This is a genomic window from Marinobacter sp. MBR-99 (genome assembly GCF_040547575.1).
Classification (GTDB): domain Bacteria; phylum Pseudomonadota; class Gammaproteobacteria; order Pseudomonadales; family Oleiphilaceae; genus Marinobacter.
Map to the genome: position 1 here is coordinate 1 of NZ_JBEPPY010000015.1, position 57,671 is coordinate 57,671.

Consider the following 57,671-nt stretch of genomic DNA (forward strand, 5'->3'; position numbering starts at 1 on the left):
GCCAACTACCGAAAAGTGATCTGAGGGGAATTCGCCTACACGGGCGGTGAACTGCAATCCGCTTGCCTGGGGCATGACTTCGGTCCCTGAAGAATGAGCATTTCCGTTTCAGCCGGCACCATCCAGGTGCAAGCTCCGGTCAACCCGGGCATTCAAGCCCGGGCGACGGCACACAGTTTAATACAAGCTGCGGGGTATGCGGTACCCCGAGAGCAGCTGCTGTGTGAACGGGTTGGTATTACTGGCCGCATGCAGGCGATATCGCATCTCGCCATCGTCCACAGTGAACTTCACATCCACTGCATTGCTGCTGACGCCGGCAATCTCCGCTTTATCCAGCAACCGGAACAGCGCCCAGGGGCCGCTTTCCGAGATACTTCGGGGCGAACGGTTCACCTGAATCGGCACCAGAGTGATGCGGCTTTCCACCGAATCCCGCAGGGTGTTGGGCCACACCAGCGGAATGCTCTGGCGCGGGCCGTGGGAGAACTCCACCAGCTGGCCGTCGATGTTCACTACCGCCCGGCGCTTGTTGTTGGTCAGGTTCAGGGGCTCCAGGGCAAACTCCACATCCAGCGTGCCACTGCGGGTGAAGAAGGCCTGGCGGATCTGCCTTGCGCGATCCAGAGACGCCACCACGTCGCGGCGCACCAGACTGGCCCGGCGGGCATCGCCCACGTGTTCCGGGTGGTCTTCCAGGAACAGTTTCAGGTTGTCGTTGTAGAAGGTTTCCAGGATGCCATCCGGGGCGAAGAAGCGCTCGAAATCCTGCAACGCAGCATCACGACCGGCACCGGCAGTGAACGGGTAGTGCCGGGCCAGGTTCTGCTGGAAGGGCTGGTAAACTTCCCGGTACCACTCACGCTCCAATTGGGCCACTGCACGGTCCAGCACCACCCGCCAGCTTTCCGTGGCCAGCCGGTTGAGTACGCGGTTCAGTGGCTCAGGCTGGTGGTTGGCCATGCGCTGCAGGGTGAAGATGGGGTCTGTCCCCTGCAGGCCCATGCGGGCACGGGCGGCGCTGAGCGCGGCTTTACCGGCATCCGGGGATTCCTGAATGTTGCGCAGGTATTCATGAAGTTCACCCACCACCTGCATGATTTCATCCAGGCCAGAGGGCTGATCACCCTGTTTGCGGGTCAGCCGGTTCAGGTCGGCGAACTGGCGCTCGATATCCTGCAACATACGGAAATGGGGCGACTGCTCCAGCAGTTTACGGGCTGCTTCAGCTTCACCGTCACCCACCGGAATCAGGCGGGTATTACTCTGGACCTGGCCAAGGAACCGGGCCAGGGGTTCGTGGCCGCTGGTCAGGCTTTCCAGAATGCGCACGCCGTGGTTCAAGTCTTCAAACCGGTGCACATCCAGCCGGCTGACGGCGGTGCGCCAGGCTTCGGCATAATTCTCGGCATACAGCGTTTGCAGACTGGCCAGCAGCTCCGCTTCGTCCGCCTTGCTGAAATCCACATCATTGCGCCGGCCCAATACCCAGGCATCCACCAACGCCAGTTCGGTTACCGAACCGGATTTGCGCAGGAACCACTTCTCCAGGCCTTCGCGGGTCAGCAAGGCAGGGATGGACAGCGGATCGTCTGCGGACGGTAATTCATCACCCAGCGGTTCGCCGTAGGCGTCCATGCGGGTGAACACGGTGGAGAAGGCCGGCCCGGAACTGCGCGCCAGCTCCATCGGTGCCTGGAATTCCCGGTTGGCTTCCACCTCCAGATCGCGGTAGACACGATCTGGCGTGCTGATCCGGCCCAGCTCATGCTGCGCCCACTGGACACTGCTGCGGAACGGTGCCAGTGCCATGGTGGCGGTCTGGTCGCCCTCCGCTGCCATGCCCGCCAGGTTGGTGTGGGCCATGGCGTATTGCAGGTGGCCATAGAGGCGGTTCTGCACCTCCCGCTGGCCGGGGAAACGGTTCTGCCAGTAGCTGCGCATGTAGGCGGCAACAAGGTCGCTTCGCCGGCCGCTGGCGTCGTACAGCATACGCAGCACCCGCAGGTGTTCCAGGCGTTCGGTGCTGTTGTCCGGTGCCCGGCCCATCTCTTCCATTACGCCAAACATCAACGCAGGCAGGTACTGGTAGGCCAACATGTCGAGGTAGGCGGCATCCACTTCCGGCCCCACTTTGTGGCCCTGATACAGGCCCATATCGGCCACCAGGCTCCACTCGTTGCGGTAGTCACCAAAGGCCATGGTGGCCTCGCGCAATTCATCCAGTGGTTGCAGCAGGTTACGGCCGGTGCTGTCGGGCTCGTAGCCCACCGGCTGCCAGTTGTTGATAAAGGCGTTTACCCGGTTTTCCACCTGGGCGGCGGCGTCTGCGTTCTTGATGAAATAGTGCTGCCAGCCGGCGGTCATGCCGGCACCGGCGCACACTGCCACAGCGGCGGCCACAGCCACTTTGCGACGGCGTTTGCTGACCACCTTGCGGTTATCGCCGGCCAGGCCGGCCTCTGGATAGATCACCTCCGGGAACAGCCCTTTGGTAAACAGGCTGACCGACTGACCACCTCGCTGGGCCGGCTGGATGGGGCTGGTCATCTGGTAATTGTGGGCAGCGGCAGAGACAAAGGCATCTTCCGGCACACCTTCCTGCAGCACCGAGGTGAAATAGGTACCGCGAACCAGCGCCGGGGTGGAGAAGGCATCGGCTGACAGCAGGTCGGTCAGGAACTGCTCCATGGTGGTTTTCAGGCCCGCCAGCTGACGAGTGAACGAGTAGGCCGCGGCCCGCTCTTCGTTGTCGCGGGTGTCCGCCAGGACATCCGGCAGGCGCTGGCTCAGCTCATCCACCATGTCGTTGTAGCGATCTGCGAACTGCTCCAGCCACTGATCGTGATCCTGCAGGCCATCCAGTCGGAAGGTGAAGCCCAGCGCCTTGTCTTTCTCGGCTTTTGACAGGGTACGCACGAACGGTGCGAAGCCGTACATCAGGTCCATTTTGGTAAAGGTGACATACACCGGCAGCCGGGAGCCCAGCTGTTCCATCAGTTCCCGCAGGCGGGTGCGCAGCAGGATGGCGTGGGCTTCCCGCTGCTGGTCACTGGCGGTGCTCAGGCGTGCCAGATCCACGGCCAGAATCACGCCGTTCAGCGGGCGCTGGGGACGGCTGCGCTCGAGCCAGTCGATAAAATGGTTCCACAGCCGGTTCTGGATTTCGCCGGTAGCGCCCTCGCCCTGGTTCTGGCTCAGCAGTTCGCCGTCCGGGTCGATCAGTACACCGTTATCGCCAATCCACCAGTCAAAACCGAAGGGATTGCGGTCGCCCCGGTTATTCCGGGTGACGTTGGTGAGGGTATAGGTTTGCCCTGCCCGCTGAATCAGGCTGGTCTTACCGGCATCTTCCAGGCCCATCACCAGGTACCAGGGCAGTCGGTACAGGCCTTTGCGGCCGGGCAGATTGCTTTTCAGGGCCTGCAACTGGCGGTCCAGCAGGCGCTGCTGCCGGCGCTCCATAGGCAGGATCGGATCTTCCTGTTCCTGTTGCTCCTCGGCCTTGGCTTTATTCACCTTGCCCAGCCGGCGGGCCAGGGCCATACCCCAGAACACCACCACCAGCAAAATCACACCCAGGGTCACCAGGGCCCGCATCTGCCAGGCCATCAACGGGTACTCTCCGCCGATTTCCAGACGGGGACCAAGCCACCAGGTGGCCACCAGCAAAGCGATGACCGCCAGCGCCAGGGTGACCGGTGCGGCGTTACGAAGATGAGGCAGTAGCCAACGACCAATGAGTAAGGCTTTTCTCCACATGGTTTCCATTCCTGCGTTTGATGCGTGCGGGCGTTACGCCAGTCGTTCCAGTTGTTTGATCAGGCCGGGTTCCCAGTCTTCCAGAACCAGGCCACGGACCTGCCCCTGCAGGTCCTGAATCTGTTGCGCGGCCATGGCTTTCAGGCCGGTTTCTTTCAGCAGCTTGGCACTGGCCAGGCGCCAGTACAGACGTTCCCGGGGCTCCCGGGCATCGGCCAGGCCTTGTTCAAGCAGCTCCAGTGCCGCCGGCAGTTTGCTCTGCCTTGCCAGTTCCACCGCGCTGTCCAGCGCCTGCTCCCAGGGGTTGGCGCCACCGCCGTTGCCTTTGACCGTCGCCGGTGCGGTGTGCATCCAGTCCGCGGCATCGTCACTGAGAAAGGCGGTGCCGTCATTGAAGGTCAGCTCTGCCAGTTCCGGCAGCCTTTCCACAAAGGCTTTCAGGGCTTCCCGGATGGCTTCGGCGCAATCGCTATGGCCCAACGCCATCGCCGCCCGGGCACTGAGCCAGTGGCCATCCAGCCAGAACGGGCTGACCGACAGGCTTTGTTCGATGCGCTGCCAGAGTTCGTTATCCGGGGTTTTATCCAGACTTTCCTTGTACTCTGCCACCCGGTCTGCACTCACAGCAGCCAGGTCTGTTCGCTTGCCATCCCGGGTGGGCGGCAGGCTGGTGATGCTTTGCCAGATGGCATGGCGGCGCATCTGGTAACCCAAGGGGTTGTCCGGCTCAGTGCCGGTGAGCAGCTCAGCCACTTTCAGCAGGCTCTGGCGGGTTGCCCGCTCATTACTCGGGTCCAGGGTCAGGTCGCCCAGTGAGGCGCTTGCGGGAGTCGTTGTCGCCGGCCTGTTCGGTGCCGCCGCTGCCGGCTGGCTCGGGGCGGCTTGCGACTCCCCGGCACTGGCCTGGCTGCCCGGCTGGTCTGGTTTGGGCAGTTTCTCTGCCGCCCGCTTCAGATCAAACAGGGCGTCACCCGGCAGGTCTTTGGCTTTGGCCTGGTCATCCAGCTTGTCGATCAGGTCCAGGCAGTACTGACGGCCATCACCCACGCTGGCATCAAAATTCAGGCTCTCCACACCTTTGAGGGCGCGTTGCAGCATCTGGGTAAACAGCATTTTTCGGGCACGCTGGCCCTTGGCGCCGGGATAGGGCCAGGCGTTCTCCCACCAGCCATCCAACACCCGATGCAACAGGTACAGTGACAAGGCAAAGCGTTCGCCGTCGCCACTGCGCTGCAAGCTCAACATCAGGAAACCCAGCACCTTGATGTCTTTGCTGCGGTCTGCCAACAGCTTGAGGGCCTCGCTCTCAACCTTGTTCCAGTCGATGTCGTTATGAGCCAGAGAACCCACTTTCATCACTTCGTCTTCCAGGAACTCCAGGATCGGGTCCTCGGCCAGGCTGTCGCCGGTGCCGCTTTCCCCCGGAATCGCACCGAGTACCTGTTCAACGTATGGGTGTTGTTCAATAACCTGCATCGTTGCTCCCTTACCAGCCACAGGCCTGACGCAGTGGCCGGATCGCTTCTGCATAACCGGAAAGATCAAACAGCAAACCATCCAGCTCCTGGGCTTCGGCGTGAATGCGGACGTCCGGCTGCCCGACGATTTGCTGCACAATGCGGATTGCCGGCAAGCCCCGGCCGGCACTGATCACCAGGCCTTCATCCCGTACCCGCCAGTAGGCTCGCTCGGGCCCCAATGCCACCTCCACCCGCTCCCGGTTGATGGGCTCCGGTAGCATGACGGTCAGCTCGGTGATGTTGTTGTGACACTGCAGCGCCAGCACCGGTCGTGGCGGTTGAACCCCTAATGCAGAGACAGTGACCAGGTGGCCAGCTGCCGCACCGGTATCCCGATAGGTCACCCCGGATGCATCCTCACCACTGGCCTGGGCAAAGGCCCGGCGCCAGCGTTCGGACTGGTTGACCTCCGGCACCCGCCGACCCTGCTCGTAACGGGCCAGTGGGGTAGCGAACACCTCATCAAAGCAGGCCAGCCGGTCGAGCCGGTTGGCTTCGGCCGTGCAGGCCTCGGCTTCCGCCAGGCGTGTATCGGCGAGCGTGACGGTGCCGGCCAGCAGCATGGCCAGGCCGAACAGCCCGGGTTGGATTCGGTCTTTCAGGGTCATACGTCAGTTACCTGATACTTCAGACATTTATGAGCCAGGGTACGTTTGGGCAGGCCCAGGCTTTCAGCGGCCTGGGCACGGTTGCCGCCGTACTGGCGCAGTCGTTCACGAATAATGGCGGCCTCGAAGGCCTGGGCGGCGGCTTTCAGGTCACGGATGTCATCCGCCACCGGAACCCCCACCATGGTTTTCGGTTCAACACGGGCATCCATGGCTGGGCCTGAATCGGCAAACAGATCATCCAGGCGTAACACTTCCGGCTGGATATCATCGCCGGCGGGAGTTTGCAGGCAGGCCAGCTCCACGATGTTGCGCAGTTCCCGCACGTTGCCGGGAAAGTTGTAACCGCCCAGGGTGTGCAGCGCGTGGCTGCTGATACCCAATGGCCCACTGCCTTCGCGTTCGGTGTACAGGCGAATGAAGTGCCGGCTCAGGGCTTCCAGATCTTCCGTGCGTTCGCGCAGCGGAATAACCCGCAATGGAAACTGGCTGAGGCGATAGAACAGGTCACGGCGGAAACGGCCGTCTTCGATGCCTTCCTGCAGGGGTTGGTGGGTAGCCGCCACCAGCCGGAAGTCGGAGTGCTGTTCATCCCGGGCGCCCAGGGGGCGGAACTGGCGGCTTTCCAGTACCCGCAGCAGCTTGGATTGCAGGGCCATGGGCATATCGCCGATTTCATCCAGGAACAGGGTGCCGCCATTGGCCTGTGCCAGCAGGCCTTCTTTGGCCTGGTCCGCGCCGGAGAAGGCGCCTTTGGTATGGCCGAACAGTTCGCTTTCCAGCAGGGTGTCCGGGATGGCAGCGCAGTTGACCACCACCATGGGGCCATTCGCCCGGTCGGACATGTCGTGGATGCCCCGGGCGACCACGTCTTTGCCGCAGCCGGTCTCGCCCTGGATCAGCACGGACAGCTGGCTGCCGGCGGCACGCACCACCTGGGCCCGGAGGTTGACCATGGCTTCGGAGTTGCCGACCAGGGTGTGGGCCAGTTGCTCACAGCGCTGGCGCAGGGTTTCGGCGTCGTGCAGGTGGTCCAGGGAGCGCTTGAGCATGCGCCGCTGCCAGACCTGGTCGCGGGTTTGCAGTTGGCTGATCCACTGATGCACCAACAGTTGTTTGATGCCGGCATACAGGGGCTGGCCGACGATGCCTTGCCAGTCGGGGTGGTCGCCGCAGAGAACGAGGATGCCGAGGGTGCGGCCGTCTTCACCGGCGAGGGGTTCAAGCCAGAGGCTTCTGGGGCGGTCGCTGGCGTCGAACAGGGTCTGGAAGCCGGGGTGGTCCAGGCGGTAGCTTGCGGCCCGGGTAAGCTCTCTGGGCTGGCCGGTTTGCAGTACATGGGCAAACGGGTGGCTGAAGTCGCCGCAGTCGAATTCGCTGGTGTCGCCCAGTTGGCCACAGTGGAGGGTTCGGCCGCTGAGGTCGAGTTCGAGGGCCCAGCATTTGGTGAGGCCGAAGGCTTTTTGGAGCTGGCTGGTGGCGGTGTTCAGCAACGCAGGCAGGGTGTCCTGTTTGATGAGTGCCACCGCCAGGTCTATGCCGGTGTGCAGTTCCTTCTGCATTCTTCCCATGCTTTCATTCCCAGAATAATGACTTAGGAGGTCGTCGCCCGCGCATCCTGCGGGGTGGCTTTCCAAAACACGCTGTGAATACATCCTTGTACGCTCCGCTCCGCCATCCATGGCTCCGCAGGGTTTTGGAAAGCCACCCCGCAGGCTACGCTCCGTTCGAGTTAGATGTCAGTCAACTATGCCTGTGAACTTGTTGTCGCTCACACCCAAGGTGACCTTGGTCACCGGCTCTCTTGCCGCCAGTTTTTCCAGCAGCGCCAGCGACACCGGTGGCAACAGCTCGCCTTCGATGATCGACTCCAGCATCCTTGCGCCGTTTTCACTTCTGGTGGCGCGGCTGCGGATGGCTTCTACCAGGCCGTCTTCCAGTTCCACGTCGGTGTGGTAACGGGCTTTGATCTGGTCGGCCAGGCGCTGGAGTTTGTCGCCGACGATGCGATTAAGGGTGTCTTCTCCCAGCGGCAGGTAGGGCACCACTTCCATTCGCGCCAGCAATGCGGGTTTGAAGAAGTTGGCCAGTTCCGGGTACAGGGCTTCTTCGATCTTTTCCGGTGCTTCGGCGTGGTTGACGATGGTCTGATAGCCGAGGTTGGAGGTGAGGAAGAAGACGACGTTCTTGCAGTCGATCAACCGCCCCTCGCCGTCCGCCAGTTCGCCTTTATCGAAGGCCTGGTAGAACAGGTTGAGGACTTCCGGGTGGGCTTTTTCGACTTCGTCGAGTAGGACCACGGAATAGGGTTTCTGGCGGATGGCTTCAGTGAGGATGCCGCCTTCGCCGAAGCCGACGTAGCCTGGGGGTGAACCGATCAGACGGGAGACGGTGTGCTTCTCCTGGTATTCGGACATGTTGATGGTGGTGAGGAACTGGCGGCCGCCGTAGAGCAGTTCGGCCAGTTGCACCACGGTTTCGGTTTTGCCAACGCCGCTGGGGCCTACCAGCAGGAAGGCGCCCATGGGGCGGCCGGGCCGGCGCAGGTCGGCACGGGCGGTGAGCAGGTGCTGGTGCAGGCAGTCGATGGCGGTGCCCTGGCCTTTGATGTGGGCCTGCAGATACGCCGGCAAGTGGGTGATTTTCTCCAGCTCGTCGGTGGTCATGCGGTTGACAGGAATGCCTGTCCAGTCGGCGATGACCTCGGCCACCTGGCGGGCATCAACGCGGGCATGCACCAGTGGTTCATCAGCTTGCAGCTCGGCCAGCTCCTGTTCGATGGCGGCGGCTTCGCTTTTCAGGTCCGGGCGTTCTTCGTGCTCGGTCTCGGCCAACTCAACAGCAGCGTCATCGGCGGTTTCGGCTTCGGCATCGCCCAGCAGCAATTGTTCGCGGATGTCGACCAGTCGGGCCACCAGGTCGCGCTGGTCGTTCCAGCTTTGTTCCAGGGCTTCGGATTCAGCGGTCAGGTCAGCAATCTGCTTCTCCAGCGCCTGTTCACGTTCGGCGTCGACGTTCTGGCCCAGGGTGTGTTCCCGACTAAGCAGATCCTGCTCCATGGCCAGTTGGTGCAACTCGCTGCGCACGTGGCTGAGACGGCGCGGCGGTGTGCTCAGGTTCAGACTGACCCGGGCGCAGGCGGTGTCCAGTACGTCGATGGCTTTGTCCGGCAGCTGGCGGCCGGCCAGGTAACGGGCGGACATTTCCGAGGCGGCTTTCAGGGCACTGTCGGCGACCAGTACCTGATGGGCTTTTTCGTAGACGGTGCGCAGGCCACGGAGGATGTGGACGGCTTCGCCCGGGGTCGGCTCGTCCAGGGCGACCGGCTGGAAGCGGCGGCTCAAGGCCGGGTCTTTTTCGAAGTATTTCTTGTATTCGCGCCAGGTGGTGGCGGCGATGGTGCGCAGCTCGCCCCGGGCCAATGCCGGTTTCAACAGGTTGGCGGCATCAGAGCCGCCTTCGCTGTTGCCGGCACCAATCAGGGTGTGGGCTTCGTCGATGAACAGGATGATTGGCGTAACAGAACCTTTAACGGCTTCGATCACGCCCTTCAGGCGCTTCTCGAATTCGCCTTTGACCGAGGCACCGGCCTGCAAGGCGCCCATGTCCAGGGTCCAGAGTTCAACAGTTTTCAGGCGGTCCGGTACGTCGCCATTAACAATGCGCAGGGCCAAACCTTCCACCAGGGCGCTTTTGCCCACGCCGGCATCACCCACCACAATAGGGTTGTTCTTGCGGCGGCGGCAGAGGATGTCGATCATCTGGTCGATTTCGGCATCCCGGCACACCACCGGGTCCAGCTTTTCTTCCCGGGCCAGCTTGGTAAAGTCGGTGGCGTAACGTTTGAGCGGGTCCATATCGGCTTCGACGGCGGGCCTGGTGGCGCCGTTCTGGCTCAGCTGCGGGCGCTCGACGGAACCTTCGGTGAGGCGGTCGAACTGTTTGCGCAGCTGTTCCCGGTTGATGTCCACCAGGGCCTGGGCCACCCGGGGCATCAGGTAGCGGTCAGCGTTCATCAGCAGGGCCAGGAACACGGCGCCGGAGCGCAGTTCGGTGTGGCCCAGCTCGGTGGAGGCCAGCAGCCAGGCGTCCTGCATCAGCTCTACCAACAGTGGCGAGAACGAAGGGTAAGGCTCGGCGGTCTGCGGCTCGCCGTTCAGGCTGTCGCCCACCAGTGGCTGCAGTTGCTGATGATTGATGCCGGTGTGTTCCAGAATCTGGCGCACGTCAGAGAACGGCGTTTCCAGCAGTTTGAACAGCAAATGGGCCGGGGTAATCTCGGCGCCCTGGCGGCTGATGCAAAGGGCGGCGGAGGCTTCCAGGGCCTGGCGTGAAATGTCGTTGAGGCGCCCGATCAGCGCCGGCAGTTCTACCCGAATCACAGTGATGTCCTTATTTCGGTAGTTGGTCCAGTACGCTGAGCACATCCCTGATGCGTTCGTTCAGCGCGACGTTGTACAAGTGGTAAATGCCCGCCATGGCAGCAATAAACAGGCCGCCGATACCCCATAGGGGCAGGCCGCTGCGCAGCCGGTTGCGGGCCGGAGCTACGTTCTCCGTGGCATCCGCCAGCGGCTGCGGGTCCCGGTCGGCGCGCAGTTCACGGAGTTGCTCATAGAGGCCGCGAACAATCCGATCGTACTCATCCCGGCCGTTCTCCATGACCTTGTAACGGCCTTCAAATCCCAGGCACAGGCACAGGTAAATGAAGCCCAGCATATCCCGGTAGCGGGTCGGCTCCTTCTCCATACGGGCGAGGATGGCAAACACTTTCTCCCCACCCCAGGTTTCGTTGTGGAAGCGGGACAGCAAAGAGTGCTGGGACCACACGCTGTGGGCGCCCCAGTCGGTACCCAGCACAGCTTCGTCGATAAACGCGCAGAGCACGTAGCGATAGGCCACCACCGTCGGGCGCTCATAGCCCTGCTCGATCAGCTCCCGGTCGATGGCCGCCACCTCGTCGACCACCTGCTGGTACAGGGTTTCCACGTCCCGGAAATCCGCCAGCCGGCGTACCCGGATCACCAGGCCCAGCAGTGGCGTGGCGGCGTCGATCAGGCGGTTTTCTTCCAGCCCTCGCAGCTGGAAGCCGGCGTTGTCGAATTCGGTTCGGGAGCCGCTGTTGCCGGCGTCCGCAAACAGAAGGTCACTGAATGCACTGTCACCCGAATCCCTGGTGTTGTCTGGTCTGTCCATTACCGGTGCATCTGCCATGGTTTAGCTCCTGATTGCCCAGAATTGCATTTCCAGCCCGGGGAAGCTGCCGGCCACGTGGAAGGCAAAGCCACTGGCGTTGTCGAGCATTTGCCAGGCCTGGCTCTGGTCGTCGAGCCGGAAGTAGACAAAGCCGGCGTGGTACGGCAGCTGGCGCGGCGCCACCGGCAGGGCCGACAACGGAATACCCGGCAACTGCAGGCTGATGAGGTCGCGAATCTTCTCCACCGACGCCACTTTGCACTGCTGGGTGAATTGCTTGCGCAGGTCGTCCAGCGGCATGTCGGCCTTCACCGCCAGGATGAATTCGGCATCCTTGATGATCTGTCCATCCTGCACCGGTGCCACGGTCAGGCCGTACTGGCGCTGCTGCAGCGTGATCGACAGGGCTCTCGGTTCCAGTACGGTACTCAGGGCCTGACGCAGCACTTGCATCAGCGGGCTGAAGCAGGCTTCCGGCAGGTCGTGGTCATAGGGCGTAAATTCCTTGGGCAGCCGGCTTTCGTCGGTAAAGGTCACCAGCTCGCCACACAGTTCCAGCAGGGCTTCGTAAAGGCGCTCCGGATGCAGCTGGCGCAGCCGGGCCAGGTGCATGAATTTCGGGTGCGCCCGGTTCAGCATCTGCAGCAGCATGAAGTCAGACACATCCGCCACACCGCCCTGCCCTGGCGCACCTACGCGCTCGGCGATGTTGCGGGCCCGCTCCTGCATCAGGCCAGCCATCTCACCAACGAACCGCTGCAAGCGCGGGGCTGAACGGACGCTGAGCATGGTGGGCAGGAAGTTGGGGTCCATCACCAGGCTGCCATCCGGGCGTTTTTCCAGAATCCGGCCGATGGCCACCGAAGCATAGGCACTGCGATCGTCCCGCTCCAGCATCAGGCGCGGCGCAACCCGGCCCACATCAATGCTGTGGGCGTCGCCATCAATGGAATGCAGATCCCGGATTTCCACGGTCTGGGCACGGAACCGCCCGGCTACCGGGGCATCCGGCCACTCCACTTCCGCCAGGGTGTCACTGCCCAGCGGCAGCGCCAGATACACCACTTGGTTGGCCACCGACGCATCGGTGATTTCCAGGGGCTCCGGCATCACATCGTCCTGGGGCAGATTGAACCGGGTACCGTCCGGAAACAGTCCGGAAGCCCGCACCAGGCCAACCCGGCCAAAGCTCAGGTACTCGGCGTTCAGCTCCAGATCACTGAAGCCATACAGGTAGTCCGAGACCGCCAGCGCCCGCTCGTTGATCTGGTGTTCCAGATATCGTTGCTGCTGCTGGAAGTGCTGGGGCTTGATAAACAGCCCGTCACTCCAGACGACTCGATTGGTAGCTGCCATCAGGTATCTTCCGAACGTCTGAGTTGTACTTCCCGCTCACGCAGGTTGACCAGCAGGTGGTAGGTGTCGCCGATCGGATCCACCCGGATGACCTTTTTCCACTGGGACAGGTTCGGGTAGGCATAGAAGGCGATAACGCCGATAAACCGGGTGTCCTTGCTGATCTCGAACGGTGCCACGTACTTGAATTGGCCCGGTATCAGGGTGTAGTCGCTGTGGTCCACGTAGTTACGGCCCAGGGACTTTTTCAGGTCGTTCAACAGTTGATCAAAATCGCCGGCCATCAGCAGGGAGCTGTCCCGCAGCTCGATGATCTGATAGGCAATCGGCGTGGGCGCCAGGGATTCGTTGGGGTTAACATCCGGCTCAGCGAGCATGGTCAGCGCCACCTTGCTGGGCAACTCTTCCGGATAGCCCACGGGAATATCGGGATCCCACAACACCTTGGCGGTTTTGGTCACCGCGTTGTACGGGGTGCTGCACCCCACCATTAGCATGACAATAGCCAGCAAGCTCCATTTGCAGTACTTCATGAAAGGCTCTCCCTCTGTAATTGGCGCAAGTGTTGGTCGTAGGCCTGGTCGAACACCTCCTGGAAGAGGCGTTCAAATCCCTGCTGACGACTGGATCTGAGTTCCTGGTAATAGTGTTGGTACATGTTCCAGGCCCAACGGCCTTCGTCTTCGTTGTCTTGCAGGCCACGGCGGTAACCGTGGAACCGGCGCAACAGGGCCTCCGGTGAGAAGGCATAAAGAATTGCTTCCAGGGCTTCCCGAATGGCTTCGCGAGTGGCCTGCTGGTGATGGTTCAGGCTCTCCAGGCTTTCCCGAACCGCAGCCGGGGCAGACAGGTGAACCGGGCTGCGCTCGGCGGCAAACAGGGTCTGCACGGTGCCGGTGTAGTCGTCACCCAAGCGCAACGGGTTGTCTTCAATCGGCTGCAGGCGGGTGCGCAGGGCACGGTGCCGTGAATCTTCACCCTGATGCAGGGCCAGCAGGCCTTCGACCGTGGCTTTCAGGGTCTGTCCGGCTTCCTCCAGGAACAGACGCATTTCATCGCTGTCGGCAAAATCGAGGTCGGCTTCCATACCACGCATCAGGGGGGCACCGCTGATGTGTTGCCGGCTGGTGTCTTTGGCTGCCCGGCTGTGTTCCCTGAACTCTGACATTCCCTGTCGCTCCTGTGTGTCGTGCCCGTGCTTGCGGGCGTTACGGTTCATCGGCAGGCCCATGGCCACATCCCGGTTTTCCCGGTATTCATCGCTGACCTCGGCCGAGCGGGCAAACCAGGACTGATCACTGGCCAACAGTTCGGGGGCTTCTTCCGCAGGCGGACGCACCGTTTTCTGCCAGGGCGCCAGCGGGTCGTCACTGACCGGCTCACCGGCCGGCGTGTGCAGTCCCTCGAGGGGTTCCCGCCCATCCGGCATCCTCTGACCGATGTCTGCCCGCAACAGTGACTCTTCTTCCACATCCACCAGCTGCCGGTCCTGCCCGGAGCCTTCTTCCAGCTCTGCTCGGTCAACCGCGTCACCGTTCAGCTCTGCCCGCATCCGGTAACGGCCGATGGTGAGGGTGTCACCATGATTCAGCCGCGCCCTGCGGCCCCGGCCCACAGGCTGGCTGCTGCTGTTGATGTAGGTGCGGCCACTGCGGTCAATCAGGCAGAAGCCACCATCCAGGAAGCGAACCTCGGCATGGCCGGCTACGGCGCCGGTGCGATGGGGCGACAACCGCCAGGTGTCGTTGGCCGCCGTGCCAATCGACCCGCCACCGGTACCAAAACTGTGTTCAATGCTGGCACCACCACCGGTTTCGGTCGGGTTGATGATCACCAGGGTTAATGCTGCTGTCCGGTTTGACACCTGTCTGGCTCCTTGCCTTATCGTCGTATCTGGATGCGCACCGCCGGGCGTTCACGGGCCCGGTCCGGTGTCACAAAGGAATTCCAGCCCAGGCGCACATCCTCACCCAGCTGCATGGGCCGGATATCCTTGGGCCGCATTTGCAGCTCCAGGTCGTAGGCCAGTTGCTCCCGGGTGGTGAATTCCACCAGCTTCACCAGTCGCTCATGGTCCCGGCCGTTGGGCAGGAAATCCGCAAAGCGCTGCCGGCTCAGGTTGCGCAGGCGCAGGATGAACTTGCCGCTGCGGTCCCGGATGCTGGAGCCAACCAGGGTGTCCTGGCCCAGGCTGGCATTGGCCTGGCCCAACCGCGTTTGCTGGTCTTGCCCGATGGCCACCTTGCGCAACACCCACTGCTCGATGCTGACGTCTTCCAGGTCGAAACAGTGTGCGACAATGCCACTGACCACTTCCGGCGACCGGCTGCGGCCCGCCATCTGGCCGGCGTAGGCCAACATCTTGGACCAGTTGACCGGCGTGGCTTCCCGCAGGCGGCTGTCACCCAGGCCGACCAGGGAAAACACCAGCTCGGAAAAACCGTCGCTGGCGCCGGGCTGAAACCGCACGTAGTACCGGTACTTGCGCCAGGCCCGGTGGAACAGGGTGACCAGCCGGTGATTGAAAAAATCCAGAAAGTGCCGGCGCACCCCCAGGTTCTGCCCCGCTTCCCAGGCCAGATCCTCCAGGTAGTAACCAGGCAGCGGCGACTGGGAGCCGTGCAGGCCCAGAAAGCTCACTTCCATCTGGTAAGGCGCGTGCTCATGTTCCGGCGACAGGGCAGAGACCACATCGCTGCCCGGAAAGCCCAGGCCGGCCGAGGCCGAAAACCGGATACGCTCCTGCCGGGGCTCGCCACTGCCGGAGCTCTCCAGATCATCACCATGGTGCCGGTGAATCAGATCCACCAGCTGGAAAAAACTGTAACGCCGCGCGTTGCCGAGGACAGGTTCCAGCCCGGCTACATCAGCGGCTGCTGACCTTGCTGTAACGTCCATGTATACCGTTCCTGATTGTCTGTATTCACCACTTCCAGCTGGTGAAAGGCATTGATACTCGCGTATAGCGCAAAAAACTGACTCAGTACCGTGCCGAACAGGTACAGATCCCCTTCACTGCCGAAATTCTGCTGATCCAGCTTCAGCACCGAACGAATGCCACGCACCGGCAAGCCGCGAACCATGCGGTCCACCGGCTGAGTGGTGATCTCACTGATGCCCGCCAACCGTTTCTGGGACACCCGCTCGGCCTGCCGGTCAACCAGCGCACGGAAGTCGTATACCCGCAGCACGGTGCGCAAGGCATCCACATCCAGCATCGACAGATAGTTCAGGGACAGATTGGAAATCAGCGTCCACAACAGGCTGCCGTCCAGCGTTGGCCGCAGCGTGGCCGTGGGCCGGGTAATGTTGCTGAACGAGGCAAACGCCGGCGTGGTCTCGGTGGCCATGCAGATCTCGCCCACCGCCAGCTGCTGGGGCAGTTGCCGGTTGGTGCAGGTCAGTGTCAGGGACACAGCTTCCTGGCGGTTCATGCATTCGGATTCGTCGCCCCGGACAAACGAGATGTAGTGATCAAAGCCATCACCGCGAACGCTTTCACGGGTCCGCACCCGGTAATACAGCGCCGTGCGGCCACGGTCCCGCTCCACCTCGTGCTGGAAACTCTCGAACGCGGTGTACAGCCGCGGCTCCCCCCGCCCGGAACGCCCCTCCAGCCAGCCTTCCACCTGTTCGATACTGAACACTTCAAAGTGCTCCGGACAGCGGCTGGAGGGCGAAATACGGTACTCGGTCTGCCGGCCGTTCAAATCCACCGGCTCCCCTTCGTGGCTGAACAGATTCACCGCCGGCGTGCAGTAGAGCTGCATGGAGTCCCGGGTAACCCGGACATCCGGCGGCAGAATCCGGCTGAAATGGAAACGCAGGCTGATCTCATCCGCCTGCACCGCCGGCAATCGTGACTTGAGGCCGGCGATATCGATAAACCGGAAGGCCTCGGGAAAGCTCAGGTATTCCTGGATGATGCGGTACCCGGCGTAGGCATTCTTCGGATACGGCAAAATCGCTTCATCGGCGGCAAAACCCACCGGCTGCAACAGCGACGACGGCAGGTTGTAAACATTGTCGCCGACTACCAGTTCCATGCGGGTGAGGTAGTGGTTCAGCCACAGGTACAGGGTTTCGGCGGTGTGGTTATCACCCCCCAGATAAAACCGCAGGCTTTCCAGGCCCAGGGCATTCAACGGCTGGTCTGTGTGCAGTCCGAGGTCGACGGTGACCGAAGACACTTCCCGGGAATGCTCGGCATGGGCATCGGCCACGCTGACCGGGAAGATATCGACCGCCCGGCAGGTACGGAACCGGCACTGGGTTTGGCGGCTGGCCTCACCCAAGGGGCGGCTTTTGATTTCAGTATGGCGCTCAACGGTTTGCCGCTCGCTGATGGCATGCAGTTGCGGGTCGAATCGCATGATGGTGCAGCTGGGTACTGGCCGCAGGTAGTTGGGCCAGAGCATGTTCAGCAGGGAATGAGTCAGCTCCGGAAACTCGTCCTCAACCTTTTCCCGCAACTTGCCGGTCAGAAAGGCAAAACCTTCCAGCAACCGCTCCACATCCGGGTCGGTGCTTTGTTCGGACAAAAAACGGGTAAGCTGCGGATGTGCCTCGGCAAATTCCCTGCCTTGCAACCGCAGAAAGCTCAACTCATCCCTGTAGAACCTGTTCAACTTCATAGATACTGCACCTTATCTGGCTCCGAGCAAGGGTGTGGTTGGTCTTTCCAAAAGACGCTCAAGCCCGTCCGTGGGACGCTTGGGCTCCGCCATCCATGGCTCCGCACACTTTTGGAAAGACCAACCACACCCTCGCTCTCATCCTTGCCTTCAAAACCTTTCGGATTTCTTGCACCCATGTCTGCAGGAGGGGGCGGGGATGCTTTTCTGCCGGGAAAAAAGATGTCTGAGCGAAGCGAGTTGTTTTTTCCCAGAAGAAAAGCATCCCCGTCCCCTCCAAACTCCAATGTCCGCCCAACACCAGGCAGCCCCTAAACTCAGATAACCCGGTAATAGCGCTTATCATCGAGAACCAGATCGATAGTCGTCCGGTCATCAGCACCGGCTACCTGTAGGTAAACGGTCACCTGAAACTTCAACTGCAGCGGGTCCGGGCCCGGCGGCAACGCCACCACATCCACCCGCTTGACCCGCGGCTCAAACTTCTCGATGCACTGACGAATCGCCCCGCGAATCTGGATGCTCAAATCCTGAGTACCCAAAGTGGCATCGTTGAAATCCAGCAATCCGAGGTCCGGTACGCTGGCACTGTTGCCCGGATGGGCATTCAGCAGGCGTACCAGGTGGCGCTTGATGGATTCCACCACATGGGTCACTTCACCCATGCTCTGCCCCGCCGGGGCGGCGGCCTGTTCGAGTCGTTCAAACAGGCTGCCGGTATTGCGAACGCCGTCAGTGCCAGTGGCGCCGAACATGGATTAATCCTTGTCCAGACGGCCGACCAGCGAGAGTTCGAAGTTGGCACCCATGTACTTGAAGTGCGGGCGCACGGCCAGGGAGACCTGGTACCAGCCCGGATCGCCTTCCACTTCCGACACTTCTACCTTGGCGGCACGCAACGGGCGGCGGCTGCGGACTTCGGCGGGCGGGTTTTCCTGGTCGGCTACGTACTGGCGAATCCAGGTGTTCAGTTCCCGCTCCAGATCCTGGCGTTCTTTCCAGGAGCCGATCTGCTCACGCTGCAGCACTTTGATGTAGTGGGCCAGGCGGTTCACGATCATCATGTAGGGCAGCTGGGTACCCAACTTGTAGTTGGTTTCCGCTTCCTTGCCTTCCTTGGTGTTCGGGAACTGCTTGGGTTTTTGCACCGAGTTGGCGGAGAAGAACGCAGCGTTGTCACTGCCTTTGCGCATGGTCAGGGCGATGAAGCCCTCTTCCGCCAGCTCGTATTCCCGGCGGTCGGTGATCAGCACTTCGGTGGGAATCTTGGCTTCCAGCTGGCCGAAGGACTCAAAGGTGTGCACCGGCAGGTCTTCCACCGCGCCACCGCTTTGCGGGCCGATGATGTTCGGGCACCAGCGGTACTTGGCGAAGCTCTCGGTCAGGCGGGTAGCCAAAAGATAGGCGGTGTTGCCCCACAGGTAGTGCTCGTGGTCGCCGGAGACTTCTTCCTTGTAGTTGAAGCTGCGCACCGGGTTCTCGGTGGGGTCGTAGGGTACCCGCAGCAGGAAGCGCGGTGCGGTCAGGCCCAGGTAACGAGCGTCTTCGGATTCCCGAAGGGAGCGCCACTTGGCGTATTTCGGGCCTTCGAAGACGGCGCTCAACTCCTTGATCGCCGGCAGTTCCTGATAGCTGTCGACACCAAAGAACGACGGCGCAACAGAGGACAGGAATGGCGCGTGGGACATGGCACCCACGGACGACACGTACTGCAGCAGTTTCATGTCGGGCGTTGATGGGCTGAAGGCGTAGTTGCCGACAATGGCGCCCACCGGCTCACCACCGAACTGGCCGTATTCTGCGGCATAGATGTGCTTGTAGAAGCCGGTCTGGGTAACGTCCGGTGCAAACTCGAAGTCTTCCAGCAACTCCTGCTTCGTGGCGTGCAGGATATCGACTTTGATGTTCTCGCGGAATTCAGTGCGGTCGACCATCAGCTTCAGGCCGCGCCAGGACGATTCCAGTTCCTGCAGCTTGGGTGCGTGCAGGATTTCATCCATCTGGGCGCTGATCTTGCGGTCCAGCTCGACCACCATCTGGTCCACCAGGGCCTTATTGACCGGCTGGCCTTTTTCGTCGCTTTTCAGCAAGTTGGCGATAAACGTAGCTACCCCTTTACGGGCAACATCGTAACCTTCGTCGGCCGGCGCCATACGGCTATTGGCCATGACCTGGTCCAGCAAGGACCCTTCTGCTACGGATTCGGAGGCAGCAGATTGCTGCACAGCAGTATCAGACATACCACATCCCTTCAGTACGTGATTGATAATCGGTGTTGGTTACCGGATTCCGGTGGTGCGCTTACTCGCCGCCTTCGGTGGCCAGTTCGAGCTCGGCCAGCAGTTTTTCCCGGGCGCTGTCGTTGTCCAGCAGTTCCTGCAGCTTGGAACGGAACGAGGGCACGTTGCCCAGCGGGCCCTTGAGGGCAACCAGGGCTTCACGCAGCTCGATCAGTTTTTTCAGCTCGGGTACCTGGCGGGCAATGCTGTCCGGAGAAAAGTCGTCCAAACCCTGGAATTCCAGATTGACCGGCAGGTCATCGGCATTCTCTTCGAGCTTGTTGGAGACCGAGGTAGACAAGGTCAGACCGGCTTCCTTCATGACAGAACGGAAGTTGTTCTTGTCAACGGAAATGGCTTTGCGGTCTTCGATGGGGGTTTCTTCAGCATGACCCTTGAAATCGCCAACCACAAACATCTTCAGCGGCAGCTCGGTTTCAGCCTGCTGATCGCCGGTGGCGGGGACATACTTGATATTGATGCGCTCTTTCGGCGCGACGGAACCGTCTTTGGCAGACATGGCGTGCTCCCTGTGCAATTCATTTGCAGTGTCGTTCAGTCCTTGATGCCTGCCGTCCTGGCAGACAACGCGTCAAACTGTACACAGGTGACCTGGCATTCTCAAGCAAAAACTGGCCAGCAATGGCCCAAACTGTGCTGTCGGGCAAACTTTTGCCAGATAGCCCTGTTGCCGGACCGAATGCAGTTTCAGTCAATGACGGCACTCCCGGCCGGGGCTATACTCGCCCTATCCTTCGAGGAGACAACCATTTACACCAAGGAGACACACCATGAGTGACCTGAAGGCCAAGTTTGACGAAGCGGTCAACTATATCCAGAACGCCGAAGGCGATTTCAAACCGTCCAACGAGCTGAAGCTGGAGTTCTATGCCCTGTACAAGCAAGCCACCGCAGGCGACGTATCCGGCAAGCGCCCGGGTATGATGGACTTTGTAGGCCGCGCCAAATACGACGCCTGGGAGAAGCTGAAAGGCACGTCCAGCGATCAGGCCATGCAGCAGTACATCGATAAACTCGAATCACTGAAGTGATTCCCGGGGCTGTGTCTGCCAGCCAGGCGGGCGCAGCCCTGAACCGCAGGAAAACTCTGCCTTCGGTTTTGCGCCGTTCAAACGTTTGTCATATGATGCGCGCAACATAACAACAACAAGCTTTCCGAAGAGTACACACCATGGATATTACCCAGGCGCTCGAGCAGTCACGGCCCGGTATGGTCGGCGATGTAAAGGCCGCCATCCGCAAACGCCAGCTGAATCAGCGGGCCGAGCAAACCTACCTGCACTGGATCAGCCGCTTTGTGCTGTTTCACGACCTCAAGAACCCGGACAACATGGCGGAAGAGGATCAGCGGCAGTTTCTGGATTACCTGAGCAACAAGATCCGCGTCTCTCGGGCGAGGCTTAACCAGGCCACCCAGGCGTTGACCTTCTTTTACGAGGATGTACTTGGCAAGACGGCCACCCCGAACGCAGCAGTGGCCTGAACGGGCTCGAAGTGGCGCCGGGGGAATCAGCGCCCGGTCATATTGACGTTCAGAGTATCGTAGGTGCGATTCTCCGGTGGCCGAATCGAGTAGGTGTTGCTGTGGGTCTGGCCCGGGATGAGCTTGGGATTGCTGAACCGGATATCCACCGGAATTTCGGAGCGCCCGAGATCGGTGCGGCTGTCTCTGGGCTGCAACGCCAGAGGATCAAGATAGAAATCGTCGTCACTGGCAGTTTGCACGGGAACGCCTGCGGCCGGCGCTTCCAGCCCGCCCTCAATGACCGTATTGGCCAGGGTTTCCTCTTCGATGGAGTGGAATGGAATGGTATCAATGGTTGAGCGCTGCTCCAGTTCAAACGCCGGTGCCCTGTTGCTGGCGCTTTGCCCCTGAGCGCTGGCAGACATCAGCCCCAGTGATAGCACCACGGTAACCATGGCGACCAGGCCTGCCCATTTTGAACCGGTGTGAGACTCTGACGAATTCATCGCATCAACCCTGAATGATCTTCCATTGCCCTTTCGGGTGACAATTTTTGATCAGTCTATCGCCATTGGTGACGCTTTGCTCAACCAAAAGACGATTCTGTGACGATTTTCACTTGCCAGTGTCTGCCGGCTGATACCGAATCCCGGTGATGACCACTGTCTTCCAGCCCTCCGGCGTTTTCACTGATACCTCATCGTCCAGATACTTGCCGATCAATGCCCTGGCAAGCGGGGCATTGATACTGAGATAGCCTTTGGCCAGGTCAAATTCATCCGCACCCACCAACCTGTAGGTCTGTTCGTCTCCGTCATCGTCCTCGATGGTAACCCAGGCCCCGAAAAATACCCGGCTTTGATCGTCCGGCAGCCGGTCGACCACGGTAAGTTCATCCAGGCGCTTGCTCAGGAACCTTACCCGCCGGTCGATTTCCCGTAGCTGCTTTTTGCCATAGATGTATTCAGCGTTCTCAGAGCGATCCCCCAAGGCGGCAGCCTCGCGCACGGCCTGGGTGACTTCGGGGCGCTTCACTTTCCACAGGTACTGCAACTCCTCCCGTAACGCCTGCTCGCCGTCCGGTGTAATATAGCGCGGCCTTGGAGCCATCGAACCTTCGGTCTTGCTCATCAGATCAGGGATTCCGGGTTAAACAGAAAATTCAGGGCAAAAAAAACCCCGTGGGTCACGGGGTATAAGGCTAGCGCTGTGCTGGAGGGAGAAGCAAGCAACTTTCTACCTGCTTCTGCATCTACAGTTTCCATTCTACTGAGCGGTCATTACCCGGCGGTGGCCACGGAATTACCTTTTCGCAAGGCTGAAACCTGGCTGATCGGCTGAAATTAGGTTGTACACTCTAGGCGCCGGAGATAGCGTGCGAGGTAATCAACACTGACTTTTCGTTTGGAGACAAATCCATGAACACCAAGAAACTCATGAACCTGGCCCTTGAAGGTGTCGATAGCCTGGGCTTTCGCCTGGACAGCCTGGGCATCACCAGCAAACTGAATCGCCACAACATCGCGGCCTTTCTGATGGCTGAGCAGAAGCATCTGGAAGGGGAGTGGGACAGCATTCAGGCCAAAGTGGACCGCCGTCGTTCGCAGTTTGAACACATCAGCGGTCTGGTTGAAGCTCGCGCTGGGGCACTGATCAGCCCAGTGGTAAGCCGTTTTCGAGCCAGCCAGTAATCCTCAGGCGTTACTGGTCTCGGTAGAGGACGGCCGATCACTCTGCGCCTCTCCTGCCTGTTCGACCGGGGCAGCTTTTATCCGTTTGCGGATGCCGGTATAGGCTGGCATCCGCACGGTCACCGTCAAGCCGGGTGATTCCTCACCCTCGTAGGTATCGCTGAGCTGAATCTGGCCCTGGTGAATCTCCGCTACCGCACTGACCAGGCTCAGGCCCAGGCCGTTGCCCGGCAGCGAACGACTCTTGCCCACCCGATAGAAGCGCTGAAAGACCTGGCCTTTCTCGTCATCCGGGATACCAATACCGGAGTCCTGCACTTCGAACACAGCGCCCGCGCCATCGCGACGAACCACCACCTGAATTAAGCCGTGCTCCGGCGTATATTTGATCGCATTGTCGATCAGGTTGCTGATCATCTGGAACAGCAGATCCCGATCACCCTCGATCATCACGTCCGGCTCAAGTGACTGGGCGAAGGATTGCTCTTTATCTTCCGCCAGGGCTTCGTATAGTTCGCAGGCATCACTGACCAGCTCGTCCAGAGACACCACTTTCATGTCCGCCGAATTGCCCCGGGTTTCCAGCCGGGCAATGCGCAGCAGAGCATTGAAGGTTGCCAGCAACTGGTCCGCCTCAGCCACTGCTCTGCCTACCTGTTCCCGGGCTTCGTCGTTATCCACGGCAATCAGGGTGTTCTCCAACTGGTTGCGCAAGCGTGTCAGCGGGGTGCGAAGGTCATGGGCAATGCTGTCTGACACATGGCGAATACCTTCCATCAGGTAAACAATGCGGTCGAGCATCTGGTTCAGGTTTTCTGCGAGCTGATCAAAATCGTCTTCGGTACCCCGGGTGGGTATACGCAGGGACAGGTGGCCATTCATGATTCGCCGGGACGTATTATTGATCACCTCGATTCGGCGCGTGGTGCCACGGCTCATCAAGAAGCCGCCCAACAGGGCCAGCGCCAGGGTAATCCCCATACCCCAGTTAATCGCCGTTTCGATCACCCGCTTGAGGTTGGTGAGTTCTTCAACATCCCGCCCCACCAGCAATTTCAAACCGCCCTGGACCTCAAAAATCCGGGCACGGGCAAGCCGCTCCGGCCCCTGCCAGCCCACGGAGGAATCCAGGGTAAAGTTGATCCAGCCGGTATCCGATGAGCGACTGCCCCCTGGCCAGGTTTCAATGTTACCGGCCAGCTTGAGGAAGTCGTCTGTGGTGAGCAGATAGATGGATTTGGCGTTCGGGTCCCGGGCGACCCGCTCACGGATGATGGTGATCAGTCCGTTCACGCCACGCCCCCGGTACTGTTCTGCCAGGCCGGCGATTTCCGCTTCGATGGTTTCATCGGTCTGGGCGGTCATGAAGCCGGCCGTGCGCCAGTAGATGAATGCCAGCAACAGGAATACCGATGTGGCAAACACCACCATGTACAGCAGGGCCAGTTGAAAAGAGGATGTCCTGAGCTGACTAAGCAGTTTCACGCAGCATATATCCCGCACCCCGAACCGTCTGCAGCAGGGGCGTGTCGAATTCCTTATCGATCTTGGCCCGCAGGCGGCTGATGTGCACGTCAATTACGTTGGTCTGGGGATCGAAGTGATAGTCCCAGACTTTCTCCAGCAGCATGGTCCGGGTGACTACCTGGCCGGCATTACGCATCAGGTATTCCAGCAGGCGGAATTCCCGGGGCTGGACATCAATGTTCTGTCCGGCACGCTTGACGGTCCTGGCCAGCAGATCCATTTCCAGGTCTGCCACCTTCAACACGGTTTCTGTTTCCGCCGCCTGCCGATTGCGTCGAATCAGTGATTCGATACGGGCCAGCAGTTCGGTAAATGAGAACGGTTTGGTGAGGTAGTCATCACCACCGCCACGCAGCCCTTCCACCCGGTCATCCACATCGCCCAGGGCGCTGAGAATGAGCACCGGGGTCTGGTTCCCCGTTGCCCGTACGGTCTTGATGATGGACAAACCATCCATGCCAGGCAGCATGCGATCCACAATCATGATGTCGTATTCTTCACTGGCCGCCATCATCATGCCTTCCTTGCCGTCGGCCGCATGATCCACCACGAAGTCGGATTCTCTCAGTCCCTTCAGCAGATAATTTGCCACATCCCGATCGTCTTCGATTACCAGCGCTTTCACCGGTGCTCCTCCTGATAGCGGATTACATTAACTCTTAGGGTACGAAGAACTCCGGAAACCAGCCAGTTACCATCTTGTAAGAGGGTGTCGCCTATGACGACGGTCAATTTGCCGACCGGAACCAGCTCAGAGTGTCCTCCGTTACCGACGATGGCCGGTATTCCGCACTCACCCAGCCCTGATAGCCCATTCGATCCAGCGCTGCGAAAACATTCGAAAAGTTAATCTCGCCGCTACCGGGCTCATGCCGGCCCGGATTATCGGCAAACTGGATGTGGCCAATCCACGGTAGCAGACACTCCATGGTACGAATCACATCGCCTTCCATAATCTGCATATGATAGACGTCATACTGCAACCGCACATTGTCGGCATCGAGTTCTTCAAGCAATGCCATCACCTTGCCCGTGGTGTCCAGCATGAACCCCGGCATATCCACCCGGCTGTTAATCGCCTCAAGGCACAGGGTCAGACCCGCGTCGGCAAAGCGATCAGCGGCATACTGCACGTTCGCCACCAGCGTCTCCCAGGCGATCTGCCCATCCAGATCTGCCGGCTTCAACCCTGCCAGGCAGTTCAGCTGCCGGTTGCCCAGCACCCGCGCATAGGTAATACCCTGATCCACCCCGGCACGAAACTCCTCAACCCGGTCCGGCAAACAGGCAATGCCCCGCTCCCCGGCCTGCCAGTCTCCCGGCGGCAGGTTGAACAACACCTGGGTCAGGCCCTGCTCCCGTAGCTGCTCCGCCAGCTGCTCTGCCGGCCAGTCATAGGGAAACAGGTACTCCACCGCGGTGAACCCTGCGGCCCGCGCCCGGGAAAAGCGCTCCAGAAACGGAACCTCGGTAAACAACATCGACAGATTGGCAGCAAACCGTGGCATTGTCCGCTCCTTAGTTCTTTGAGTTTGAAGTGTCTTCCTTCGGGCCACGGCCCATCGACCCCAACAGAGTGCCGTTCAGGTGCTCCAGCTCCAGTAACAGACCACTGTGGTCCACATCACTGTGGCCATTCGCCACCAGTGACAAATACTCGTTATGGGTCTGCTGCGCCAACGGCAATGTCAGCCCCTCGGCCCGGGCCTCGTCCAGAATCATCCGCATATCCTTCAACTGAATCCGCGCCGGCGCACCGGGTGCAAAATCCCGGTCAATCATCCGCTGCCCGTGCAGCTCCAGAATCCGACTACCGGCAAACCCACCCATCAGCGCCTCCCGCACCGCCGCCGGGTCTGCGCCACCCTTGGCCGCCAGCAACAACGCCTCGGAAACCGCACCAATGGTAATCCCCACAATCGCCTGATTCGCCAACTTCGCCAACTGCCCGGCCCCCACCGGCCCGATGCGGGTACACTTGCCCAACACCTCAAACACCGGCCGGGCCCGCTCCACATCCGCCTCAGACCCACCGGCCATAATACTCAAGCGAGCTTCAGCCGCGCCCAGAGTACCGCCCGACACCGGCGCATCCACAAATCCCGCCCCCTGCTCCGCCGCCAACCCGGCCAACCGCCGCGCCAGCGACGGCTGCACCGAACTCATATCAATCACCAACGCCCCGGATTTCAGAGCCGTCAGAGCGCCCTGAGCCACCAGCACGTCCTCAACCACCGCGCCGTTTTCCAGCATGGTGATCACCACGTCAGCAGCGGCAACTGCCTCAGACGGGGTCCCGGCAATGGTTGCCTCGCCGGCAAAAGGCTCACACTTGCTCGCGGTGCGGTTCCACAGGGTCATGGGGTAACCGGCCGTGAGCAGGTTACGGGTCATCGGTGCGCCCATCAGGCCGATGCCGAGGAAGACGATGTGAGGAAGGTTGTTAGTCATGTTGAGAGTTCCACTCCAAAGTCGGAAGAAGGGTGTGGGTGGTTTGCTCCAAAACCTTGCGGAGCCATGGATGGCGGAGCAGAGCGTACAGGGACGTATTCACAGCGTGTTTTGGAGCAAACCACCCACACGCTTCCGCCCGAATGTTCGATAACTTGAATGTGAAGCCATTATACAAACAAAAACGCCACCTACCGCGAACGGTGGTGGCGTTTCAAGCCAAGCCGGGTGGCGCCAATCAAGCCGCTTCGATCATCTGCGCCTTGATCTTCTTCATGGCATTCTTCTCCAACTGCCGAATGCGCTCCGCCGACACACCATACTTGTCAGCCAACTCATGCAGCGTCGACTTGCTATCGGTCAGCCAGCGCTCACGCAGAATATCCTGGCTGCGCTCGTCCAGTGCCGACAACGCCTGCATCAACCGGCCATTGGAATCTTCAGACCAATCGGCATTCTCCAACTGCACCGCAGGATCACTGCGACGATCTTCCAGGTAATAAGCAGGCGCCTGGTAGCTGCTGTCATCGTCGTCATCCATCGGCCCTTCGAACGAAGTGTCGTGGGACGCCAACCGGCCTTCCATCTCGCGCACCACCCGAGGCTCTACCCCCAGATCCTTGGCGACCGCGTTCAACTCATCATGGTTCAGCCAAGCCAGCTTCTTCTTCTGACTGCGAAGATTGAAAAACAGCTTACGCTGGGCCTTGGTAGTAGCCACTTTCACAATGCGCCAGTTACGCAGAATGAACTCATGGATCTCAGCCTTGATCCAGTGCACCGCAAAGGACACCAAGCGCACACCATACTCAGGATTGAAGCGCTTGACGGCCTTCATCAGGCCCACGTTACCTTCCTGAATCAAATCCGCCTGGGCCAGGCCGTAGCCGGAATAGCTCCGGGCAATATGAATCACAAATCGCAGGTGCGACAGCACCAGCTGACGGGCGGCTTCCACATCGCCATCATAATGCAGGCGCTCGGCAAGCTCCCGCTCCTCATCCACGGAAAGTACCGGTATGCGACTTGCCGCCTGAATGTAAGACTCAAGATTGGCACCCGGAACCAGTCTGTCAGCCAACTGTAAACTAGTACCCATGCATTAACCTCCAACCTCTGAACCTAACAGCCATAAAATATAACAACTTTTAATTAGACCGCCAAGAACTTGATTTGTTCCCGAACTTTCCAGTAAAACGTTACAAAACAACAACCTGAAAAATTCGCCGTGGCTTTTCTGACTCTCAAACTACGCCAGTACAAGCTCTTTTTTCAATACGGTTTTCCCCCTACCCGGATCACCCGCCAGCAATATCACCCGGCTCAATGTCATCCAGATGACGCCTCACCGCAAGCCAAGCGCCTAGCCAGCCTAGCAGCATTGCGATGATAATCAATGCCAATGCACCGTCAAAGCCCGGTCCCTGCAGTGAGAATTCGCTGCGATACAGGCCTGCCAGCCGCTCAATAGGGCCGTTCAGCCACCAAAGTGAAACCTGGATCAACAACCAGGCAACCACGCCACCACCGAGCCCAAACCAGGCCCCGGTGTACAGGAACGGCCGGCGTACGAAGGCATCGGTACCGCCCACCAGCTTGGCCACCAGGATTTCATCCCGCCGATTTTCGATCGCCAGGCGCACGGTATTGCCAATCACCAGTATGACCGCGGAGCCAAGCAGCAGTGCCAGAGCCCAGACAGCTCGCGCCAAGATATCGGTCATAGCGTTCAGCCGCTGCAGCCAGCCAAGATCCACCTGCACCTGATCAATGCCATCCATTCCCTCAACAAACCGCACCAGGGCCTGCACGCCATCGGCGGAGCGCACGCTGTCCTGAGGGGTAATCAACAGGGTATGGGGCAGCGGATTGTCGTCCAGGAATTCCAGGGCATCATCCAGGCCCGAGGATGCACGAAACTCTTCCAGAGCCTGATCCCGATCCACCAGCTGAACCGACAGCACCCGACCATCGCCCCGGACCCCCTCCGCCAGCTCGCCGGCGCGCCCCAGCGACACATCCATGGCCAGGTACGCGGTAATACGGGCACTGCTCTCCCAGCCGGCACTCACGCCCTGCAAGCTGCCCAGCAGCAACAACAGGGCGACGGGCAAGGCGAGCGCTACCCCCATCACGGTCCAGGTCATCATACTGGCCACCGGTGTTTGCCACAGGCGCCGTGCGGAATCCCGGGCCACTTTCCGGTGATGGTCCAGATAACTTCGGGCCTGGGCGTTCAGCGGGGACTTCACCCGATTGGCGGCCCCACGCTGGCTGTCCTGCCTTTGACGGGGTTCAGTAGCCACTGACACCTCCAGCCGCCGGAGCATGCCCAGTGGCGACCAACCGACCATGATCGAGGGTCAGCTTGCGCCGACCCATTTCACTGATCAGGGCGATATCGTGGGTGGCGATCAGTACTGTCACACCCACCTGACTGAACTCGGTGAACAGGTGCATGATGTCGGCGGAAAGTTCCGGGTCCAGATTACCGGTGGGCTCATCCGCCAACAACACAGGCGGTTTGTTCACTACGGCCCGGGCAATGCCTACCCGCTGTTGCTCCCCCCCGGATAACTGAAGCGGGTTCATTTTCTCTTTGTTGAGCAGGCCCACTTTGTCCAGCGCTGCCCGAACCCTGCGGCCGATGTCGTTGGGCGAGGCACCCATCACTTCCAGCGGCATCGCAACATTATCGAACACCGTACGATCAAACAGCAGCTGGTGGTTCTGGAACACCACACCAATATGCCGGCGGATGTAGGGAATCTGACGCCGGGGCAAGCTGTTCAGGCGCTGGCCACCGACGATCAACTCACCGGCCGTGGGGCGCTCCATAACCATAATCAGCTTCAGCAAGGTGCTTTTGCCCGCGCCGGAATGCCCGGTCAGAAACGCCAGTTCCCCCCGGTCCAGGTGAAAATTCACCTGGCGCAAAGCGGTGTGGTCGCTGTCATAGCGTTTGGTAACCTGGCGAAACTCGATCATCGTGGGCGCGGGCTCCCTAGCCGGTACTTCAGTCGTCGAACAGGGCGTCGACAAAGGTTTCCGCATCAAAACTGCGCAGGTCTTCGGCCTGCTCACCCACACCAATGAAACGGATAGGCAGCTGCAGCTGACGGGCTATGGCAAATACAATACCGCCTTTTGCGGTGCCGTCCAGTTTCGTCAAAGTAATGCCACTGACGCCAACCGCCTGCTGGAATACCTGGGCCTGGCTCAGGGCGTTCTGGCCGGTACCGGCGTCCAGCACCAGCATCACTTCATGGGGCGCCGATTCGTCCAGTTTTTTCATAACCCGGACAACCTTGCTCAATTCGTTCATCAGGTTGTCTTTGTTCTGCAGGCGGCCGGCGGTGTCGGCAATCACAACATCGGTACCCCGGGCCTGGGCAGACTGGATCGCATCAAAGATCACCGAAGCACTGTCGGCGCCGGTGTGCTGGGCCACCACTGGCACATTATTGCGCTCACCCCACACCTGCAACTGCTCCACCGCCGCCGCACGAAAGGTATCACCGGCCGCGAGCATGACCGACTTGCCTTCCGCCTGGAACTTCCGGGTGAGCTTGCCGATGGTCGTCGTTTTACCAACACCGTTCACACCGACCATGAGAATCACGTATGGCTTGTTATCGGTGCAAACATCCAGTGGCCTGGTAACGTCCTTGAGCAGGTCGTGGAGTTCATCGCGCAGGGCTTTGCGAAGCGCTGCGCCGTCCTTGAGCTGGTTACGCTCGAGCTTATCGGTGAGCGACTCTATGATCTCGGAGGTGGCAGTAACGCCCACGTCAGCCATTAACAGGGTGGTTTCGATTTCTTCCAGCAAGTCCTCGTCGATCTTCTTGCCCACCGAGAACAGGTCCGCCAGGCCGCCGGTCAGACTGGCACGGGTTTTACCCAGGCCCTTCCTGATTCGCTCGAAAACGCTGATCTGGGGTTCTGGCTCTGGCGTCGGCTCGGGCTCAGGCGCGGGTTCGGGCTCCGGAACCAAATCGGTAGCCGGGGCTTCCCGGACGGGCTCTTCCTCAGTAACCGGGGCCTCGGGCTGCGCTTGGACGCCCGGCTCTGCCGAAACGGCTTCGGGCTCTTCCCGAGCGGGCTCCGGTTCCGCTGGAGCCGGGCCTCGAGCTATCTCAGGCTTGCGCTGAACCACCGTTTTCGGCCGGGGGGCACGCTTGCAATTGCCGGCAATATCCAGCACGAAGAACAGAACGAGAAGGGCCAACAGGCCGATTGAAATCCACTCTGCCGTCATAGTCTTACCATCTGTCTGAAAGGGGCGGGCGAAAATAAAGCGCACATTCTAGCAGACCTGCAGGCCTAAGTGAGGGGCTGGCCCATTATCCCCTGCCGGCTGCTTTCCGGTAACATAATCGCCCTCAATTCAACCTGTTCAGAACTCCGGAGCACAACCATGGCCAGACGCAAACCGGCAAACCGCAAACCCGGCCCGACGCCTGCGGGGCGCGCGCCTTCCAGCGGTACCGGGGAGCTGCGTATTATCGGCGGTGACTGGCGCAGCCGAAAGCTGAGATTTCCGGATGCCGGCGGTGTTCGCCCCAGCCCTGCACGTACCCGCGAAACCCTGTTTAACTGGCTCAACTTCCAGATTGCCGGCAGCGATTGCCTGGACCTGTTTGCCGGCTCCGGGGCCTTGAGCCTGGAGGCGCTTTCCCGGGGTGCCGCCAACGCCACGCTGGTCGACCATACCCCGGCACTGGCCAGCGCCTTGCGGGACAATCTGCGGTTACTGAAATCCGACAAAGGCGTGGTGGTTTGCCAGGATGCGGAAAGCTATCTGGCCAACCGGCAGCGCCCACCCTTCGACATCGTGTTTATGGATCCGCCCTTCCGCCAGGGTTGGCTGGAACGATTATTTCCGCTACTGGAAACCGGTCAATGGATCAAACCAGGTGGCTGGGTCTACGTGGAGCATGAGAGCGAACGGGCAACACCGCCGGTGCCTGCGGGCTGGATGCTGCACAGGCAGAAGACCGCGGGCCAGGTAACCTACAGCCTGTACCGGGTTAACCCGGAAACGGATTAGTGCTGTCGCGATAAAACAAAAAAGCCAGATGAGCGAACCCATCTGGCTTTTTTGTACCTCAACGGCGGGGCGCGTCAGGCAACCGGGCGCAGGGAGTAGGCCCGCAGGTGCGCCGCGAACTCTTCCAGATAGCGAATGCCGCTGGCTTCCGCCTCTTTGCACCACTCCATCAGCGCCTGCAGTTTTTCCTGGGGTTTCAGCCCGCGCTGACGCCACAGCCGTTGCAGTTCGTGACTCTTCTCGTATATCTGCCGCAGAATTTCATGGCGCTCCAAGACCGTTTCCAGCTGTTCTTTGTCCTTGGGCTTGATCAGCGTAGCTTCCCGGGATAACAGCTGCTTCAGCTTCCGGTAGCGGGGACGAATTTCATCGTCCATCAGTGAACGCTGCTGGCGCAAGACCGGCTCCATGACCCGCTTGCGGTACTGACGCATGATGTCGAAACGGCTGTTGGTGATAGCCTGAACGGTTTCCACATCCATCTCCTGCTTGCCCGGAACGTAATGAGCAATCGGCCGGTAGCCCTTGGGCTTGGCAAGACCAAACAACTGGAACAGGCGAATATAGCCCCAGCCGATATCCACTTCGTACCAACGGCGGGACAGCTTGGCGGAATTCGGATAGGTGTGATGGTTGTTGTGGAGTTCTTCGCCACCGATCAGGATGCCCCAGGGCGAGATATTGCGGGCATTATCGGCACATTCGAAATTGCGGTAACCCAGATAATGGCCAACCCCATTGACCACGCCTGCGGCCCATACCGGGATCCACATCATCTGTACCGCCCAGATCCAGATCCCGTGAACGCCGAACAGCGCCAGGTTGAGCACTGCCATCAGTACAATACCCAGCATCTTGTATCGGCTGTAGACGTTGCGCTCGATCCAGTCTTCCGGGGTGCGCTGACCATAGCGCTCGAGGGTTTCCGGGGTGGCCGCCTCGGCGTAAAGCTCTGCGCCTTCCAGCAGGACCTTGCGGATACCCAGGACCACCGGGCTATGGGGGTCTTCCTCGGTTTCACATTTGGCGTGGTGTTTGCGGTGGATCGCGGTCCACTCTTTGGTGTTCTGAGCAGTGGTCATCCACAGCCAGAAGCGAAAAAAATGCTTGAGCACCGGATGCAGATCCAGGGCGTTATGGGCCGAGTGACGGTGCAGATAGAGCGTAACACTGACAATGGTGATATGGGTGAGCACCAGGGTGACCGCTATCAACTGCCATACCGAGAGGTCAAGGAGACCGTTAAACCACATAAATTATCCTCAAGAATTCATCAACTTCGAAAGGCGATACTGCGGAGGGAGATTCGCAAACACTCGAAGGAAATATACTTCACCAACTTTAGCGTACAGCTGTACGCGTCAACAACACCGTTTGGTGGCTTTTTTGTTACTGTTTACACTTATGGCCCCAGAATACGTTTGCCAGCGGAGGCTTCGTGCCCGAATTACCCGAAGTAGAAACCACTCGTCAGGGCATTGCGCCCCACTGTGAAGGCCAGAAGATAAACGGGGTAGTGATTCGCAATGCCCGGCTGCGCTGGCCGATTCCCGGGGATTTACCGGAGCGCCTGCAGGGTCAGGTTATCCGGTCCGTAGACCGCCGGGCGAAATATCTGTTCCTGCACCTGGATGGCGGCACTGTTATTGTGCACCTGGGCATGTCCGGCAGCCTGCGGGTGATCACCGACGGCAGCCCGGCCGCCACCCATGACCATGTTGATGTCTGTCTCGCCAACGGCCGCACCCTGCGCTTCAATGATCCCCGGCGCTTTGGCTGCTGGCTGTGGGCCGACGACTGCACCCTGCACCCGCTAATACGGGATCTTGGCCCGGAACCACTGTCGCCGGACTTTGGCGGTGCCTGGCTGTTCCGGCTGTCCCGGGGCAAACAGAGCCCAATCAAATCCTTCATCATGGACAATCATGTGGTGGTCGGGGTTGGCAACATCTACGCCAACGAAGCACTGTTCAAAGCCGGCATACACCCGAAACGGAAGGCGGGCCGGATCAGCCTGGACCGCTATCACCGGCTGGCTGAAGCCATAAAGGAAACCCTGAGTGCAGCCATCCTGATGGGCGGCACCACCTTTCGGGATTTCGTTAACAGCGACGGCAAGCCGGGTTATTTTGCCCAGTCATTGCTGGTATATGGGCATGGTGGCGCCCCCTGCCCGGAATGTAACACCGTACTGAAGGAAATCCGGATGAACAATCGCTCCACCGTGTACTGCCCTCGTTGCCAACGCTGAAACTGCAAACCAACATCACACAATACAAACAAAAACCGTTTGAAATTCAGGCAATATGATTCATAGTTAACAGAGAATTAACAGGAGAGAATCGTCATGACCCGCAAGATTTCCCGCACTCTGGTTGCAACGGTGGCAGCCTGTCTGCTGGCTTTTTCATCTTTCGGCCACGCCAGAGCGGTCGATGAGAGCCCCTCGGCGCTGGCCATGACGGCCGATGCGGTTCTGCTGCGACCTGCCCTACTGGCCACCACCATTGTTGGCAGTGCCGTCTATCTGGTATCTCTGCCATTCTCCGCCCTCGGCGGCAACGCCGGTGAGGCTGGCGAAGTGCTGGTTGTTGGCCCTGCCAAGGCTACCTTCGTTCGCTGCCTGGGCTGCTCGCGCACCGGCCGCAAGCCAGAAACGGTTGAACAAGCTGCTGACTGAGTCTACCCCGACGATCAGTAGAATCCCGGCTTGCCAGCCGCCGGAATCTGAGGCAGCCTGAAGGAAACCCTTCAGGCTGTTTTTGTTTATGGTGGATTGGTCAACCCTCGATACCGTGTTCCTGGATATGGATGGAACACTGCTGGATCTTCACTTCGACTCGCACTTCTGGCTCGAGCACTTGCCCAGACGTTACGCCGAACAGTACGACCTGCATCCCCAACAGGCGAAAGAGACCCTGGTGGCCATGATCATGGCGGAACGGGGGTCACTGAACTGGTACTGCACCGACTACTGGAGCGAACGGCTCTCGGTGAATATCAACCAGCTGAAGGCGGAAGTCAGTGATCGCATCGGCTACCGCCCCCACGTGCCCGACTTTCTGTCTTCGTTGCGCCAAGCCGGCCTGCGCTCGGTCATTGTGACCAACTGCCACCCGGACCCCCTGGCACTGAAACTGGAGCGCACCGGCCTGGACCAACATGTGGATGCCATCGTTTCCAGCCATGAATTCGGCAAACCCAAGGAAGATCGGGATTTCTGGCGAGACCTCGGCAGAAAAGTCCCGTACCGGCAAGACAAAACCCTGATGGTGGACGACAGTTTTCCCGTGCTGGAGAGTGCCCGCCAGGCAGGCATCGGCCAATGCCTGGCCATTCTGGAGCCCGACAGCACCCAGGCACCCAATGCACAGCACCCTGAGATCCCCGGCATTCGCCATTTTGATGAAGTGCTGCCATCACTGCGTTCGCAACAGCCCCTGCCATCCCGATGACGAGCCGGTTATAATCTGGTTAACACAAAGCCCGACGGCAGGTGCCAACCCGGTGAGGAGATATGACGGCAACCAGCGCTGACGAACAAAAGGTACGGCTCGACAAATGGCTCTGGGCCGCGCGCTTCTACAAGACCCGTTCCCTGGCGAAAGAAGCCATCGAAGGCGGCAAGGTGCACTACAATAGCCAGCGAACAAAGCCCGGCAAGATTGTTGAAGCTGGCGCCAGGGTTACCTTGCGCCTGGGCTGGCAGGAAAAAATCGTGATCGTGGATGAAATAAGCGACCGGCGCAGGGGTGCTCCAGAGGCCCAGAAGCTTTACCACGAAACCAGTGACAGCGTGAAAAAACGCGAAGAACTGGCCTGGCAGCGCAAGACCATGCAGGCAGCCCAATTACCACCCGCCCGCCGGCCGAGCAAGAAAGACCGCCGGGATATTCAGCGGTTCCGGGACCAGAACGGCCTGTAAAACCGGATCACACCACAGCTCGTAAAGAGTACGCCCGCCTCAATTACCCTCCGCGCGGGCAGTACCATCAACCCCACAGACAGCGTCAGGAGACACCATGGCATCCCGAGATCAATTCCAGCGTTTTATTTTCGAACACAGCCAGGTTCGGGGTGCCTGGGTTCAACTGGGTAACAGTTTCAGTGACATCAGCACCCAGGCCCCTTACCCCGAATCCGTTCGCCGTTTACTGGGCGAATCGCTGGTGGCCAGCGTGTTGATGAGCAGCAGCCTGAAGTTCAAGGGTACCCTGTCCTTGCAGGCGGCCGGCGAAGGCTCGTTGCGCACACTGATGGCCGAATGCAGCCACGACCGCCATATCCGGGGCCTTGCCCGCCATGACGATCAGGCCGTTACCGGCGATACCCTGAACGAACTTCTGGGAACCGGCCGCATGGCCATCACCATCACCCCGGACCAGGGCCAACGTTATCAGGGCGTGGTGCCCAGGGAAGCCGATACGCTGGCCGGCTGTCTGGAAGAGTATTTCGAGCGGTCCGAGCAGATTGCCACCAGCCTGTTCCTGTTCGCCAACGAAGACACCGCCGCCGGCCTGATGCTGCAGCGGTTGCCGGGCCATACCGAAGAAGACGATGATTTGTGGAACCGGGTCAATCACCTGGCGCGCACTGTCGAGGCCGAAGAGTTGCTGACGCTCGACAGCGAAACCCTGCTGCACCGGCTGTTCCACGAGGAAACCGTGCGGCTGTTCGATCCCGAACCGGTGGCCTTTCGCTGCAGCTGCTCCAGGGAGCGCACCCTCGCCGCCCTCGAGGCCATCGGCAAAGACGAGTGTTACAGCATCCTCGACGAGCAGGGCAGCATCAACATGGACTGCCAGTTCTGTCACGCAAACTATCGCTTCAATAGAAATGACATTGATCACCTTTTCACCGGTCATACGTTACACTAAGCAGTCACTCAACTTGCCCGGAAGCCGCATCTGGCGCGGCTTTCAGGGCAGTCGTTTTTTACCGGCGTCTCTGGCATAATAGCGCGCCTGAATTGACCCGATTGTTCAGATTTCCGTCAATTTTTTTTCGGGGGGACGGCCTGAGCAATCACGAAGACATCCCGAGGGCGAGGTCGAAGTGAGCAACACTTATAATGATCTGAGTACAGCAAGACTGGTTGAAGTGGCACTGGCCAGAAATGAAGGACAACTGGCAGCCAACGGTTCCCTGGTGGTCACCACCGGCGAACGTACCGGCCGGTCTCCCATGGACCGTTTTATCGTCGAGGAGCCCAGCACCGCTGACGACATCCATTGGGGCCCGATCAACCGCCCGTTCGACGCCGACAAGTTCGACGCCCTCTGGGATCGTGTTGAAGCCTACATTGCTGAAAAAGACAGTTTTGTCTCCCACGTTCACGTCGGCTCTGACCCCGAACACTACCTGCCGGTCAAAATGACCACGGAAACCGCCTGGCAGAACCTGTTTGGCCGCAACCTGTTTATCCGCCCGGATGACTACAACCCGGCCGACAAGCAGGAATGGCAGATCCTCAACGCCGCCAACTTCGAGTGTGTGCCCGAGCGTGACGGCACCAACTCCAATGGCTGCGTGATCATCAACTTTGCCAAGCGCAAAGTATTGCTGGCAGGCATGCACTACGCCGGCGAAATGAAAAAAGCCATGTTCTCTGTACAGAACTTCCTGCTGCCAGAGAAAGACGTACTGCCGATGCACTGCTCCGCCAACGTCAGCGAGAACGGCGAAACCTGCCTGTTCTTCGGCCTGTCCGGTACCGGCAAGACCACCCTGTCTGCCGATCCGCACCGTTTCCTGATCGGTGACGACGAGCACGGCTGGGGCCCCGGCACGGTATTCAACATTGAGGGTGGCTGCTACGCCAAATGCATCGACCTGAGCCAGAAGAACGAGCCGATCATCTGGGATGCCATCCGTTTTGGCGCCATCGTTGAAAACGTGATGATCGATCCGGAAACCCGTGAGCCGGATTACACCGATGTTTCCCTCACCGAAAACTCCCGCTGCGCCTACCCGCTGGAGCACGTGGAGAAGCGGGTTCTGGAGAACCGCGCCGGCGAGCCGTCGCACATTATCTTCCTGACCTGTGATATGACTGGCGTTCTGCCCCCGGTCTCCATCCTGAGCCGTGAAGCGGCCGCTTACCACTTCCTGAGTGGTTACACCGCACTGGTTGGTTCAACCGAGATGGGCTCTTCGTCCAAGCTGAAATCCACCTTCTCAACCTGCTTTGGCGCCCCCTTCTTCCCGCGTCCGGCCGGCGTATACGCCGAGCTGCTGATGAAGCGGATCGACGAGTTCGGCAGCAAGGTATTCCTGGTCAATACTGGCTGGACCGGCGGCCCCTATGGCGAAGGCAAGCGTTTCAGCATTCCGACCACGCGCGCCATCATTGCCGCCATCCAGAATGGCGATCTGGATGACGTGGAAACCGAGCATCTGGACGCCCTGAACCTGGACGTGCCCAAGCACATCCCTGGTGTCGACACCGAACTGCTGAACCCACGCAACACCTGGACCAGCCCGGAATACTATGACGGCAAGGCCCAGGAGCTGATTGCCCAGTTCGTGGAAAACTTCAAGAAGTTCGATGTGGCAGACGCCATCGTCGAGGCCGGCCCGAAACTGAGCTGAGCCTGCCCCAACAAAAAAGCGCCCTGCGAGAGCACGGCGCTTTTTTTGTTGTCTGATACTGGCAGGGGCCGAAGCCCCTCGGGTCAGGTGGCGTAGAACAACAGCGGCACGAAGGCCACCAGCAGCAGGGAAATACCCATGGCAATCAGCGGCATGATGATACGCTCATGGCGCTGGTAGAAGGTGCCACCCTCACGCTGGGCAGCCAGCACCTCGGCCTCACCCACCACCTGACGGGTCAGCAGGTGATTGAGTGCCACCGGTGGGCTCAGGTAACCCAGTTCGAAGGCCACCAGCGTCACCATCCAGAAGTGGATCGGGTGAATACCACTGGAATAGGCAATGGTGGCTACGGTAGCAGTGACCAGAATCACGGCACCGAAAGCATCCATGATCATACCCAGGATTACCAGGATGACCACCATCAGCAACATGGCAGACCAGGCGCTATCGAAGGCCTGCGGGAAGGCTTCCATGATGTGGGAACGCTCGATGACACCACCAATGCTGACTGACAGGCCAAGGAGCAACAGCAGTGCTCCGATTTCAGCGGTGGTATCGTTGGTTGCGCCACGAATACTGCGCTCGAGGCCCGGATGGCGAGCCTGCCCTGGTTCCGGGCTAGTCCGCTTCTTCAGACTGACATGTTCATAGACCAGAATCGCCAGCATGATCACCGGCAGCAACCGTGGCGCGGAGAACTCATCCATCTTCACGTCCAGGGCGAACCGATACACCAGAACAACACCGGCGATCACCAGGGCGTAGGGCAGCAGTGGCCGGAGTGCCCGGAACGAGGCCGGGAAAGCCTGAGCGGTCGGCGCCAGGTCGAATTTGCTCTGCCGGTTGACCGACATCGCCACCAGACCGAACATGGTCGCGGTCAGGACAAATACCCAGATACCCCAACCGAACAGTTCGTCGGTCGTCACTTCCCGGTTCAGGTAGGCGATCACCACCACCAGCAGGCATGGCCGCAGAACCACGCCCAACGAACCGGACATGGCCGTGGCGGCCAAGGCGAGGTGCCGTCTCGCGCCCGCGGCCCGCAGTTCGCTGTAAATCACGGCGCCGGCTGCGATGACAAAGATCCCGGAAGCACCGGTATAAGCCGTCGGCACAGCGGCCACCAATACGGCAACAACCGCCAGCATTTCCGGGGGCATGCGCCAGGGCCGGAATACGTTGAACACGAGGGTCGCCAGACGGGTCTGCTTGAGCATCATGCCTACCCAAACGTACAGCCCAACGTTCAGGAACATGTCCGCCAGCTCCATCATCTTACCCAGGTAGATACCAATACCCGAGGAGTGGCCGATCATCGCAAAATAAGTGCCGGAGATCAGGCACATGACGGTATACAATGGCACCGCAAGGAAGGCCTGCCCGAGCCGACCACCCTCCTGTAGATTGGAGGGCACCCGGAACAGCCGATACAGGCTGGCCAGGGTGAGACAGGCAAAACCGACAATCCACAGATTGTGGAGCATCAGCTCCTCACCGGAAACCGCAGTACTGCTACCCAGGCTGGATTGCCGGAAGATGGCACTGGAGCCCAACAGCATGGCGTTGGCAATGGTCTGCAGGGTATGGGAAACGATGTAATCGAGCCTGGTTTCCATCGCCCGCATGGCGATGTGGTGTCGGGTCAGGGTTGCGGTAACCGCACACAGCATCACCAGAATCACCAGGATATAACGCTGGCCCGCCAGGCCGAAGGCGATCAGATCAGCCACGAACAATTCCACCGCACGATAGGCTTTCACCCCGGGCGTCAATTGATCCTGCAGCTCAAGATAGCTGGCATGGGCCGCCTGACACTCACCGACTGATCGCTCGATGGCCAGCCGGACATCCGCCGGATTCTTTTCATGTGCACCAAGCAAAGCCGCCATGGGGTCATCGTCTGGAGCCCCTGCCGCCATTTCCTCCGCAACCGCAGCTTCAATATCCCGGTCCGGGTTGCACTCCGGTTGCACCGGATCCATGCGGAGTTTGTAGTATCCGCTCCAGAGCTGCTCACCACCGCGCAGCATCTGGTTATGGATATCACTGCTGGTCGAGAACAACACCACAGCCAGCAGCAACAGACACGCCGGCAAGGAAGAGAACCATTCCAGCCCGGAACGTTGCAGACCACCCTTAGTCATAAAACCTACCCTGGAATTTGAAGGAGTTACAGCAGATCATCCAGATCCATGGTTTCGACCGGCGCCCGCTGATCATCCCAGAAGCTGCCGAATTGACCGATGGGGGTCCGGTGGCCGGTGTTCTCGACCCACAAACGATCAGAAATGGCCACCAGCATGTTGCTGGCCATGGCATCAACAAACCGCCACTGGTCGCTGGACGAGTCATTCTTCAACGATTCGGCGTGGTCCCGGATCACCGATTTGATCAAGGCTTCGTCGTTCTTGTTTACTGCGGCGATCGCGTGGAAAACGTGGCCGAGCCTGACGCCCGCCTCTTCGCCCTGCTTGCTGGCGATAGCCAGTCGTTCAAAGGCGTCTTCACCTTCCGGCTGGGTGCCCGGAATCATGGCCCAGACCGTTGCCCGCAGCCCCATCGGCGCGCCCCACCATTTCTTGTTGTCCAGGCACTGGGTCGCCCGGCCAACCACTGAACCGGTATTGAATGGCACACCAATTGAGGACGATGCCTGTATCTGGGCATTCAATGCCTGCAACCCGGACAACAAGCCGGCCAGGTAAATGAACTCATCCAGATCGTCTTTGAATTTGGGGCATTCCCCGCCGTCCGGATCACCGTAATGGGCGTGGTGATGCTGCCAGCCCTTCAGGTATCGTTTTGCCGCCTGGGTATGGGACCGTTTCTGCCGGATCATCGCATCCTGGGCCTCACCGGCGTTCATGGAATACATTGCCCGCGCCGCAGCCAGCTCATGCTCCCTGGCCTGCTCCTCCGCACAACCGCCCGCCGAGAGGTACAGCATAACCGCAAGCTGGTCCGGTTCGCGGGTCACGCGGCCAAACGACATCAGCAGGGGGGCTGTCGCCTCACTCATGGAGCAACCCATGGCCAGGTCATCGGATTCCAGCAGGTAAGGCACCGTGTGATTGCGTGAGAACCCTTGCATCACATCACCGGTGGTTTTGTAGATCATGTGATTGACGGCACCACAACCGGTGAGCACCAGGCTGGCACCAACAGCGGCCACCAGCCCACGAATTCCGGAACCGGCTTTGCGGAAATCATTCATAGCATCAACACCCTTTTATTCTTGTGTTATTCAGAAAACGTCAGCGCCTGGCGCCGCCAGAATCGTTTTGTTACATCCTGTAACCGGCCATGCATTATGACCAAACCGGGCTCCGGTTTATGAGACCAACCCCGCAAATGACGCCTGCGGCCACAGTTCGTAACCGAACAGGGTTTGCACATTTCGGCCAAAGCCACTATAGATTGCTTCAACCGCAGGGTCTGCCTTGCGGTCAAACACAATAATCAGAACGAAATCAAACAGGAGTATCCGATGCGCAAACCAGAGCTTGCCGCCGCCATTGCCGATAAAACCGGCCTGACCCGGGAAAAAGCCAGCGAAGTTATCAACGCCTTTACCGATCAGCTGTCTGCGGCAGCGGCCCGGGGTGAAGACACCACGCTCATTGGCTTCGGCACCTTCAGCATTCGCTCCCGCGAGGCTCGCACAGGCCGCAACCCTCAAACCGGCGCCACCATCCAGATCCCCGCCAGCAAGACCGTCGGATTCAAGGCCGGCAAGGCCCTGAAAGACGCGATCCGTTAACCGGATCCGGCCCGCCAACCGGCGGGCCAGCTTCTACCTGACAGGCCCAGCAACGCCCTTCAGACTTAAGACGCACACTCCGAACGCGAACCGTCCACCCGGCAACGAATGGCACGCATCAGTTTGATCGCACGCTCGTCATACACGCCATCCTCCAGCAGAGACAGCCTCACCTGACGCAGCATCCGGTCGTACTCGGCCACATCTTCCTGAGGCGGGTGCATCCATACCTCTTCCGGAATGCCAGCTTCTGCCTCGGCGATAATCTCGTAGGCCTGATCAATCCGCTTGATCGATTCATCACGCACCATCTGGCCCGCATCATCCGGGAACCGGTCACGATGGATGATGACCTGGAAGTTCATGTACCCCAGGGCGTATTTGAACACGCCACCCTTGGTGTTAACGCCCTTGTACAATTCCAGTGGCTGATAGGCCACCGCCGGGGCGTAGGCCAGGTCCACGCTGCCATTGTTGAACTTGCCGGCAAAGTTGGCGGAATTGGAGCCCACCACTGACGCGCCTACATGACGAACCATGCGCACCGACGCACTGTCATAATCCAGGGTGGCGATGCGCTTGCCCTGGAGCTTTTCAACCGAGTCGACGTTGCGATCACGGGTGTGCAGGTAGATAGCACCACCGGGGAATACACCGGCCACCTCGTAGGGCCCTTCAACCAGGAACTGGCGTGCCTGGGGTTGGCTCAGGGTGTTGTACAACAGGCGCATTTCCTGCTCGCCAGGGACGGCACCCATGGCCTCCAGGCTGCCGGTAAATTTGTTGAACTCACGGGCGCGGGTGCCCGTGAGCAGCACTGCGTCGCACTGGCCCGCCTTGAAGTCCTCGGCGGCAACCTTTTCATCGGTGTAAGCCCGCAGGTTCAGCCTGATGCCTCGCTGCATGGCGACCGGCTGGAACTCTTTGGTAATGGCAAACAGCGGGCCGTTGGCGCCCACGGGATCAAACACGCAAAAGCTGCGCTCGAGAATCTCGGTTTCGGCTTTCGCCAGAGCAGGGGTAACCAGGGTGGCGCACAAAGCAGCCGCCATGGCAATACGGCGGGATAAACTGACTGATTTCACGGGATGACTCCTGAATTATTATTGTCGGACACCGGCACAGCGGGCCGCCGGCATTTTCCGTCGTCCTTTTGATGACCATAAGTGGCCCGGCCATAGAATACGTTGGCTCAGGTGCCTCCCTTCAAGGGTTTTTCAGCAAAAACAGGAGAATCTGTGATGGTGTCGACAGAGGTTGGCCAACCTCTGCCGCATTTTCGGGGGTGCAGTTATTGCCAGGCGGCCCGGCCACCCACGAGCGTTAACTTCATCAGTCCGGGCAACTCACGCCCAAACCGGGGAGTATGGTGCCCGGCTGACACCAGCGTCGATGCGGTCGGTACCCAGTGGCCTTGGGGATCGAAAATACAGAGGTCGGCAGCCGTACCCTCAGCCAGCGCCCATTCCCGGCCCAGAACCCGGGATGGGCCAAGAGTCAGGGCAGACAACAGGCCGGCCATCTCCAGCTCGCCGGCCTCCACCAGCTCGAGGCCCAGAGACAAGACACTCTCGATGCTGGACAGGCCAGGCTCGGTGGCAGGCAGTGGCGCCTGCTTGGCAGCGCTGTCGTGGGGCTGGTGCTGGCTGACGATGGCATCAATCACTCCCTCACGAACACCGGCCAGCAGGGCCTGGCGATCAGCCTCCGAGCGCAGCGGAGGGCGAACGTGGAAGCGGCTGTCAAAGCCCGCCAGGGCCTCTTCGGTATACACCAACTGGTGCATGGCCACATCGGCAGTCACCTGGATTCCCCGTTTCCTGGCGTCCGCCAGCATCTCGACGCTGCGGCCACAGGATAACTGGCTCAGGTGTAATCGCACTCCGGTCTCCTCCGCCAGTAACAGCATTTCCATGACGGCGGCCGTCTCGGCCACTTCCGGAATGCCTAGCAGACCCAGGCGGGTCGCAACGTGACCATCATGAGCGTAGCCGTCAGCGGCCAGGGCCTGGTTTTCCGGGCTGAACAGCACCGTCAGTCCAAAGGTCTGGGCATAGGCCATGCAACGGCGCAGAATCCGGGCATTGCGCACCCCACGGGAACCGTTACCCACCGCCACGCAACCGGCGTTTTTCAGGCCCGCCATATCGCTGAGCAAGTCACCTTCCAGGCCACGGGTAATGGCGCCAATGGGCAACACATTCACCACACCACGGGTAGCAGCCCCCTCACGAATCAGGTGGGTCACAGCACTGGAATCATTGACGGGAGACGTCTCCGGGCTGGCGCAAACCGTGGTGAAACCACCGTGGGCAGCGGCCCGGGTTTCCGAGGCAATATTGCCCTTCTGACCATTGCCGGGTTCCCGGAGGTTACAACACAGATCCACAAATCCCGGTGAAACCACACAGCCACTGGCGTCAAAGCCCTTGCCTGCGCTGGCCTGCTGTACTTCCGACCCAATGGCGGCAATTTTCCCGTCACGAACAAGCAGTCCCGGATTGTCAACCAACTGCCCATGCGCATCGAACAGGGTACCACCGGTAATCACCAGGCTGTTGCTGTTGTCTTGCTGGCTGCCACTCATGCCCGGGCTCCCTCACTGTCTATCTGTCTTTGCTGCCGCTCTGCCATTTGCCCGCCCATTGCCATGGACATGACCGCCATTCGTATGGCGATGCCGTTGGTCACCTGGTTCAGAATCACCGATTGAGGACCATCCGCCACCGCCGATTCGATTTCTACACCCCGGTTGATGGGGCCCGGATGCATCACAATACAGTCCGGCCGGGCCAGCGCCAGCTTTTCCTGATTCAGGCCATACAGGCGGTAGAATTCCCGCTCACTGGGCAGCAGGGCGCCCTCCATCCGTTCCTTTTGCAGCCGCAGCATGATCACCACGTCCAGGTCTTTCATGCCCCGGGCCATGTCATATTCCACGGTGCAGCCCAGATCTTCCACATCCCTGGGCAACAGGGTACCGGGGGCAATCACACGTACCTCTTCAGCGCCCAGCTCGTTCAGGGCGCGGATCTGGGAACGGGCCACCCGGGAGTGCAGGACATCACCGACAATGGCCACTTTCAGGCCATCAAAGCGCCCCTTGTGCTGGCGAATGGTGAGCATGTCGAGCATCGCCTGGGTTGGGTGGGCATGCCTGCCATCGCCCGCATTGATGATGGCCACGCCCGGGGTCACGCTTTCGGCAATAAAGTGCGGCGCCCCGCTCTGGGAATGCCGCACCACGAACATGTCGCTGGCCATGGCCTCCAGATTGAGCAGGGTGTCAGACAGGGATTCCCCCTTGGAGGTGGCCGAAGTGTTGATGTCCAGGTTCAGCACATCGGCAGACAGCCGCTTGGCGGCCAGCTCGAAGGTGCTGCGGGTGCGGGTACTGGATTCAAAGAACAGGTTGACGACCGTGCGGCCTCGCAACAGCGGCACCTTCTTGATGCTGCGCTCACCCACTTCAATGAAGGAATCGGCGGTATCCAGAATGTCGGTCAGTAACTCCCGGCCCAGGCCGTCCAAAGTGAGAAAATGCCGCAACTGACCATCCCGGGTCAGCTGCAAGTGGTTCGGGGAGGGATCGTTCGCGGTCATGGCTCGCCTGTCGTCAATTGGGGGTGTTACTGCCCGGAGTCCTGAAGTTCGATGCGCAGCGGGTCGGGGCCGCGCAATTTGATGCGCTGATGCGCTTCCAGCGCCAGGGAGCGGCCAACCACATCGGGCTGAATCGGCAGCTCCCGGGCACCCAGGTCAATCAAGGTGGCCAGTATGATACTGGCAGGACGACCATAATCGAAGATCTCATTCATCGCGGCACGAATGGTTCGTCCGCTCATGATCACATCATCAATCAGGATAATGTCGCGGCCTTCGGTGTCGAACGGCAAGCTGGACGGCTTGACCTTCGGGTTCAGGCCAATTCGGCTGAAGTCGTCCCGATAGAAGGAAATATCCAGCTCACCGAACGGCTGCTCAATGCCCAGACGTTTGCCAATGACATCAGCCAGCCAGACGCCACCGGTGCGAATGCCAATCAGCAAGGGGTTGTCGATTCCACGCTGTTCCAGAATCCGTCTCAAACCGGTTTCCAGCTCCTCAAGCAACTGGTTGATATCCATCAATGCGGTCATCAGAGCCTCATCAGTCAGGTCGGCCGGCCTGTTCCCGGCACCAGGTTTCCAGTATCAGTACGGCGGCACGGTCATCCACCCCGTGGTGACCAAAATCACGGCTGCCACCGGCAGCCATCACATCACCCTTGGCTTCAAAGCTGGTCAGTCGCTCATCCACCATCTCTACCGGCACATGAAAACGGCCATGCAAGCGCTTGCCGAATTTTCGGGCCCGCGCGCACATGTCGTTCTCGGTATCATCCATATTCAGTGGCAACCCGACCAGCACGACATCCGGCTGCCATTCCGTCAGAAGTTGCTCGACCTGCTGCCAGTCCGGGATACCGTCCCTTGCCGGGATCATCGCAAGGGGCTGGCCGGTACCGAGCAGCTCTTGGCCGGAAGCGACACCGATGCGACGGGTTCCGAAATCAAACGCCAGCAGTCTGCGATTACCTTGCTCAGGCATGGCCCACCGAGTCGCTAAGCTGATTGAGATCAACGCCAATCAACCGGAGCACCGCCTCATAACGCTGGCTGACCGGTGTCCGGAACAGGATATCGGTGCTGGCCGGGCAGGTCAGCCAGGCGTTGCTGCCCAGTTCCTCTTCCAGTTGCCCTTCACCCCAGCCTGAATAGCCCAGAGCCACCAGAAACTCGTCCGGCCCCTCATCGCGGCCGATACTTTCCAGAATATCCCGGGAGGTGGTGAGCAGAACATCATCGGTCACCAGTGCCGTACTTTGCCATTGCCGGCCAGGCGAGTGGAGCACAAAACCCCGTTCCGGCTGCACCGGGCCACCAGTGAACACCGGCAGGTCCAGCTCACCGCCATGCATGTCCAACTGCTCGAGAATTTCTCCCAGATGGATATCCAGCGGCTGATTGATCATCAGCCCCAGGGCGCCTTCCTCGGAATGCTCACAGAGGTAAATAACGCCGCCATGGAAACGGGGGTCGGCGAGCCACGGTGACGCCACCAGAAAGTGGTGCCTGAGATTACCGTCGGTTTGCTTGGACGCTGTCATCCGGATGTAAGCCCCCGCTGCTGGAACGACCAGGTACGTATGATCTCCAGTTCGTCCACTTCCTGCTGCATCTCGTCCGGGAAGGGTGCAAAGGGCGCGGCCATGCGCACAATGCGAATGGCGGCATCATCAAGTACCGTGCTGCCGGACGACTGGAGTATCGCCACTTCCTTGATTGTGCCATCTTTGCGCAGAGAAACCAGCATACGCAGATTTCCGTAGATTCCGGCCTGCCTCGCTTCAGTCGGATAATTGATGTTGCCCACCCGGGTAACCTTGTTTACCCAGTTCTGAACGTACCAGGCGTTGCTCGACCTGAGGGTGGAAGCCGCCGTCACTCGCATCACCCTGGGCTTGCGGGCATAGGCTTGCTGCTGGGCATCAAACCGGGCTTCCAGGCTGGCAATTTCCAGGCTCCGCTCCATCAGGCTTTTGCGCTCACTGCGCGGCAGCGGTTCCGGCTCGGGTTCTGACCGGTCCTCGGGCTGTTCTACCCGCCGACTGGCCGGGGCTTCAGTCTGGACTACTGCACGCTCTTCTCTGGGTTGAGGCTGCGTGGTGGTCTGGGGCTCAGGCTGCACCTGGGCCATTTCAGGTTGGCTGATGTCCGCTGGCTCGGGCGTGGTCATCTCCATCGCCTCTTCTTCCGTCCCACTGCCCTGCTGACTGGTCTGAGCCAGAAAATCCGCCTGCTCGGGCGCCTGTTCATCATCAAACTGGGCGAGTGTGATCTCCATGGTCTGGGCCGACGAACGGGGAGGCTCAGGCGCAAAGGTAATGCCCAGAACCACAATGGCATGCACCGCCAGCGCCATGAACAGCGTGAAGGACAACCGGTCGAAATCGCTTACCTGAACTGCCATTACCTTTCCCGAAAGTTTATCTGCACGTGCCTGGAGGACGCCTGAATCAGCTCCGGCCCAGGCGCCGGTCAATGGCATCCATCAGCATGCCCGCAATGTCGATGCCAAAAGCCGCATCCAGTTCGCGGATACAGGTTGGACTGGTGACATTGATCTCCGTGAGATAGTCGCCGATCACATCCAGCCCGACAAACATCAAGCCCTTTTCCTTGATCACTGGCGCTACCCGGGCGCAGATCTCACGATCCCGCTGGGTCAGTTCACGCCCCTCACCGCGCCCACCGGCAGCCAGGTTGCCGCGATTTTCACCCTGGGATGGAATTCGCGCAAGGGCGTAAGGCACAGGCTCGCCCTCAATCAGCAGAATCCGCTTGTCGCCGTCGGTGATTTCCGGAATGAATTTCTGCGCCATGGCCTGGTGAGCGCCATGATTGGTCAGGGTTTCAATAATGACCCCGAGGTTAGCGTCTTGTTCCTTGACCCGGAAAATCGACCGGCCACCCATGCCATCCACCGGCTTCATGATGATGTCGCCGTGCTCGGCATAAAACTCCCGGAAACGCTGGGAGGAACGGGTGACAATCAACGGCGGCGTAAGATCCTCGAATTGGGTGGCAAACAGCTTCTCGTTGCAATCCCGCAGCGTGGCCGCCGGATTGACCACCAACGCACCCTGCTGTTCAGCCGCCCCCAATATGTAGGTGGCCATCAGAAACTCGCGATCCACCGGCGGATCCTTGCGCATCAAAATGACGTCCAGGTCTCCCAGGGCCCGATCCTGGCTGGCGCCAAAGCTGAACCAGTTTTCCGGATCCATATGCACCGTGAGATCACGGGTATGGGCACGGGCCTGGCCACCCGCCAGATACAGATCGTGCTGTTCCATATACTCGATCTGCCAACCGCGTTTCTGCGCCGCCAGTAACATGGCCAGCGAACTGTCTTTCTTGAAGCTGATGTCTTCGATAGGATCCATCACGATCCCGAGCCGGACTGTCATCAGAGTCTCCTGGAGTTTCGGTGTGAAAACACGAACCGGTCTGCAGAGCGAACCAGCGATAAAGTGCTATGCTGGAAATGGTATTGTACCCGAGCCTTGATTGCACCCGGTGAAATCCACAGTTCAATCCGTGACGGCACAGGCAGAAGTACATTTGGTCACAAACTAATACTTTTTATCCGGCCATCGATACTCTATAAATGAGCGGGGTTTATAGAACAACCTTAAGGTTTGTGTTAAAACCCCCGTTTGAAAATAACGACAGTCGCTAGAGCGCAAGGCAGTTGGACAATGGATGACAACTTCGAGAATCTGAAGATTATGGTGATTGACGACAGCAAAACCATTCGTCGCACCGCAGAAACCCTTCTCAAAAAGGTCGGTTGTGAGGTCATCACCGCCACTGACGGCTTTGACGCTCTGGCCAAGATTGCCGATTCCCAGCCGGACATCATATTTGTTGATATCATGATGCCCCGACTGGATGGCTACCAGACCTGCGCACTCATCAAGAACAATTCCTCTTTCAAAAAGACGCCGGTTATCATGCTCTCGAGCAAGGACGGCCTTTTCGACAAGGCAAAAGGCCGGATCGTTGGCTCGGACCAGTATCTGACCAAACCGTTCAGCAAGGATGAGCTGCTTAATACTATTCGCCAGTACATTCCACAGGCGCAACAGTAAACCTGCTGACACCAGTAATTATCGAGGAAAACATGGCCCGCATTCTGATTGTTGACGACTCGCCAACAGAAGTTAAAAAAATTTCCACCATCCTGGAAAAACACCAGCACGAAGTGCTGACCGCCGACAACGGTGCAGACGGCGTGGCCAAAGCCCGCGCAGAAACCCCGGACCTGGTTCTGATGGACGTGGTTATGCCTGGTCTCAACGGCTTTCAGGCCACTCGCCAGCTAACCCGCGCGCCTGAAACCGCGTCCATTCCGGTTGTGATCGTGACCACCAAGGATCAGGAAACCGACCGCGTGTGGGGAACCCGCCAGGGTGCCAAGGGTTACCTGGTCAAGCCGGTTAACGAAGACGACCTGATCAAAACAATCAACAGCCTGATTGCCTGATCCCTAACCGTGGAGTAAGCATGTCCGCCCAGGCCGCCCCTTTTGCCGTTCTGACGGATATCGCCCAGCGCAGCCGGTCACTAGCCGCCGGCCTGCCCGAACAACAGGAAGCCGTTGAACTCTGGAACGGCATCGGGTTTGTTCTGGCGGGTGAGCGCTATGTCGCACCCATGGGTGAAGTCACCGAAATCCTGCATGTCCCCCGGTTTACCCACATTCCGGGGGTTCGCTCGTTTCTGATGGGTGCTGCCAATGTCCGTGGCCGCCTTCTGCCCCTGGTTGACCTTGCGGGCTTCTTCGATGTTCCCCGATCCTCCCGCAGCATGCGTGAACGTCGGGTTCTGGTAATTGAAGAAGGCGACGTGTTCAGCGGCCTGGTGGTCGATTCGGTACTGGGCATGCAGTACTTTGCAAAAGACAGTTTCAGGGCCACTCCTGACGGAGTGCCCGACACCGTTCGTCCGTTCGTAACCGGTGGTTATGAGCGCAACGAGGAAGTCTGGAAAGTGTTCTCGGCCGCCGACCTGGTGGAAGACGAACGCTTTCTCGATGTCGCACAGTGGTAAGGGTGAGAGTACTGGCAGGAACGTCACCCTGACCGTCTGAAACCCGTTACAACAACTTGCCATTTCCAGAAAGAAAGAGGCCGGGAGCCAGAAAATGAAAAACAGAGCCGGAAGACTCAGCATGGGACAGGGAGGCAACAGACTGGTTGCTGGCCTGATCGCTGCGCTGATTGCACTCACCGTCCTGCTCGTTGTGGTCCTGTTCATTATCAATACGGACAGCCAGAACGATCAGGAATACATCGCCAACACCGCCGAAATGCGGGTGCTCTCCCAGGAGATCGCGAAGAACGCCACCGAGGCCGCCGGCGGCACCGCCGAAGCCTTCAACCAGCTTCGCCGCTCCCGGGATGACTTCCAGCAGCTCTGGTCATTCGTCTCAGAAGGTAATCCGGCCACCGGCCTGCCTGCCAGTGAAATGGCACAGCAGAGCGGCGTTCAACAGAACTGGAACACGGTTCGGGACAACGCCGACAGCATCCTGTCTACCCGGGATGCGGTACTTGGCCTTCACGAAGTAGCCCGTACTCTGAACGAAACCATTCCTCAATTGCAGGTGGAGTACGATGACATCGTACAGATCCTGCTCGACAACAATGCACCAGCGGAGCAGATCGCTCTGGCCCAGCGCCAGTCTCTGCTCGCAGAACGTATCGTTCGCTCGGTTAACAACGTACTCTCCGGTGACGAAGATGCGGTTATCGCCGCCGACCGCTTCGGCCGTGACGCCAGTCTGTTCGGCCGGGTACTGGACGGCCAGCTTAATGGCAACCCGGCCATGGGCATCTCCCGGGTAGCCGATGAAGACGCCATTTATGGCCTGGAGGCCGTCGATGAGCTGTTCGAATTCGTTTCCCAGAACGTTGATGCGATCCTTGAAGCCTCTCCCGACCTCTTCAAGGTTCGTACCGCTGCCAGCGACATCTTCCAGAACTCAGAGATCCTGCTTTCCGAGCTCTCCGTTCTGGCCGACGGGTTTGCTCGTCAGTCCAGCTCACGCTTCATCAGCCCGACCCTGGCCTTCTTCCTGCTGGCGGCCATGGTCGCCATCGTAGTGGTTATCGGTGTGGCCCTGTATCGCGATGCCCAGGCCCGCCTGTCTGCCACCCAGGAGCAGAACGAACAGAACCAGAACGCGATCCTGCGACTGCTGGACGAACTGGCCGACCTGGCTGACGGTGACCTGACCACCGAGGCCACGGTAACCGAGGACTTCACCGGTGCCATCGCGGACTCCATCAACTACGCGATCGACCAGATGCGCGGACTGGTACAGGCGATTCGTGGCACCGCGGTACGGGTAGCGTCAGCCGCCCAGGAAACCCAGGCTACGGCCATGCACCTGGCCGATGCTTCCGAGCACCAGGCCCAGGAAATTGCCGGTGCTTCCGCTGCGGTTAACGAGATGGCGGTGTCCATCGACCAGGTATCCTCCAACGCCGCCGAATCCTCAGCGGTTGCAGAGCGGTCGGTTGCGATCGCCAAGAAAGGCGCGGAAGTGGTACAGAACACCATCCGCGGCATGGACAACATCCGTGAGCAGATCCAGGAAACCTCCAAGCGGATCAAGCGACTGGGTGAATCTTCCCAGGAGATCGGTGACATCGTATCGTTGATCAACGACATCGCCGACCAGACCAACATCCTCTCCCTCAACGCAGCAATCCAGGCCTCCATGGCCGGTGATGCGGGCCGGGGCTTCGCGGTGGTTGCGGACGAAGTTCAGCGCCTGGCGGAACGTTCTTCTGCAGCAACCAAGCAGATTGAGGCACTGGTTAAGACGATCCAGTCGGATACCAACGAAGCCGTTATCTCCATGGAACACACCACCGCTGAGGTGGTCCGTGGTGCCCGCCTGGCTCAGGACGCGGGTATCGCCCTCGAGGAAATCGAGAACGTATCCATGTCTCTGGCGGAACTGATCCAGAACATCTCTAACGCTGCCCGTCAGCAGTCGTCCTCTGCGGCGCACATTTCCAACACGATGAACGTCATCCAGGAAATCACCTCGCAGACCTCATCCGGTACCAACGCCACCGCGAAGTCTATCGGTAACCTTGCCGAGATGGCGTCTGAGCTGCGGTCCTCCGTTGCCGGCTTCACGCTGCCAGACGAGGAGCTTGCAGATCAGGAGCAAGAGGAAGACAACGACGTACCGGTGGTCAGCTGATCACCGGCCCGGGGCGAATGACGGTTTATGGCTCAGATGCATAACCAGCTGTCACCCGCCGAAGGCATATGGGCACTGCGCCGACTTCCGGAGATGGATGAGGCGCAGTTCAACCAGTGGCAAACCCTGTTGGAGCATCGCACCGGCATTACCCTGACGGCCGAACGCCGTTCGTTCCTGGAAACCAACCTGGGCATACGAATGCGGGAAATCGGCTGCAGCAGCTACCAGGCCTACTACGAGAAAATCGTCAACGGCCCGGATGCAGTCAGGGAATGGGCAACACTGGTAGACCGCCTGACGGTTCAGGAAACCCGCTTCTTCCGGGACCCTGACGCCTTTCGGCTGGTAGCAGACTATGTTCTGACCCGCCCCCGGGAGCAGTTCCGAAAACGCGCACTGGAAGCCTGGAGTGTTGGCTGCTCAACCGGCGAAGAGCCATACACCCTGGCAATGATCCTCAATGAGTGCATGGGGCAACTGGCACTGCAGCCCCTGTTTGGCGTCACCGGCTCCGACATCAGTCTGCCCGCCATCGAGAAGGCACGACAGGGGCAGTTCAATGCTCGCAAGTTGCTGGGCATGGACGAAGACATGAAAGCCCGGTATTTCCGTCCATCAGAGCGGAATACCGTTGAGATTGTGAACAGCATCCGTGACCGCGTCTGTTTTACCAGGCTCAATGTCCTGGACCTGGACAAGGCACCGATGCACGGCATGAACATTATCTTCTGCCAGAACCTGCTGATCTACTTCCGCCGCTGGCGCCGGCGGGAAATTGTCAAACGGCTCGCAGAGCGTCTGGCACCGGGGGGGTTACTGGTGCTTGGCCAGGGTGAACTGACCGACTGGCAGCCACCGGGCCTGCAGAGGGTTCCCTCGGAACATGTACTGGCGTGGATCAAACGTCAGTCCGACGAAGAATAACCGGAGTGGTTATGGGCAATCACCATGACAGTATCGCCCTCGACTGGGTTCGGGGCGAAATACAGGACACGCTGACCCAGGGCCAGCATGCACTTGAAGCGTACGTCGATAATCGTGACGATACCGCACGCCTGCGCTTCTGCCTGAACTACCTCCATCAGGTACACGGTACCCTGCAGATGGTGGAACTCTACGGTGCAGCCCTGCTCACCGAAGAGATGGAAAAGCTGACCCAGGCTGTCCTGAACGAAACCGTCACCAGTGTTGATGACGCCGTTGAAGTGCTGATGCAGGCCATACTGCAGTTGCCCCAGTACCTTGAACACCTCGGCAGCAGTCGTGATGATTTTCCGATGGTGTTGCTGCCGCTGCTGAACGATCTCCGGGCCGCCCGAGGCGAAGCCCTTTTGTCGGACACCTCACTGTTCAAGCCCGACCTCAGCCCATCCCGAATCCGGGTAAACAGCAAAGTCTCCGAACGACTGCATGACCCTAAGGTTCTCGGCCATCTGCGCAAGCTGCGGCAGATGTACCAGTTTGCCCTTGCCGGCGTGGTTCGGGAGGCCGACCTGGCCGCCCATTTTGATTACATGCAGAAGGTGATCCAACGCCTGATTCGCCTGTGCCAGAAAACACCACGCGGTGAACTCTGGAAGGCCGCCAGCGCTTTTGTGGAAACCCTTCGTGCCAACGTGAATCCGGTCAACACTGCGGTCAAATCCCTGCTGCGGGAGCTGGACGCCGAGATTCGACGGCTGACCGACGAGCACGCCGATATTCTGCAGCAGCCAGTACCGGAAGCCCTGTTCAAGCACCTGCTGTACTACGTGGCACGGGCCCGTGACCTGGACAGCCCGCAGGTCAATGCACTCCGGGACGCCTATCAGCTAACCAGCGCGTTGCCATCCGAAGACGACGTTGACGCTGCCCGCACTCGCGTGTCCGGCCCGGGCCGCGATGCCATTCATTCTGTTGTCAGCGCCCTGAACGAGGAGCTGGCCCGCCTGAAAGATCAGCTCGACCTGTTCGTGCGCGCCGAACTGCGCCAGAACACCGAGCTTGACGAACTGCTGCCGGGCCTTCGCCAGGTTGCCAACACCCTGGCCGTTCTGGGCCTCGGCATCCCCCGCAAGGTGGTAACCGAACAGGTTGAACTGGTCGAGAAACTGTGTGGCCAGGCCGAGCCCGCCGACGATGGCACCCTGATGGACATCGCCGGGGCTCTGCTCTATGTAGAAGCCAGCCTTGCCGGCCTGGACAGTGACCGGCGGACTGACGTTGAGTCGGGCAGCCAGGATGACGAACGCCCCAATATGGGCAGTCTCGAGTTGGGCGACGCCAGTGAAGCCCTGCTCCGGGAGTCGCGCAACACCCTCGAGCAGGTCAAGTCGGCTATCGTCAACTTTATTGCCTCGCAATGGGATACCCGGGAAATCGACCACGTTCCCGGCCTGCTGCACAGCATTCGTGGCGGCCTCAGCCTGGTGCCGCTGGATCGCGTGACAGATATGCTGGCCTCGGCTGAGCGCTATGTTTCTGACGTGTTGCTGAGCAACAAACAGGTACCTGACTGGAAACAGCTGGACACCCTGGCCGATGCCATTACCAGTATCGAGTATTACCTGGAGCGTCTGGCGGAAGGCATCAGCGACAATGATTCCATTCTGAGAGTGGCCGAAGACAGCCTGGCCGGGCTTGGCTTCCCGGTGGGCCAGGAGCCTACCTGGAATCTCGACCGGCAGGAGGCCGAATCGACTTCCATGCCTGAGATGGCTGCTCAGGAACCGGCTCAAACGCCGGATGTCGCCAAGGCATCTGACGACGAACTGGTCGATGACGAAATTCTCGGTATTTTCGTGGAGGAGGCCGAAGAGGTTCTCCAGACCATCCATGAATTCTACCCGCGCCTGCGCCAGAGCCACGATGATCGCGAGGCACTGACCGAAGTGCGCCGCGCCTTCCATACGCTTAAAGGCAGTGGTCGTCTGGTAGGTGCTTCCAGTATCGGCGAACTGGCCTGGTCGGTTGAGAACCTGCTGAACCGGGTGATCGATCAGACCATCAAGCCCAGTGACGACCTGTTTGCACTGGTCGATGAAGTTAACAGCCGGATTCCATCACTGATTAACGAATTCAGGGATGGCCACAGCAGCGGTGATGTTGCCGAACTGATCGAACGGGCCGAAGCCCTGGCCACCACACGCCGGGCCGATGCTGAGGAAGCTCCTGCACCGGCTGAGCCACCAGAAACTGCCGAAGCCAGCGCCGGCGCTGAAACGGCACAACCTGATGAGCCGGTGACGGAAGAGTTGGCGGAGCCAGACACCATCGAGGCCAGTGACAGCGACGATCTGATCGACGATGAGATTCTGGAGATTTTCATCGAAGAAGCCGGTGAAGTGCTCGACACCATCCGTGAATACCTGCCAATGCTGCTACGCCAGCATGACGACCGCACTGCCCTGGCGGAAGTCCGCCGTGCCTATCATACCCTGAAAGGCAGTGGCCGGATGGTCGGCGCTGAGGTGATTGGTGAACTGGCCTGGTCTGTCGAAAACATGCTCAACCGGGTTATCGACGGCAGCATTTTCATGAACGATGACGTTGCCAAGCTGGTTCAGGACGTGACCGATGCCGTCCCTGCACTGGTTACCGACTTTGAGCAACGCCGCCCTGCCAGCCTCGATACCTCTGTTATGCAGGCCCGGGCAACTGCCCTGGCCAACGGCGAGATTCCGGACGCCACCTCCATGCCCCCGGCGGAAGCCGAGATAGGCGATGAAGGCCAGACAGCCCAGGATGCCGATCAGGAAAGTTCCGAGCCGGAATACGATGCGATAGCCGGTGAGGCGGAACAGGACGTCGACCCTGTTCTTCTCGACATCTTTGAGAACGAGACCGAAACCCATCTGCAAACCCTGAAGGATTACCTGGCCGCCGCCGGCGACAAAACATCGGTCGCCTACACCGATGATCTTTCCAGGGCACTCCACACGCTCAAAGGCAGCGCCCACACCGCAGGTATCGGCCCCATCGCCGAGGTTATCACGCCGCTCGAGCGTTTTGTCAAAGAGTCCCGGGCCCAGAACAAGCGCGCGGACCGGGATGTTCTGGAACTGATCGAACAGGCCAGCCGTTACCTGACCGACGGTCTGGCTCAGCTCAGAAGCAATCCGCAAGGTGCTCTGGAAGGCACCGATCAATATTTGGCAAGACTGCAACAGATAAGCCAGCAAACCCTGCTGTCCCATTCGCTGTCTGACGACGAGCAGCCGTCGCAGCAGGCGCCGTCGCAACTGGTTCAGCTGTTTCTCGGTGAAGGTCTGGACATTGTTCTGGACGCGGAATCAATCCTTGACGACTGGGCACAGCATCCCGAGCGCACCGACTCGCTAGCCACCTTGCGCGAGGAGTTGGAGCAACTGACCCGTGGTGCATCCGATGCCGGCCTGGCCGACGTGGCCAACCTGGCTGCCGCCCTGACCCGCACCTATACCGCGGTCGCAGAAAACCAGCTGACACCGGGCGACGACTTCTTCGCCACCGTTCGCCCCGCCCAGGAACAACTGATCAACCTGATGGATCAAGTGGCTGCTGGTCTCGCCACCGAACCCAGCGACGGTTTGATCGAAGAGCTCGACGAACTGACCCGCGCGTCATCACAAACCGGTCAGGAACCGAGCGAATTTGACCAGCAGTTCACGGAAGATCTCGAGGAAATCGACCTGAGTCTCGAACTGGAAGAGCTGGACCAAGGTACGCCAGAACCCTCCGAGGTCGAGCAGCCGCCGCTGCCGGAACTGTCCTCGGATGACAGCGATATTGACGAGGAACTGGCGGAAATCTTCCTCGAGGAAGCCCGCGACCTGATCAACTCCACCGCCGATGCTTTGCACAGCTGGAGCGAAGATACCGGCAACCTGGACATCCTGCGCCTGCTGCAGCGTGACCTCCATACCCTCAAGGGCGGTGCACGCCTTGCCGACATCCCCTCGGTCGG

Annotated in this window: 52 protein-coding genes and 1 pseudogene (1 of these 53 running past the window's edge); 17 read left to right on the forward strand and 36 right to left on the reverse strand. The window is 59.8% G+C overall.

The features are described 5' to 3' along the window. From ABIE59_RS20005 to tssB, 15 genes and pseudogenes are all read right to left on the reverse strand, one after another. Positions 1-75: pseudogene (locus ABIE59_RS20005) on the reverse strand (contractile injection system protein, VgrG/Pvc8 family); the annotation flags it as partial. Positions 76-177: 102 nt separating this feature from the next. Further along, entirely contained in the window at positions 178-3,771 is a 3,594-nt protein-coding gene (gene tssM, locus ABIE59_RS13515; RefSeq protein ID WP_354447669.1) for a type VI secretion system membrane subunit TssM, read from the reverse strand. Positions 3,772-3,795: 24 nt separating this feature from the next. Continuing rightward, positions 3,796-5,238, reverse strand: a complete 1,443-nt coding sequence (tssA, locus tag ABIE59_RS13520; RefSeq protein WP_354447671.1) for a type VI secretion system protein TssA — start codon at positions 5,236-5,238, stop codon at positions 3,796-3,798. Positions 5,239-5,248: 10 nt separating this feature from the next. Next, positions 5,249-5,890: a type VI secretion system-associated protein VasI gene (vasI, locus tag ABIE59_RS13525; RefSeq protein ID WP_354447673.1), complete on the reverse strand. Its 642-nt coding sequence runs from the start codon at positions 5,888-5,890 to the stop codon at positions 5,249-5,251. Next, complete coding sequence (locus tag ABIE59_RS13530) at positions 5,887-7,452, reverse strand: sigma-54 interaction domain-containing protein (RefSeq protein ID WP_354447816.1); 1,566 nt, start codon at positions 7,450-7,452, stop codon at positions 5,887-5,889. The genes vasI and ABIE59_RS13530 overlap by 4 nt, the downstream gene beginning before the upstream one ends. A gap of 177 nt (positions 7,453-7,629) precedes the next feature. Continuing rightward, positions 7,630-10,272 carry a type VI secretion system ATPase TssH gene (gene tssH / locus ABIE59_RS13535; RefSeq protein ID WP_354447675.1) on the reverse strand — a complete coding sequence of 881 codons (2,643 nt, stop codon included), beginning with the start codon at positions 10,270-10,272 and terminating at the stop codon, positions 7,630-7,632. A gap of 10 nt (positions 10,273-10,282) precedes the next feature. Further along, on the reverse strand, positions 10,283-11,104 hold the full coding sequence (gene icmH / locus ABIE59_RS13540) for a type IVB secretion system protein IcmH/DotU (protein WP_354447677.1): 822 nt from the start codon (positions 11,102-11,104) through the stop codon (positions 10,283-10,285). A gap of 3 nt (positions 11,105-11,107) precedes the next feature. Then, entirely contained in the window at positions 11,108-12,442 is a 1,335-nt protein-coding gene (tssK, locus tag ABIE59_RS13545) for a type VI secretion system baseplate subunit TssK (protein WP_061331933.1), read from the reverse strand. Further along, a complete protein-coding gene (tssJ, locus tag ABIE59_RS13550) occupies positions 12,442-12,975 on the reverse strand; it encodes a type VI secretion system lipoprotein TssJ (protein WP_354447680.1) in 534 nt (177 codons plus the stop codon). Before tssJ ends, tssK begins: the two co-directional genes overlap by 1 nt. Then, positions 12,972-14,306: a type VI secretion system-associated FHA domain protein TagH gene (gene tagH, locus ABIE59_RS13555; RefSeq protein WP_354447682.1), complete on the reverse strand. Its 1,335-nt coding sequence runs from the start codon at positions 14,304-14,306 to the stop codon at positions 12,972-12,974. The genes tssJ and tagH overlap by 4 nt, the downstream gene beginning before the upstream one ends. Before the next feature lie 17 nt (positions 14,307-14,323). After that, entirely contained in the window at positions 14,324-15,340 is a 1,017-nt protein-coding gene (tssG, locus tag ABIE59_RS13560; protein WP_072676012.1) for a type VI secretion system baseplate subunit TssG, read from the reverse strand. Then, positions 15,304-17,076 carry a type VI secretion system baseplate subunit TssF gene (tssF, locus tag ABIE59_RS13565; RefSeq protein ID WP_354447684.1) on the reverse strand — a complete coding sequence of 591 codons (1,773 nt, stop codon included), beginning with the start codon at positions 17,074-17,076 and terminating at the stop codon, positions 15,304-15,306. The genes tssG and tssF overlap by 37 nt, the downstream gene beginning before the upstream one ends. Before the next feature lie 317 nt (positions 17,077-17,393). Next, positions 17,394-17,831, reverse strand: a complete 438-nt coding sequence (tssE, locus tag ABIE59_RS13570; protein WP_072676009.1) for a type VI secretion system baseplate subunit TssE — start codon at positions 17,829-17,831, stop codon at positions 17,394-17,396. A gap of 3 nt (positions 17,832-17,834) precedes the next feature. Continuing rightward, a complete protein-coding gene (tssC, locus tag ABIE59_RS13575) occupies positions 17,835-19,316 on the reverse strand; it encodes a type VI secretion system contractile sheath large subunit (RefSeq protein ID WP_058090747.1) in 1,482 nt (493 codons plus the stop codon). Between the two features lie 61 nt (positions 19,317-19,377). Continuing rightward, positions 19,378-19,875, reverse strand: coding sequence for a type VI secretion system contractile sheath small subunit (tssB, locus tag ABIE59_RS13580; RefSeq protein ID WP_058090748.1), 498 nt, complete (start codon positions 19,873-19,875; stop codon positions 19,378-19,380). Between the two features lie 271 nt (positions 19,876-20,146). Here tssB and ABIE59_RS13585 point away from each other — a divergent pair, with 271 nt between their 5' ends. Continuing rightward, on the forward strand, positions 20,147-20,407 hold the full coding sequence (locus ABIE59_RS13585) for an acyl-CoA-binding protein (RefSeq protein WP_354447687.1): 261 nt from the start codon (positions 20,147-20,149) through the stop codon (positions 20,405-20,407). A 140-nt stretch (positions 20,408-20,547) separates the two neighbouring features. After that, a complete protein-coding gene (locus ABIE59_RS13590) occupies positions 20,548-20,859 on the forward strand; it encodes a site-specific integrase (RefSeq protein ID WP_354447689.1) in 312 nt (103 codons plus the stop codon). A gap of 26 nt (positions 20,860-20,885) precedes the next feature. Here ABIE59_RS13590 and ABIE59_RS13595 read toward each other — a convergent pair whose 3' ends face one another. Together ABIE59_RS13595 and greB are read right to left on the reverse strand one after the other, a co-directional pair. Beyond that, positions 20,886-21,266 (reverse strand): hypothetical protein, encoded by a 381-nt coding sequence (locus tag ABIE59_RS13595; protein WP_354447818.1) that lies wholly within the window; start codon positions 21,264-21,266, stop codon positions 20,886-20,888. 190 nt (positions 21,267-21,456) lie between these two features. After that, entirely contained in the window at positions 21,457-21,972 is a 516-nt protein-coding gene (gene greB / locus ABIE59_RS13600; RefSeq protein WP_354447691.1) for a transcription elongation factor GreB, read from the reverse strand. A gap of 287 nt (positions 21,973-22,259) precedes the next feature. Between greB and ABIE59_RS13605 the strand changes: the two genes are divergently transcribed. Next, on the forward strand, positions 22,260-22,532 hold the full coding sequence (locus ABIE59_RS13605) for a hypothetical protein (RefSeq protein ID WP_354447693.1): 273 nt from the start codon (positions 22,260-22,262) through the stop codon (positions 22,530-22,532). Positions 22,533-22,535: 3 nt separating this feature from the next. Here the strand turns inward: ABIE59_RS13605 and ABIE59_RS13610 are convergent, their stop codons facing one another. The 8 genes from ABIE59_RS13610 to ftsY form a co-directional block, all read right to left on the reverse strand. Continuing rightward, positions 22,536-24,017 (reverse strand): HAMP domain-containing sensor histidine kinase, encoded by a 1,482-nt coding sequence (locus tag ABIE59_RS13610; RefSeq protein WP_354447695.1) that lies wholly within the window; start codon positions 24,015-24,017, stop codon positions 22,536-22,538. Next, the gene (locus ABIE59_RS13615; protein ID WP_011787144.1) at positions 24,004-24,684 is read right to left on the reverse strand and encodes a winged helix-turn-helix domain-containing protein; all 681 of its coding nucleotides are present in this window, start codon (positions 24,682-24,684) and stop codon (positions 24,004-24,006) included. Before ABIE59_RS13615 ends, ABIE59_RS13610 begins: the two co-directional genes overlap by 14 nt. A 103-nt stretch (positions 24,685-24,787) precedes the next feature. Next, positions 24,788-25,567: a hydroxypyruvate isomerase gene (hyi, locus tag ABIE59_RS13620; RefSeq protein ID WP_354447697.1), complete on the reverse strand. Its 780-nt coding sequence runs from the start codon at positions 25,565-25,567 to the stop codon at positions 24,788-24,790. 10 nt (positions 25,568-25,577) lie between these two features. Further along, a complete protein-coding gene (locus ABIE59_RS13625; RefSeq protein ID WP_354447699.1) occupies positions 25,578-26,510 on the reverse strand; it encodes an NAD(P)-dependent oxidoreductase in 933 nt (310 codons plus the stop codon). A gap of 238 nt (positions 26,511-26,748) precedes the next feature. After that, positions 26,749-27,609 carry an RNA polymerase sigma factor RpoH gene (gene rpoH / locus ABIE59_RS13630; RefSeq protein WP_354447701.1) on the reverse strand — a complete coding sequence of 287 codons (861 nt, stop codon included), beginning with the start codon at positions 27,607-27,609 and terminating at the stop codon, positions 26,749-26,751. Positions 27,610-27,808: 199 nt separating this feature from the next. Then, on the reverse strand, positions 27,809-28,816 hold the full coding sequence (gene ftsX, locus ABIE59_RS13635; protein ID WP_354447703.1) for a permease-like cell division protein FtsX: 1,008 nt from the start codon (positions 28,814-28,816) through the stop codon (positions 27,809-27,811). Next, positions 28,806-29,498 (reverse strand): cell division ATP-binding protein FtsE, encoded by a 693-nt coding sequence (gene ftsE, locus ABIE59_RS13640; RefSeq protein WP_354447705.1) that lies wholly within the window; start codon positions 29,496-29,498, stop codon positions 28,806-28,808. The genes ftsX and ftsE overlap by 11 nt, the downstream gene beginning before the upstream one ends. A 28-nt stretch (positions 29,499-29,526) precedes the next feature. Beyond that, complete coding sequence (ftsY, locus tag ABIE59_RS13645; protein ID WP_354447707.1) at positions 29,527-30,768, reverse strand: signal recognition particle-docking protein FtsY; 1,242 nt, start codon at positions 30,766-30,768, stop codon at positions 29,527-29,529. 159 nt (positions 30,769-30,927) lie between these two features. Here ftsY and rsmD point away from each other — a divergent pair, with 159 nt between their 5' ends. Next, positions 30,928-31,560 (forward strand): 16S rRNA (guanine(966)-N(2))-methyltransferase RsmD, encoded by a 633-nt coding sequence (gene rsmD, locus ABIE59_RS13650; protein WP_354447709.1) that lies wholly within the window; start codon positions 30,928-30,930, stop codon positions 31,558-31,560. Positions 31,561-31,634: 74 nt separating this feature from the next. On the opposite strand, the gene ABIE59_RS13655 is transcribed toward rsmD, so the two are convergent. Then, the gene (locus tag ABIE59_RS13655; RefSeq protein WP_354447711.1) at positions 31,635-32,813 is read right to left on the reverse strand and encodes a DesA family fatty acid desaturase; all 1,179 of its coding nucleotides are present in this window, start codon (positions 32,811-32,813) and stop codon (positions 31,635-31,637) included. A gap of 185 nt (positions 32,814-32,998) precedes the next feature. Between ABIE59_RS13655 and mutM the strand changes: the two genes are divergently transcribed. The 6 genes from mutM to ABIE59_RS13685 all read left to right on the forward strand — a co-directional run bounded on the left by mutM (position 32,999) and on the right by ABIE59_RS13685 (position 38,151). Beyond that, on the forward strand, positions 32,999-33,811 hold the full coding sequence (gene mutM / locus ABIE59_RS13660; protein WP_354447713.1) for a bifunctional DNA-formamidopyrimidine glycosylase/DNA-(apurinic or apyrimidinic site) lyase: 813 nt from the start codon (positions 32,999-33,001) through the stop codon (positions 33,809-33,811). A gap of 96 nt (positions 33,812-33,907) precedes the next feature. After that, complete coding sequence (locus ABIE59_RS13665) at positions 33,908-34,240, forward strand: hypothetical protein (protein ID WP_354447715.1); 333 nt, start codon at positions 33,908-33,910, stop codon at positions 34,238-34,240. Between the two features lie 88 nt (positions 34,241-34,328). After that, positions 34,329-35,015, forward strand: coding sequence for a GMP/IMP nucleotidase (yrfG, locus tag ABIE59_RS13670; RefSeq protein WP_286252462.1), 687 nt, complete (start codon positions 34,329-34,331; stop codon positions 35,013-35,015). Between the two features lie 62 nt (positions 35,016-35,077). Then, a complete protein-coding gene (hslR, locus tag ABIE59_RS13675; RefSeq protein ID WP_058090766.1) occupies positions 35,078-35,485 on the forward strand; it encodes a ribosome-associated heat shock protein Hsp15 in 408 nt (135 codons plus the stop codon). Positions 35,486-35,582: 97 nt separating this feature from the next. Continuing rightward, positions 35,583-36,437, forward strand: coding sequence for an Hsp33 family molecular chaperone HslO (gene hslO, locus ABIE59_RS13680; RefSeq protein ID WP_072675993.1), 855 nt, complete (start codon positions 35,583-35,585; stop codon positions 36,435-36,437). 178 nt (positions 36,438-36,615) lie between these two features. Then, entirely contained in the window at positions 36,616-38,151 is a 1,536-nt protein-coding gene (locus ABIE59_RS13685) for a phosphoenolpyruvate carboxykinase (protein ID WP_058090768.1), read from the forward strand. 83 nt (positions 38,152-38,234) lie between these two features. Here the strand turns inward: ABIE59_RS13685 and ABIE59_RS13690 are convergent, their stop codons facing one another. Next, positions 38,235-40,301 (reverse strand): TRAP transporter large permease subunit, encoded by a 2,067-nt coding sequence (locus ABIE59_RS13690; protein WP_106696066.1) that lies wholly within the window; start codon positions 40,299-40,301, stop codon positions 38,235-38,237. 26 nt (positions 40,302-40,327) lie between these two features. Beyond that, the gene (locus tag ABIE59_RS13695) at positions 40,328-41,371 is read right to left on the reverse strand and encodes a hypothetical protein (protein WP_286252468.1); all 1,044 of its coding nucleotides are present in this window, start codon (positions 41,369-41,371) and stop codon (positions 40,328-40,330) included. Positions 41,372-41,644: 273 nt separating this feature from the next. Here ABIE59_RS13695 and ABIE59_RS13700 point away from each other — a divergent pair, with 273 nt between their 5' ends. Next, positions 41,645-41,917 (forward strand): HU family DNA-binding protein, encoded by a 273-nt coding sequence (locus ABIE59_RS13700; RefSeq protein WP_058090771.1) that lies wholly within the window; start codon positions 41,645-41,647, stop codon positions 41,915-41,917. Between the two features lie 65 nt (positions 41,918-41,982). Here the strand turns inward: ABIE59_RS13700 and ABIE59_RS13705 are convergent, their stop codons facing one another. The 8 genes from ABIE59_RS13705 to gshB form a co-directional block, all read right to left on the reverse strand. Beyond that, complete coding sequence (locus ABIE59_RS13705) at positions 41,983-43,002, reverse strand: putative solute-binding protein (RefSeq protein WP_106696068.1); 1,020 nt, start codon at positions 43,000-43,002, stop codon at positions 41,983-41,985. 206 nt (positions 43,003-43,208) lie between these two features. Next, a complete protein-coding gene (locus ABIE59_RS13710) occupies positions 43,209-44,504 on the reverse strand; it encodes a dihydroorotase (protein ID WP_354447719.1) in 1,296 nt (431 codons plus the stop codon). After that, complete coding sequence (locus tag ABIE59_RS13715) at positions 44,501-45,520, reverse strand: aspartate carbamoyltransferase catalytic subunit (protein WP_354447721.1); 1,020 nt, start codon at positions 45,518-45,520, stop codon at positions 44,501-44,503. The genes ABIE59_RS13710 and ABIE59_RS13715 overlap by 4 nt, the downstream gene beginning before the upstream one ends. Before the next feature lie 26 nt (positions 45,521-45,546). Continuing rightward, on the reverse strand, positions 45,547-46,056 hold the full coding sequence (gene pyrR, locus ABIE59_RS13720) for a bifunctional pyr operon transcriptional regulator/uracil phosphoribosyltransferase PyrR (RefSeq protein WP_354447723.1): 510 nt from the start codon (positions 46,054-46,056) through the stop codon (positions 45,547-45,549). Positions 46,057-46,066: 10 nt separating this feature from the next. Continuing rightward, positions 46,067-46,507: a Holliday junction resolvase RuvX gene (ruvX, locus tag ABIE59_RS13725; protein ID WP_354447725.1), complete on the reverse strand. Its 441-nt coding sequence runs from the start codon at positions 46,505-46,507 to the stop codon at positions 46,067-46,069. Next, the gene (locus tag ABIE59_RS13730; protein ID WP_152439392.1) at positions 46,500-47,066 is read right to left on the reverse strand and encodes a YqgE/AlgH family protein; all 567 of its coding nucleotides are present in this window, start codon (positions 47,064-47,066) and stop codon (positions 46,500-46,502) included. Before ABIE59_RS13730 ends, ruvX begins: the two co-directional genes overlap by 8 nt. Beyond that, positions 47,063-47,929, reverse strand: a complete 867-nt coding sequence (locus ABIE59_RS13735; protein ID WP_354447727.1) for a TonB family protein — start codon at positions 47,927-47,929, stop codon at positions 47,063-47,065. The genes ABIE59_RS13730 and ABIE59_RS13735 overlap by 4 nt, the downstream gene beginning before the upstream one ends. Positions 47,930-47,975: 46 nt before the next feature. Beyond that, positions 47,976-48,929 carry a glutathione synthase gene (gene gshB, locus ABIE59_RS13740; RefSeq protein WP_354447729.1) on the reverse strand — a complete coding sequence of 318 codons (954 nt, stop codon included), beginning with the start codon at positions 48,927-48,929 and terminating at the stop codon, positions 47,976-47,978. A 291-nt stretch (positions 48,930-49,220) separates the two neighbouring features. On the opposite strand from gshB, the gene pilG reads away from it, so the two are divergent. The 6 genes from pilG to ABIE59_RS13770 all read left to right on the forward strand — a co-directional run. Beyond that, the gene (pilG, locus tag ABIE59_RS13745) at positions 49,221-49,613 is read left to right on the forward strand and encodes a twitching motility response regulator PilG (protein WP_058090780.1); all 393 of its coding nucleotides are present in this window, start codon (positions 49,221-49,223) and stop codon (positions 49,611-49,613) included. A gap of 32 nt (positions 49,614-49,645) precedes the next feature. Continuing rightward, positions 49,646-50,008 (forward strand): twitching motility response regulator PilH, encoded by a 363-nt coding sequence (gene pilH, locus ABIE59_RS13750; protein ID WP_008939836.1) that lies wholly within the window; start codon positions 49,646-49,648, stop codon positions 50,006-50,008. Between the two features lie 20 nt (positions 50,009-50,028). Further along, entirely contained in the window at positions 50,029-50,574 is a 546-nt protein-coding gene (locus ABIE59_RS13755; protein ID WP_354447731.1) for a chemotaxis protein CheW, read from the forward strand. Between the two features lie 94 nt (positions 50,575-50,668). Further along, positions 50,669-52,744: a methyl-accepting chemotaxis protein gene (locus ABIE59_RS13760; RefSeq protein ID WP_354447733.1), complete on the forward strand. Its 2,076-nt coding sequence runs from the start codon at positions 50,669-50,671 to the stop codon at positions 52,742-52,744. A 27-nt stretch (positions 52,745-52,771) separates the two neighbouring features. Continuing rightward, positions 52,772-53,671 carry a CheR family methyltransferase gene (locus ABIE59_RS13765; protein ID WP_354447735.1) on the forward strand — a complete coding sequence of 300 codons (900 nt, stop codon included), beginning with the start codon at positions 52,772-52,774 and terminating at the stop codon, positions 53,669-53,671. 11 nt (positions 53,672-53,682) lie between these two features. Then, positions 53,683-57,671 carry the 5' portion of an Hpt domain-containing protein gene (locus ABIE59_RS13770; protein WP_354447737.1) on the forward strand. The gene runs 3,625 nt beyond the window's last position, so only the first 3,989 of its 7,614 coding nucleotides appear in the window; its start codon is at positions 53,683-53,685; its stop codon lies beyond the right edge, outside the window.

Excerpts from the sequence above, each read along its gene's own strand:
- yrfG (WP_286252462.1), top strand. The coding sequence starts at position 34,329 with ATGGTGGATTGGTCAACCCTCGATACCGTGTTCCTGGATATGGATGGA.
- ABIE59_RS13595 (WP_354447818.1), bottom strand. The coding sequence starts at position 21,266 with ATGTCTGCCAGCGCTCAGGGGCAAAGCGCCAGCAACAGGGCACCGGCG.
- ABIE59_RS13655 (WP_354447711.1), bottom strand. The coding sequence starts at position 32,813 with ATGTGGTTTAACGGTCTCCTTGACCTCTCGGTATGGCAGTTGATAGCG.
- greB (WP_354447691.1), bottom strand. The coding sequence starts at position 21,972 with ATGAGCAAGACCGAAGGTTCGATGGCTCCAAGGCCGCGCTATATTACA.
- pilH (WP_008939836.1), top strand. The coding sequence starts at position 49,646 with ATGGCCCGCATTCTGATTGTTGACGACTCGCCAACAGAAGTTAAAAAA.
- ABIE59_RS13625 (WP_354447699.1), bottom strand. The coding sequence starts at position 26,510 with ATGACTAACAACCTTCCTCACATCGTCTTCCTCGGCATCGGCCTGATG.
- ABIE59_RS13700 (WP_058090771.1), top strand. The coding sequence starts at position 41,645 with ATGCGCAAACCAGAGCTTGCCGCCGCCATTGCCGATAAAACCGGCCTG.
- ABIE59_RS13755 (WP_354447731.1), top strand. The coding sequence starts at position 50,029 with ATGTCCGCCCAGGCCGCCCCTTTTGCCGTTCTGACGGATATCGCCCAG.
- ABIE59_RS13735 (WP_354447727.1), bottom strand. The coding sequence starts at position 47,929 with ATGGCAGTTCAGGTAAGCGATTTCGACCGGTTGTCCTTCACGCTGTTC.
- vasI (WP_354447673.1), bottom strand. The coding sequence starts at position 5,890 with ATGACCCTGAAAGACCGAATCCAACCCGGGCTGTTCGGCCTGGCCATG.
- ABIE59_RS13665 (WP_354447715.1), top strand. The coding sequence starts at position 33,908 with ATGACCCGCAAGATTTCCCGCACTCTGGTTGCAACGGTGGCAGCCTGT.
- tssF (WP_354447684.1), bottom strand. The coding sequence starts at position 17,076 with ATGAAGTTGAACAGGTTCTACAGGGATGAGTTGAGCTTTCTGCGGTTG.
- tssK (WP_061331933.1), bottom strand. The coding sequence starts at position 12,442 with ATGGCAGCTACCAATCGAGTCGTCTGGAGTGACGGGCTGTTTATCAAG.
- tssM (WP_354447669.1), bottom strand. The coding sequence starts at position 3,771 with ATGGAAACCATGTGGAGAAAAGCCTTACTCATTGGTCGTTGGCTACTG.
- ABIE59_RS13695 (WP_286252468.1), bottom strand. The coding sequence starts at position 41,371 with ATGAATGATTTCCGCAAAGCCGGTTCCGGAATTCGTGGGCTGGTGGCC.
- ABIE59_RS13760 (WP_354447733.1), top strand. The coding sequence starts at position 50,669 with ATGAAAAACAGAGCCGGAAGACTCAGCATGGGACAGGGAGGCAACAGA.
- hslR (WP_058090766.1), top strand. The coding sequence starts at position 35,078 with ATGACGGCAACCAGCGCTGACGAACAAAAGGTACGGCTCGACAAATGG.
- ABIE59_RS13730 (WP_152439392.1), bottom strand. The coding sequence starts at position 47,066 with ATGACAGCGTCCAAGCAAACCGACGGTAATCTCAGGCACCACTTTCTG.
- hslO (WP_072675993.1), top strand. The coding sequence starts at position 35,583 with ATGGCATCCCGAGATCAATTCCAGCGTTTTATTTTCGAACACAGCCAG.
- ABIE59_RS13715 (WP_354447721.1), bottom strand. The coding sequence starts at position 45,520 with ATGACCGCGAACGATCCCTCCCCGAACCACTTGCAGCTGACCCGGGAT.
- ABIE59_RS13690 (WP_106696066.1), bottom strand. The coding sequence starts at position 40,301 with ATGACTAAGGGTGGTCTGCAACGTTCCGGGCTGGAATGGTTCTCTTCC.
- tssJ (WP_354447680.1), bottom strand. The coding sequence starts at position 12,975 with ATGAAGTACTGCAAATGGAGCTTGCTGGCTATTGTCATGCTAATGGTG.
- pyrR (WP_354447723.1), bottom strand. The coding sequence starts at position 46,056 with ATGACCGCATTGATGGATATCAACCAGTTGCTTGAGGAGCTGGAAACC.
- ABIE59_RS13605 (WP_354447693.1), top strand. The coding sequence starts at position 22,260 with ATGAACACCAAGAAACTCATGAACCTGGCCCTTGAAGGTGTCGATAGC.
- rpoH (WP_354447701.1), bottom strand. The coding sequence starts at position 27,609 with ATGGGTACTAGTTTACAGTTGGCTGACAGACTGGTTCCGGGTGCCAAT.
- ftsY (WP_354447707.1), bottom strand. The coding sequence starts at position 30,768 with ATGACGGCAGAGTGGATTTCAATCGGCCTGTTGGCCCTTCTCGTTCTG.
- ABIE59_RS13585 (WP_354447687.1), top strand. The coding sequence starts at position 20,147 with ATGAGTGACCTGAAGGCCAAGTTTGACGAAGCGGTCAACTATATCCAG.
- ABIE59_RS13765 (WP_354447735.1), top strand. The coding sequence starts at position 52,772 with ATGGCTCAGATGCATAACCAGCTGTCACCCGCCGAAGGCATATGGGCA.
- tssE (WP_072676009.1), bottom strand. The coding sequence starts at position 17,831 with ATGTTCGGCGCCACTGGCACTGACGGCGTTCGCAATACCGGCAGCCTG.
- tssG (WP_072676012.1), bottom strand. The coding sequence starts at position 15,340 with ATGGACGTTACAGCAAGGTCAGCAGCCGCTGATGTAGCCGGGCTGGAA.
- ftsE (WP_354447705.1), bottom strand. The coding sequence starts at position 29,498 with ATGATCGAGTTTCGCCAGGTTACCAAACGCTATGACAGCGACCACACC.
- tssB (WP_058090748.1), bottom strand. The coding sequence starts at position 19,875 with ATGTCTGCCAAAGACGGTTCCGTCGCGCCGAAAGAGCGCATCAATATC.
- ABIE59_RS13530 (WP_354447816.1), bottom strand. The coding sequence starts at position 7,452 with ATGCAGAAGGAACTGCACACCGGCATAGACCTGGCGGTGGCACTCATC.
- tssA (WP_354447671.1), bottom strand. The coding sequence starts at position 5,238 with ATGCAGGTTATTGAACAACACCCATACGTTGAACAGGTACTCGGTGCG.
- ABIE59_RS13710 (WP_354447719.1), bottom strand. The coding sequence starts at position 44,504 with ATGAGTGGCAGCCAGCAAGACAACAGCAACAGCCTGGTGATTACCGGT.
- rsmD (WP_354447709.1), top strand. The coding sequence starts at position 30,928 with ATGGCCAGACGCAAACCGGCAAACCGCAAACCCGGCCCGACGCCTGCG.
- gshB (WP_354447729.1), bottom strand. The coding sequence starts at position 48,929 with ATGACAGTCCGGCTCGGGATCGTGATGGATCCTATCGAAGACATCAGC.
- icmH (WP_354447677.1), bottom strand. The coding sequence starts at position 11,104 with ATGGCAGATGCACCGGTAATGGACAGACCAGACAACACCAGGGATTCG.
- ruvX (WP_354447725.1), bottom strand. The coding sequence starts at position 46,507 with ATGCCTGAGCAAGGTAATCGCAGACTGCTGGCGTTTGATTTCGGAACC.
- hyi (WP_354447697.1), bottom strand. The coding sequence starts at position 25,567 with ATGCCACGGTTTGCTGCCAATCTGTCGATGTTGTTTACCGAGGTTCCG.
- tssC (WP_058090747.1), bottom strand. The coding sequence starts at position 19,316 with ATGTCTGATACTGCTGTGCAGCAATCTGCTGCCTCCGAATCCGTAGCA.
- pilG (WP_058090780.1), top strand. The coding sequence starts at position 49,221 with ATGGATGACAACTTCGAGAATCTGAAGATTATGGTGATTGACGACAGC.
- ABIE59_RS13590 (WP_354447689.1), top strand. The coding sequence starts at position 20,548 with ATGGATATTACCCAGGCGCTCGAGCAGTCACGGCCCGGTATGGTCGGC.